At 56.6% G+C, this 57,095-nt stretch carries 51 protein-coding genes and 1 pseudogene (1 of these 52 only partly in view); 39 read left to right on the top strand and 13 right to left on the bottom strand.

Annotation, left to right across the window (positions count from 1 at the left end):
- On the top strand, positions 1–474 hold the 3' portion of the coding sequence (locus AC0IW7_RS13325; protein WP_471818698.1) for a helix-turn-helix domain-containing protein. Its footprint begins 426 nt before the window's first position; only the last 474 of its 900 coding nucleotides appear in the window; its start codon lies off the left edge, out of view; it ends in the stop codon at positions 472–474.
- A gap of 15 nt (positions 475–489) precedes the next feature.
- On the opposite strand, the gene AC0IW7_RS13320 is transcribed toward AC0IW7_RS13325, so the two are convergent.
- The 5 genes from AC0IW7_RS13320 to AC0IW7_RS13300 all read right to left on the bottom strand — a co-directional run bounded on the left by AC0IW7_RS13320 (position 490) and on the right by AC0IW7_RS13300 (position 5,430).
- Positions 490–1,047: a flavin reductase family protein gene (locus AC0IW7_RS13320; protein WP_471818586.1), complete on the bottom strand. Its 558-nt coding sequence runs from the start codon at positions 1,045–1,047 to the stop codon at positions 490–492.
- A gap of 76 nt (positions 1,048–1,123) precedes the next feature.
- Entirely contained in the window at positions 1,124–1,885 is a 762-nt protein-coding gene (locus AC0IW7_RS13315) for an SDR family NAD(P)-dependent oxidoreductase (RefSeq protein WP_471818584.1), read from the bottom strand.
- Positions 1,886–2,001: 116 nt separating this feature from the next.
- Positions 2,002–2,430 (bottom strand): nuclear transport factor 2 family protein, encoded by a 429-nt coding sequence (locus AC0IW7_RS13310; protein WP_471818582.1) that lies wholly within the window; start codon positions 2,428–2,430, stop codon positions 2,002–2,004.
- A gap of 122 nt (positions 2,431–2,552) precedes the next feature.
- Positions 2,553–3,458, bottom strand: a complete 906-nt coding sequence (locus tag AC0IW7_RS13305; RefSeq protein WP_471818580.1) for a LysR family transcriptional regulator — start codon at positions 3,456–3,458, stop codon at positions 2,553–2,555.
- 88 nt (positions 3,459–3,546) lie between these two features.
- A complete protein-coding gene (locus AC0IW7_RS13300; RefSeq protein WP_471818578.1) occupies positions 3,547–5,430 on the bottom strand; it encodes a pyruvate kinase in 1,884 nt (627 codons plus the stop codon).
- A gap of 182 nt (positions 5,431–5,612) precedes the next feature.
- Here AC0IW7_RS13300 and AC0IW7_RS13295 point away from each other — a divergent pair, with 182 nt between their 5' ends.
- Positions 5,613–6,032: an arsenate reductase ArsC gene (locus AC0IW7_RS13295; protein WP_471818576.1), complete on the top strand. Its 420-nt coding sequence runs from the start codon at positions 5,613–5,615 to the stop codon at positions 6,030–6,032.
- Positions 6,033–6,077: 45 nt separating this feature from the next.
- Positions 6,078–6,842: a CHAD domain-containing protein gene (locus AC0IW7_RS13290; protein ID WP_471818574.1), complete on the top strand. Its 765-nt coding sequence runs from the start codon at positions 6,078–6,080 to the stop codon at positions 6,840–6,842.
- A gap of 525 nt (positions 6,843–7,367) precedes the next feature.
- On the opposite strand, the gene AC0IW7_RS13285 is transcribed toward AC0IW7_RS13290, so the two are convergent.
- Positions 7,368–7,841: a MarR family winged helix-turn-helix transcriptional regulator gene (locus AC0IW7_RS13285; RefSeq protein ID WP_471818572.1), complete on the bottom strand. Its 474-nt coding sequence runs from the start codon at positions 7,839–7,841 to the stop codon at positions 7,368–7,370.
- A gap of 284 nt (positions 7,842–8,125) precedes the next feature.
- Between AC0IW7_RS13285 and AC0IW7_RS13280 the strand changes: the two genes are divergently transcribed.
- From AC0IW7_RS13280 to fdhA, 3 genes are all read left to right on the top strand, one after another.
- Positions 8,126–9,079: a PDR/VanB family oxidoreductase gene (locus AC0IW7_RS13280; protein ID WP_471818570.1), complete on the top strand. Its 954-nt coding sequence runs from the start codon at positions 8,126–8,128 to the stop codon at positions 9,077–9,079.
- Positions 9,080–9,127: 48 nt separating this feature from the next.
- The gene (locus AC0IW7_RS13275; RefSeq protein WP_471818568.1) at positions 9,128–10,207 is read left to right on the top strand and encodes a Rieske 2Fe-2S domain-containing protein; all 1,080 of its coding nucleotides are present in this window, start codon (positions 9,128–9,130) and stop codon (positions 10,205–10,207) included.
- An 81-nt stretch (positions 10,208–10,288) separates the two neighbouring features.
- On the top strand, positions 10,289–11,488 hold the full coding sequence (gene fdhA / locus AC0IW7_RS13270; protein WP_122496217.1) for a formaldehyde dehydrogenase, glutathione-independent: 1,200 nt from the start codon (positions 10,289–10,291) through the stop codon (positions 11,486–11,488).
- A 241-nt stretch (positions 11,489–11,729) separates the two neighbouring features.
- Here the strand turns inward: fdhA and AC0IW7_RS13265 are convergent, their stop codons facing one another.
- Complete coding sequence (locus tag AC0IW7_RS13265; RefSeq protein ID WP_471818566.1) at positions 11,730–12,632, bottom strand: LysR family transcriptional regulator; 903 nt, start codon at positions 12,630–12,632, stop codon at positions 11,730–11,732.
- A 165-nt stretch (positions 12,633–12,797) separates the two neighbouring features.
- Here AC0IW7_RS13265 and AC0IW7_RS13260 point away from each other — a divergent pair, with 165 nt between their 5' ends.
- The 13 genes and pseudogenes from AC0IW7_RS13260 to AC0IW7_RS13200 all read left to right on the top strand — a co-directional run bounded on the left by AC0IW7_RS13260 (position 12,798) and on the right by AC0IW7_RS13200 (position 27,708).
- Positions 12,798–13,856, top strand: coding sequence for a fumarylacetoacetate hydrolase family protein (locus AC0IW7_RS13260; RefSeq protein ID WP_471818564.1), 1,059 nt, complete (start codon positions 12,798–12,800; stop codon positions 13,854–13,856).
- Complete coding sequence (locus AC0IW7_RS13255) at positions 13,853–14,851, top strand: VOC family protein (protein WP_122496211.1); 999 nt, start codon at positions 13,853–13,855, stop codon at positions 14,849–14,851. Before AC0IW7_RS13260 ends, AC0IW7_RS13255 begins: the two co-directional genes overlap by 4 nt.
- Positions 14,852–14,944: 93 nt before the next feature.
- Positions 14,945–15,961: a fumarylacetoacetate hydrolase family protein gene (locus AC0IW7_RS13250; RefSeq protein ID WP_471818562.1), complete on the top strand. Its 1,017-nt coding sequence runs from the start codon at positions 14,945–14,947 to the stop codon at positions 15,959–15,961.
- A 29-nt stretch (positions 15,962–15,990) separates the two neighbouring features.
- Positions 15,991–16,968 (top strand): C-terminal binding protein, encoded by a 978-nt coding sequence (locus AC0IW7_RS13245; protein WP_471818560.1) that lies wholly within the window; start codon positions 15,991–15,993, stop codon positions 16,966–16,968.
- Between the two features lie 30 nt (positions 16,969–16,998).
- Positions 16,999–18,294 (top strand): phosphopyruvate hydratase, encoded by a 1,296-nt coding sequence (gene eno, locus AC0IW7_RS13240; RefSeq protein ID WP_471818558.1) that lies wholly within the window; start codon positions 16,999–17,001, stop codon positions 18,292–18,294.
- A gap of 13 nt (positions 18,295–18,307) precedes the next feature.
- A complete protein-coding gene (locus tag AC0IW7_RS13235) occupies positions 18,308–19,321 on the top strand; it encodes a phosphotransferase family protein (RefSeq protein ID WP_471818556.1) in 1,014 nt (337 codons plus the stop codon).
- Positions 19,322–19,350: 29 nt separating this feature from the next.
- On the top strand, positions 19,351–20,484 hold the full coding sequence (locus AC0IW7_RS13230) for an FAD-dependent oxidoreductase (RefSeq protein WP_471818555.1): 1,134 nt from the start codon (positions 19,351–19,353) through the stop codon (positions 20,482–20,484).
- A gap of 159 nt (positions 20,485–20,643) precedes the next feature.
- Positions 20,644–21,063, top strand: coding sequence for a YybH family protein (locus AC0IW7_RS13225; protein WP_471818553.1), 420 nt, complete (start codon positions 20,644–20,646; stop codon positions 21,061–21,063).
- Positions 21,064–21,109: 46 nt separating this feature from the next.
- A complete protein-coding gene (gene ppc, locus AC0IW7_RS13220; RefSeq protein WP_471818696.1) occupies positions 21,110–23,758 on the top strand; it encodes a phosphoenolpyruvate carboxylase in 2,649 nt (882 codons plus the stop codon).
- A gap of 104 nt (positions 23,759–23,862) precedes the next feature.
- Positions 23,863–24,990 (top strand): annotated as a pseudogene (locus AC0IW7_RS13215) (HAMP domain-containing protein); the annotation flags it as partial.
- Positions 24,985–25,848 carry a methyl-accepting chemotaxis protein gene (locus AC0IW7_RS13210; RefSeq protein ID WP_471818695.1) on the top strand — a complete coding sequence of 288 codons (864 nt, stop codon included), beginning with the start codon at positions 24,985–24,987 and terminating at the stop codon, positions 25,846–25,848. The pseudogene AC0IW7_RS13215 and the gene AC0IW7_RS13210, both read left to right, overlap by 6 nt.
- Positions 25,849–26,015: 167 nt before the next feature.
- The gene (locus AC0IW7_RS13205) at positions 26,016–27,215 is read left to right on the top strand and encodes an MFS transporter (RefSeq protein WP_471818551.1); all 1,200 of its coding nucleotides are present in this window, start codon (positions 26,016–26,018) and stop codon (positions 27,213–27,215) included.
- A gap of 100 nt (positions 27,216–27,315) precedes the next feature.
- Entirely contained in the window at positions 27,316–27,708 is a 393-nt protein-coding gene (locus AC0IW7_RS13200; protein WP_471818549.1) for a hypothetical protein, read from the top strand.
- 95 nt (positions 27,709–27,803) lie between these two features.
- Here the strand turns inward: AC0IW7_RS13200 and AC0IW7_RS13195 are convergent, their stop codons facing one another.
- The gene (locus tag AC0IW7_RS13195; protein WP_471818547.1) at positions 27,804–28,559 is read right to left on the bottom strand and encodes a hypothetical protein; all 756 of its coding nucleotides are present in this window, start codon (positions 28,557–28,559) and stop codon (positions 27,804–27,806) included.
- Between the two features lie 118 nt (positions 28,560–28,677).
- On the opposite strand from AC0IW7_RS13195, the gene AC0IW7_RS13190 reads away from it, so the two are divergent.
- Positions 28,678–29,064: a hypothetical protein gene (locus tag AC0IW7_RS13190; protein WP_471818545.1), complete on the top strand. Its 387-nt coding sequence runs from the start codon at positions 28,678–28,680 to the stop codon at positions 29,062–29,064.
- A gap of 125 nt (positions 29,065–29,189) precedes the next feature.
- Here AC0IW7_RS13190 and AC0IW7_RS13185 read toward each other — a convergent pair whose 3' ends face one another.
- Positions 29,190–30,356: an MFS transporter gene (locus AC0IW7_RS13185; protein ID WP_471818543.1), complete on the bottom strand. Its 1,167-nt coding sequence runs from the start codon at positions 30,354–30,356 to the stop codon at positions 29,190–29,192.
- 94 nt (positions 30,357–30,450) lie between these two features.
- On the opposite strand from AC0IW7_RS13185, the gene AC0IW7_RS13180 reads away from it, so the two are divergent.
- The 14 genes from AC0IW7_RS13180 to AC0IW7_RS13115 all read left to right on the top strand — a co-directional run bounded on the left by AC0IW7_RS13180 (position 30,451) and on the right by AC0IW7_RS13115 (position 46,237).
- Positions 30,451–31,344 (top strand): LysR family transcriptional regulator, encoded by an 894-nt coding sequence (locus tag AC0IW7_RS13180; RefSeq protein ID WP_471818542.1) that lies wholly within the window; start codon positions 30,451–30,453, stop codon positions 31,342–31,344.
- Positions 31,345–31,767: 423 nt separating this feature from the next.
- On the top strand, positions 31,768–32,049 hold the full coding sequence (locus AC0IW7_RS13175; protein ID WP_471818540.1) for a hypothetical protein: 282 nt from the start codon (positions 31,768–31,770) through the stop codon (positions 32,047–32,049).
- A gap of 143 nt (positions 32,050–32,192) precedes the next feature.
- The gene (locus AC0IW7_RS13170; RefSeq protein ID WP_471818539.1) at positions 32,193–33,869 is read left to right on the top strand and encodes a DUF1302 domain-containing protein; all 1,677 of its coding nucleotides are present in this window, start codon (positions 32,193–32,195) and stop codon (positions 33,867–33,869) included.
- 12 nt (positions 33,870–33,881) lie between these two features.
- The gene (locus AC0IW7_RS13165) at positions 33,882–35,270 is read left to right on the top strand and encodes a DUF1329 domain-containing protein (RefSeq protein WP_471818537.1); all 1,389 of its coding nucleotides are present in this window, start codon (positions 33,882–33,884) and stop codon (positions 35,268–35,270) included.
- Between the two features lie 123 nt (positions 35,271–35,393).
- On the top strand, positions 35,394–36,485 hold the full coding sequence (locus AC0IW7_RS13160) for a WD40/YVTN/BNR-like repeat-containing protein (protein WP_471818535.1): 1,092 nt from the start codon (positions 35,394–35,396) through the stop codon (positions 36,483–36,485).
- 106 nt (positions 36,486–36,591) lie between these two features.
- A complete protein-coding gene (locus tag AC0IW7_RS13155; RefSeq protein ID WP_471818693.1) occupies positions 36,592–38,988 on the top strand; it encodes an efflux RND transporter permease subunit in 2,397 nt (798 codons plus the stop codon).
- 31 nt (positions 38,989–39,019) lie between these two features.
- A complete protein-coding gene (locus AC0IW7_RS13150; protein WP_471818534.1) occupies positions 39,020–39,169 on the top strand; it encodes a hypothetical protein in 150 nt (49 codons plus the stop codon).
- A 94-nt stretch (positions 39,170–39,263) separates the two neighbouring features.
- The gene (locus AC0IW7_RS13145; RefSeq protein ID WP_471818532.1) at positions 39,264–39,854 is read left to right on the top strand and encodes a malonic semialdehyde reductase; all 591 of its coding nucleotides are present in this window, start codon (positions 39,264–39,266) and stop codon (positions 39,852–39,854) included.
- A gap of 103 nt (positions 39,855–39,957) precedes the next feature.
- Positions 39,958–40,941 carry a fumarylacetoacetate hydrolase family protein gene (locus tag AC0IW7_RS13140; RefSeq protein ID WP_471818530.1) on the top strand — a complete coding sequence of 328 codons (984 nt, stop codon included), beginning with the start codon at positions 39,958–39,960 and terminating at the stop codon, positions 40,939–40,941.
- 11 nt (positions 40,942–40,952) lie between these two features.
- Positions 40,953–41,963: an NAD-dependent epimerase/dehydratase family protein gene (locus AC0IW7_RS13135; RefSeq protein WP_471818528.1), complete on the top strand. Its 1,011-nt coding sequence runs from the start codon at positions 40,953–40,955 to the stop codon at positions 41,961–41,963.
- Positions 41,950–42,735, top strand: coding sequence for a cyclase family protein (locus tag AC0IW7_RS13130; protein WP_471818526.1), 786 nt, complete (start codon positions 41,950–41,952; stop codon positions 42,733–42,735). Before AC0IW7_RS13135 ends, AC0IW7_RS13130 begins: the two co-directional genes overlap by 14 nt.
- Positions 42,736–42,898: 163 nt before the next feature.
- On the top strand, positions 42,899–43,633 hold the full coding sequence (locus AC0IW7_RS13125) for a glutathione S-transferase family protein (protein ID WP_471818524.1): 735 nt from the start codon (positions 42,899–42,901) through the stop codon (positions 43,631–43,633).
- Positions 43,634–43,676: 43 nt separating this feature from the next.
- On the top strand, positions 43,677–45,320 hold the full coding sequence (locus AC0IW7_RS13120; protein WP_471818691.1) for an arylsulfatase: 1,644 nt from the start codon (positions 43,677–43,679) through the stop codon (positions 45,318–45,320).
- Positions 45,321–45,445: 125 nt separating this feature from the next.
- Positions 45,446–46,237 carry a cache domain-containing protein gene (locus tag AC0IW7_RS13115; RefSeq protein ID WP_471818523.1) on the top strand — a complete coding sequence of 264 codons (792 nt, stop codon included), beginning with the start codon at positions 45,446–45,448 and terminating at the stop codon, positions 46,235–46,237.
- A gap of 936 nt (positions 46,238–47,173) precedes the next feature.
- Here the strand turns inward: AC0IW7_RS13115 and AC0IW7_RS13110 are convergent.
- Complete coding sequence (locus tag AC0IW7_RS13110) at positions 47,174–47,845, bottom strand: TetR/AcrR family transcriptional regulator (RefSeq protein ID WP_471818521.1); 672 nt, start codon at positions 47,843–47,845, stop codon at positions 47,174–47,176.
- A gap of 128 nt (positions 47,846–47,973) precedes the next feature.
- On the opposite strand from AC0IW7_RS13110, the gene AC0IW7_RS13105 reads away from it, so the two are divergent.
- On the top strand, positions 47,974–48,762 hold the full coding sequence (locus AC0IW7_RS13105; protein WP_471818519.1) for an SDR family NAD(P)-dependent oxidoreductase: 789 nt from the start codon (positions 47,974–47,976) through the stop codon (positions 48,760–48,762).
- 340 nt (positions 48,763–49,102) lie between these two features.
- On the opposite strand, the gene AC0IW7_RS13100 is transcribed toward AC0IW7_RS13105, so the two are convergent.
- Positions 49,103–49,612 (bottom strand): winged helix-turn-helix transcriptional regulator, encoded by a 510-nt coding sequence (locus AC0IW7_RS13100; RefSeq protein ID WP_471818517.1) that lies wholly within the window; start codon positions 49,610–49,612, stop codon positions 49,103–49,105.
- A 134-nt stretch (positions 49,613–49,746) separates the two neighbouring features.
- Here AC0IW7_RS13100 and AC0IW7_RS13095 point away from each other — a divergent pair, with 134 nt between their 5' ends.
- Both AC0IW7_RS13095 and AC0IW7_RS13090 read left to right on the top strand, forming a co-directional pair.
- Entirely contained in the window at positions 49,747–50,043 is a 297-nt protein-coding gene (locus AC0IW7_RS13095; protein ID WP_471818515.1) for a hypothetical protein, read from the top strand.
- Positions 50,036–51,370, top strand: coding sequence for a DUF1329 domain-containing protein (locus tag AC0IW7_RS13090; RefSeq protein ID WP_471818513.1), 1,335 nt, complete (start codon positions 50,036–50,038; stop codon positions 51,368–51,370). The genes AC0IW7_RS13095 and AC0IW7_RS13090 overlap by 8 nt, the downstream gene beginning before the upstream one ends.
- A gap of 364 nt (positions 51,371–51,734) precedes the next feature.
- On the opposite strand, the gene AC0IW7_RS13085 is transcribed toward AC0IW7_RS13090, so the two are convergent.
- Positions 51,735–52,664, bottom strand: coding sequence for an AraC family transcriptional regulator (locus AC0IW7_RS13085; RefSeq protein ID WP_471818512.1), 930 nt, complete (start codon positions 52,662–52,664; stop codon positions 51,735–51,737).
- 328 nt (positions 52,665–52,992) lie between these two features.
- Between AC0IW7_RS13085 and AC0IW7_RS13080 the strand changes: the two genes are divergently transcribed.
- Together AC0IW7_RS13080 and AC0IW7_RS13075 are read left to right on the top strand one after the other, a co-directional pair.
- The gene (locus tag AC0IW7_RS13080) at positions 52,993–54,018 is read left to right on the top strand and encodes an alpha/beta hydrolase (RefSeq protein ID WP_471818510.1); all 1,026 of its coding nucleotides are present in this window, start codon (positions 52,993–52,995) and stop codon (positions 54,016–54,018) included.
- A gap of 143 nt (positions 54,019–54,161) precedes the next feature.
- A complete protein-coding gene (locus AC0IW7_RS13075) occupies positions 54,162–54,710 on the top strand; it encodes a YbhB/YbcL family Raf kinase inhibitor-like protein (protein WP_471818508.1) in 549 nt (182 codons plus the stop codon).
- A gap of 48 nt (positions 54,711–54,758) precedes the next feature.
- Here the strand turns inward: AC0IW7_RS13075 and gspD are convergent, their stop codons facing one another.
- Complete coding sequence (gspD, locus tag AC0IW7_RS13070; protein WP_471818506.1) at positions 54,759–57,017, bottom strand: type II secretion system secretin GspD; 2,259 nt, start codon at positions 57,015–57,017, stop codon at positions 54,759–54,761.
- Positions 57,018–57,095: the final 78 nt, after the last annotated feature.

The raw sequence follows: 57,095 nt of genomic DNA, 5'->3' as shown, positions 1-57,095 counted from the left end.
CCTGTACTGTCGATGCTGCTGGAGCAGTTCCGCGCTGAAGTGACCGGGCACCATACGGGCAGCGCACTTTTCCTGCAAGGACTGGCGCAGTGCCTGGCCGTGCACCTGGCTCGCGACTACAGGGACGATTCGGCCGACGACATTGCCCACCGCAATGCCTTGCCGGCGTACAAGCTGCGGCGGGTTTTGACGGACATGGAAAGCAATCTGCGCAAGGATTTCAGTCTTGGCACCCTGGCCGAGGCCGCTGGCATGAGTGAGTTCCACTTCAGCCGGCTATTCAAAAAAGCCACCGGGCATTCGCCGTCGCAGTTTTTTATTCGCCTGAGAATGGCCCGTGCCCGGCAGCTTCTTTTAGAAACCGATCGCAGCATCATCGATATTGGCCTGGACGTGGGTTACAGCAGCCCAAGCCATTTTTCCCAGGTGTTCAAACGGGAAGTGGGGGTTACGCCGAGCCACTATCGCAAGTGAGCCCAGGCGTGGAGATCACAGGTTCTGCGGCCGAAATTGCCCGTGGAAATCCAGGGTTTCGCCGGCGACCATAAACCGTCCCCGGCCGCGGTAGTGCAGGGTTCGCGGGTTTTCCACCGACTTTGCGACGTGGGCTTTCACCACTTCCCAGATGAACAGGCCGTACTCGCCGATCAGCTTCGCGTCGAACAACTGGCACTCGAAATTGGCGTAGCACTCTTTAATCAGCGGCGCCTTGACTCGAGCGGCGGGCGCTGGGGTAAGGGCGAACTCGGCGAACTTGTCGATGGCGGCGCCGCTGCTGTTGCCGACCGCAACCACCTGGTCGGCCAACTCAACGGTCGGCACATTGATCACGCACTGCTGGCTGTTGCGGATCAGGTCAAAGCTGTGATTTCCGCTCCAGATGTAGCAGCCGATCAGGGCAGGGGAGAACTGCATCATCGTGTGCCAGCCCATAGTCATGATGTTGGTTTCATCTTTCCAGGCCGAAGTCACTAGAACGATGGGGCCGGTCTCCAGGTGCTGGCGTACATCGATCAATGGAAAGTCGGATTTTCGAAGTACGGTCATGGCGCCTCCGTGAATCGGTAAAGGATAAAAAAAGCGCGGTGTCAGCAACGCTGCACCGCGCCGATGGCATGGGGCATCAGCCCACCGGAATGCTCATGCCGCCGTCGGCCATGACCACCGAGCCGACGATAAAGCTGGCGCGCTCGGAGGCGAGGAACGAGACAATTTCGGCAATTTCTTCCGGCGCCGCTGCACGGCCGATGGGTGCGGATTTGCCGTGTTCCTCAAGGAAGCCGCGTCCGTCGTCCATAAAGTGGTTCAACAGGTTGGTCACCACATCGCCCACCCCAATGGCGTTTACCCGAATGCCATGTTCAATGGCTTCCAACGCCTGAGTGCGTGTCAGCTGGGCGAGGGCGCCTTTGGAGGCGGTGTATGCGGCGATGCCCGGGAATGCGAAATACGAGGCGTAGGAGGCAATATTGACGATGGCGCCCGACTTGTTTTTCATCATTTCCTTCATCGCTTCGCGCGAGTGCAGGAACGCGCCGGTGACGTTGGTTTCCATCTGCCAGGTCCAGTCTTCGCGGGTCATTTCCACCATGGGTTTGTAGAGAATCCGGCCTGCGTTGTTGACCAGCACATCGAGCTTGCCGAACTTCTCAACCGCCAGGGCCACGGCCTTTTCAGCGGAGCCATCCACGGTGATGTCGGCAACGAATGGCACGATGCCGTCGCGCTCCAGTGCGTTTACCGACGGGTCGATGTCTTCGGCAATCACCTTGGCGCCGCGAGAATGGAGCAGCTCGGTAATGGCTTTACCAATGCCGCTGGCGGCACCGGTGACCAGAATTACTTTGTCTGCCACTTCGTTGGGGATTGGATTGAAAGTCGTCATGTCAGGTCTCCAAGTAGTCATTTGAATGTCGCTTTCGACGGTTCAAATTTCTCGCTTTCGGACCTGCTTCGCTTTGGCGGGCTTGCTCAGGCTGTCGGGGTTTTGCTTCTTTGTGCTCAGGCGGAAGGGGCGGCCATGACCACGGGCGCGTCGAAGGCATAGGCCGCTTTCACCGGGTCGAAATACTCGCGAATGTGGGTGAGTTTGCCGTCGCGAACGCTCACGAATAGTACGTACTCCTGCGAGTAGGTTTTGCCCGTTTGCTTGGCGATGCCTTCAGCGTTTACCTGGGCAGACGCGGTGTGTGTATCCGTGGACGTTTGAATGCGCAGGTCGAAAAACCTGAAGGACTCGACGGCGCCGACAAACCAGCCTACGTGGTTCAACACCTGTTCCTTGCCCACCAGTTTGCTGGGGTGGCCCAGGCTTGGCGCGAACGGCAATTCCCAGACGATGTTGTCGGCTACCAGGCTTTTCCATTGCTCCGGATCGTCTACAAACGTCTCGAAGTGGCGTTTCAACACATCGGCTGCGCTAGCACTCATCAGATTTTCTCCAGGCCCGTTCGAGGGCGGAATGGCTTATCGGAGCGCAAAATCTAGCATCGGCTATTCGTCGAAAATACCCAGATAATTTCGAGCTGACTGTTCGATTAAATACGCAAGCTTCAATCCTGCGCCGCCTGTTGCCCGAAGCGCTCAATCAGCCAGCGCCCGGCCGGGCCGGGTGGCGAGTCGGTGCGGTAGATCGCATCGAAGGTATAGATCCCGCTTTTGCCATCCGGTAGATCGAGCCGCACCAGACGACCCGAGTCCAGGTCGGCTTGAATCATGGGAACCGGCATATTTCCCCAGCCGATGCCTTCTTTGAGCAGCATGTGCTTGGCGCCCAGATCGGCCAGGCGCCAGGTGCGGGTGCTAAGCACGGCAAAGTCTTTGTCGCCGGTCAGCGTGGAGCGGTCGGACAACACCAATTGCACAAGCTCGCGGGCGGCGCCGGGCTGTTTGGAGGAGGGCGCCGCCAATGGATGGCTGGGCGCGGCCACGGGTATGAGCTGCACGCTGCCCACGGCGATACGTTCAATGCCATCAAGGCCGATATCCAGCGGGCCACTGACGCCAACGCCAGCTTTGCGGTTTAGCACCAACTGGGTGACGGCGCCGAGGGCTTCCATGTGCAGATGCAAGGTGACAGTGGGGAACACTTCCCGAAAGGTTTTCAGCGCATCGACCACACGTTCGGCCGGCAGCATGACATCCAGCGCCAAATGCACTTCGGCTTCCAGGCCGTGCAGCAAGCCAGAGACTTTCGCGCGCAGCCCGTTTACGCCGTTGGTGATGGTTCGCGCTTCTGCCAGCACGGTTCTGCCGGCGTCGGTGAGCTGGGGTTTGCGCGTGGTTTTACGGTCGAATAGCGAGACGCCGAGCTGCATTTCCAGATTGGAAATCGTGTAGCTCACCACCGAGGTGGCGCGGTGAAGTTTGCGCGCCGCGCCCGCGAAACTGCCCACTTCGACAACCGTTAAAAACACCTTGAGCTGGTCCAGCGTGGGAGTTTCGGGATCCGAAGCCATTTCTACTATCTCGAACGTTCAGGGAAGAATTATCCTAGTTTCGCAGATAGCGAGATGCTAAGTCGCGTGCTTCGAGACCGGCGCTTCGTCAGCCGTGCAGCATTGCCACGTTTAGTTTTCTGAGCAGGTCGCGCTTCTTGTCCCGGTGATTTTGCATGCGCTGCAACAGGTCGTCGAGCGTGGCAATGGCCTTGAGAATGTACGGGCCTTTGTTCAGCATCACGCATTCGGCCCGCACGCCCATGGCGGCGTCGGTAATTTCCGCGCGGGTAGGGGCGCCGGTTTTGGCCAGACTCTCAAGCACCTGCGTCGCCCAGATCACCGGAACATGGGCGGCTTCGCACAGGCACAGCATTTCTTCCTGCAACTCGGCCGAGCGCTCGAAACCGGTTTCCACCGCAAGGTCACCGCGCGCAATCATCACGCCCAACCGAGGGCAGCGCATGCCGGCGAGCAGCAGTTCCGGAAGCTGCTCGAAGCCACGGCGGGTTTCGATTTTCAGCACCACGCCAAGATCGGGCGCGTTCAGGCGTTCAATGTGCTCAAGCAAGGCATGCACATCGGCTACTTGGTTGACGAATGACAGCTGCACAATGTCGGCGTGTTTGCAGGCGAACGCCAAGGCGTCGAGATCGTCGTCCGAGAGTGCACCCAGCTTCAGATCGGTGTCCGGCAGGTTGATGCCTTTGTCGGCTTTTAACTTGGCGCCGTCGGGCGCGTGGTGAATGTGAATTTCCAGTTCACCGTCACGCCGGGAAGTGATTACGCCGCCGATTTTGCCGTCGTCGAACCATATCGGGTCGCCCGGCATGGCCGCTTCCAGTACCGCCGCCGAGGTGCAACTGATGCGCGCGGGCGCAAGCGGTTTGCCCTCTGCATCGAACTGTGCGGCGACGCCTTCGCCTTCAAGGCCCAACAGCAATACGTCGCCTTCATTGACCGTGATGGTTTGAGCACATGGGGGAACCGCCTGCACCTTGGCGCAGGCTTTTCGCCCGGCCGGTTCGTTCAGCGTGAACAGGGTGCCAGGCACGAAATAAGCGGTTTTCTCCAATTGCGCCGTCGCCGTGTAGCCGGCTTCTTCCACAGCACTGATAACAAGCGCGCGTTTGGCATCGCGGGCGTCGCGAAAGGCCAGGCGGTCGCCCACCTTCAGCTGGCGCAGCCATGGCTCGGGCAACAGCACACTGTTGTCAACCAAACGGGCAGGGTCGCCGGTCAAGAACACCTCGGCGGGTACCTGAACCCGGCCAAACGAGTCACGCAGCGGTTTCACTTTCAACACCGCCGGCCCCAGCGCCACGGGCCCGGTGCGCAGTTTCGGGCCCGCCAGGTCCATGGCCACCTGACAGGGCTTGCCGAGCTTTTTGCTGGCTTTGCGCAGGTGTTTGATCATTTTCAGCCACGCCGGCGCATCGTCATGGGCGCAGTTGATGCGCTGACAGTTCATGCCTGCGGCCAGCAGGCTTTCGACCAGCTCATAATCGTCAGCGGCTTCGCTGGGCATGGTCACCATAATGCGCACCGACCTGGCCTGCGGCGCCTCACCAAACAGCGCGGCGCCATGATCCAGCAATGGGTTGGTTTGCAAGGAATTGGCCAGCGGCGACGCTGCACTGGGCGCGCTCGGTTCCTGGCTGGCACCGAGAGTTTTCAGCACGTCGATCACACGCTCAACCGAACCCAATGCATCGGCTTCGCAGCGCCCCAGCGACGACAGACCGAGGGCGGATAGTTGCTTTTGCAGCTGGCGGATGTCTTGGCGTCTTAGCGCCAGGTAGTGAAGAAGATTGATGGCGCCAGGCAGGTAATCAGGATGAATCGCAGCGAGGTCAACGCGGCTATTGATCGCCTCGCGCATGTCGTCGCGCAGCACCGACAACGCACCGAGCACCTCGGCTAAAGAAACGTCAGCGTTCTCGACATAACCATCAGACGGCAAGGGCGAGGGCAGGGGTTCGTTGCGGCTCATCGGGCATCACCATGGTCAGCACGGGTAGGCGTTCACGCTAGAAGCCACACATGACAGTTTTTCTACCTGGTGCGGCTGCTCGTCCGCTTTATCGCGCCAAGCGACGTATGACCGTAAGCACAAGTGTCATACGCAAGCCTTAGGCTCAAGCCTGCCCGCGACTTTCGCCACTGGAGAGACCCATGAGCCGGAAACTACGAGTTCTGTTCGTTTGCATCGCCAACGACGCCCGTTCGCCGATGGCCGAAGCGCTGTTACGCCATCTTGAGCACGACCATTTTGAAGCCCACAGCGCCGGCATCGAGCCAACCGAAATCGACCCACGCGCACTGGAAACCCTGGAACACGCCGGCATTTCAACTGAACGTCTGCGCAGCAAAGCGTTGGAAGAATTTCAGGATCATGAGTTCGATTACTTGATCGATCTTTGCGACAAATCGTCCAACGAAGAACAGGTACTGCCGCGTTCGGCGCAGGTGCTTGTATGGAACTTCGTAGACCCAACGACCAGCGATCAGCACGACCCGTTTCGCCATACCTTTCAGGAACTGAGCGACCGGGTGCGGATGTTTACGTTGGTTAAAAACCGTGAGTTCGAGTAGCAACGCAATAGTGCAGGTTGCTTCGTTGGCTTTAGGGGGAAGTGCATGTCGTTGGTGAACAACATCGTGGCCCATGTTCTGCAATTGGAAGTGGCACTTTTTAATGCAGTCGCACGCTTGGAAAGCAGCACCGACAGCGAAGCGCTGCACGACATTCGAACTTCAGTGCGGCGCTTGCGCAGCGTATTGCGCCCACTGCGCGGAAGCCGAGGCGTTGAGGCATTGGAAGATGCAGCGAAACGCGTGGGCGCATTGACCACACCGATCCGAGACCTTGAAGTGCTGGCCGGTGAGTTGCGCGAACGAGGGTTTGAGGCGCAGGCGCAGGTTCGTGAGCAGCGCCTGGCCGAGCATTACCGCCAGGTGGTGCGCAGCAGCGAGTTGCGTGATCTGTTCGTCGGTCTGGATCTATGGCCACACGCCATACGCGCCGCCGAGCGCGCCGGGGAGCTGGAAAATTGGCCGGCGCAATTACAAAAGCGCCTGCACAAACAACAGGTCAAATTGCTGAAAGCCCTGAGCAACAGTGGCGACGATCCGCATCGCCTGCGTTTGTTGATTAAACGCAACCGTTATGCCGCCGAGGCGTATCCGAAACAAAGTCCACTGTCGGCCGAGTCACGCCAACTGCTCAAAGCTACACAGAGCGGTTTGGGCGCCTGGCACGATCGACATCAGTGGAGCCTAAAAGCCGAGCAGGAATCGGATCTGTTGCGCTTGGAAGACGCATGGCGGCGCGAAGGTGCCGCCATGCTCAAAACCACAGGAGACAAACTGCGTAACTTGCAGGCCAGTCTGAAAAAGGATTGACTGCGAAGACAGCGCGTTCGGAGCGCTGTGCGAGGCTACAAACCGCCGCCTCAGTCGCCTCCACCGCCGAGAATGCCGCCTGTTGTGCGTAAAAAATAGCCAGAAGCCCGGACCAGTGCCGGGCTTCTATTGCGCCCTGGTGACGGATGAGATGTCGTCTTCGAGCTAGAAGCCGAGCCTTCACTTCACAAAAAGCCAGCTTAGGAAATCAGCCCTGTGTCAGGTTTGTGAAGAAGACTCGCCGGCGTTGATCGGTGCCGTTGGGCTAGCTCACTAAGCTCAGCAAGCGGAGGCACTGGCCTCGACATGAAGGTCATCAATGTGTGTCGCAGTCCCTGGGCACAAGGTCAATGTAACTAGCAACTACTAACTAGTGCCAATTTCGGCGCGCTAGCACATCTCTCACGCCCGCGTACGGCCAAGTGTGAGCAAATTAGCCCTCCCCGTAAGGGAAGTGGTCGCAGATTGCAGCGATCCAACTTGGCCAGACTTCCGGTTATGACTCATTAGCCAGCCGAACTTCCATCAAGTGGATACAGGCGGATCGTACTCATTGACGTACCCGACTTTTCCCTGCATCCGACTAAGCAGGTTCACCAACGTATCAACTTCTTCAGGCGAGAAATCGCTCAACAATCGCCGCTCTCTTTCCAGAGCAACCTTAAGCACTCGGTCATGCAACGCCTTGCCTTCAGGCGTAAGGCTGACGGCGTAGCGGCGGCCATCTTTGCTGTCTACCTGACCTGAAATTTTCCCTGATGCTTCCAGTGCCTGGAGTGATCGGCTGACCGCGCTTTTATCCAGGCCGATGACTTGGCAGATTCGATTTGCGGTGATGTTGTCTTCCACTGCGAGCAGGGCAATCACCCGCCACTCCACGACACCAACGCCGAAATGCTTTCGGTAGGTGCTCGATGCGCCGGTGGCCAATTTGTTGGCGAGGAACGTCAGCAAGGCTGGTACGTAGCGGTTGAGGTCCAGCTTTTCGATATCCGACATGAAGACGTGCCTTGAAAAGTGAGATAAACGGTATTGCCAAACTGGTTGACACCGCAACTAAATGGTTGGATTCTACTCCCAGCCACGCAGTGCGTGGGTTGCTCGCATCATAGGCGAGTAGCCGCCCCTACAAAAATAAGTAACAGGTAGCCCAATGAACCGTATCGCCTTCAGCTGTCGTTCGCGACGCATTTCAGCCGTAACCAGCCCCCCATAAAGCGAGCTCGCTAGCTCACCCATTTCTATTCGCTTTTTGCAGCCACTTCAGTGTGGAGGGTCGTTTCATGCTCCAAGTTTTAGTTAATCGCAAGGCTATCGTTGCCGACGGCATATGCAGTTTTGAACTCCGTGCCTCCGACGGTGAGCTGTTGCCGTCCTTTACGGCGGGCGCCCACGTCGATGTGCATCTGCCATCGGGCATGGTCCGGCAGTATTCGTTGTGCAACTCGCCTGAAGAGCGTCATCGCTATCTGATCGGCGTACTGAAGGACCCGCTCTCCCGTGGTGGTTCCCAGGCCATGCATGAGTTGGTGGAGCAGGGCCAGACCCTCCAGATCAGTGAACCGCGCAATCTGTTCCCCCTCGCTGATCAAGGTGAAAGCCACCTGCTTATTGCGGGTGGCATTGGCATCACTCCAATGATGGCAATGGCCTTTGAGCTCGAGCGGCAGGGTGCAGACTTCGAGCTGCATTACTGCTTTCGCTCCCGCGATCGCGCGGCGTTTCTCGAATTACTGGAAAACGCGACGTTTGCCCGCCGGGTAACGTTGCACGATGACAGCAGTGCAGTGCCGTCGAACCTCGATGCCAGCGCCTTGCTGCAACGCCCTGAAGCCGGTCGCCATATCTATGTGTGTGGGCCTGGCGGGTTTATGGACTACATCCTCACCACTGCCGCAGCGGCTGGTTGGCCAGAAGAGCAAGTACACAGAGAGTTCTTCGCGGCCGCCCCTATCGATCACGACGGAGACCAGGCTTTCGAAGTGGAGCTCGTCCGCTCAGGCAAGGTCTTCCAAATTCCTGCGGACCGCTCTGTGTTCGAGGTACTGGATGACGCCGGTATCGAGATAGAAACCTCCTGCGAACAAGGCATCTGTGGCTCATGCATTACGCGCGTGCTGAGCGGCACGCCGGATCACCGTGACCAGTTCATGACCGACGCCGAGCATGCCCGCAACGATCAATTCACGCCGTGTTGCTCACGCGCCAAGACCCCGCGTCTGGTGCTGGACCTCTGAGCGCCTCTGAATCAGCCCCTGACCCCAACCCAATATCGGGAGAACACTATGAATGTCTCAGGCAGCGAATCCCTTGCTTACGACGTAGGCACACCGGCTCCTTTACCTACCTTTCCGCTGGATCAATGGTACGTCGCAGCCCTTGGCTGGCAACTGACCGACAAGCCCGTCGGGCGTACCTTGCTGAACAAGCCGGTGGTGTTGTTCCGCACCCCGGATGGTCAGGTCGCCGCCCTGGAAGACCGCTGCTGTCACCGTGCGCTGCCACTTTCCAACGGCACGTTGGATGAGCGTGGCCTTCGTTGCGGCTACCACGGGCTGCTGTTCAATGGTGAGGGCAAGTGCATTGAAATTCCGGGGCAGGACAAGATCCCCAGCAAGGCCAAGGTGCCCGCCTATCACGTAAAAGAGCGTGATCAGATCGTATGGATCTGGTTCGGCAGCAGCGAGCACCCTGAGCCGAACTGCGAGCCGCCGGCGTACGACGTGCACAGCAGCGGCAAGTACATCTTCGATGGCGATGTGTACCACTACGATGCGCCGTACCAGCTTATCCACGACAACCTGATGGACTTGAGCCACCTGGGCTACGTGCATCTGCGCACCATCGGCGGCAACGCCAGCATCCATATGAATGCGCAGATGAAGGTCGAGAGTGATGACCGTACCGTGACAGTTACTCGCTACATGCCGAGCTCTGTTCCGCCTCCCACCTACACAGCCGCTTACCCGTTCAAAGACCTGGTGGACCGCTGGCAGGAAATCGAGTTTCACGTCAGCCATCTACGTATCTGGACCGGCGCGGTGGACGCCAACACCGATGCCCTGAGCGACCCTGAGCGAGGTGGCTTCCACATGCGTGGTTTCCATGGCGTGACGCCGGAGACAGAGACCACCTGTCATTACTTCTGGACCATGGCCACCAACCCGCAAACCGACCACGAAGCCGTCAAAGCCAAGGTGATCGAGCAAACCGCGTTGACGTTCGATGAAGACAAAGTGGTCATCGAGGCTCAGTACCAAAACATGTGCCGCTTCGGCACGCCTCCGATGATCGATATCCATGTGGATGTGGGCGCTAACCGTGCTCGCAAGATCATTGAGCAGCTTCGCCACTCCGCTCGTTGAGTGCACAGCGGCCTGGGCCGGGCTGGCCTCAGGCCGCTGTCTTTTATCCCGCAACAGTCGTTACCCATAAGGAGATTGTGTATGTCTGATAATCGAGGCGTGGTTTATCTCGGCGCCGGTAAAGTCGAAGTGCAGAAAATCGACTACCCGAAAATGCAGGACCCGCGCGGTAAGAAAATCGAGCATGGCGTCATTCTCAAGGTTGTTTCCACCAACATCTGTGGTTCTGACCAGCACATGGTCCGTGGCCGTACCACCGCCCAGGTTGGCCTGGTGCTCGGGCACGAGATCACCGGCGAAGTGATCGAAAAGGGCAGCGACGTCGAGCATCTGAAGATCGGCGATTTGGTCTCGGTGCCGTTCAACGTGGCGTGTGGTCGTTGCCGCTCGTGCAAAGAACAACACACCGGGGTATGCCTGACCGTTAACCCGGCCCGTCCCGGCGGTGCATACGGTTATGTAGACATGGGTGACTGGGTCGGCGGCCAGGCCGAGTACGTGCTAGTGCCGTACGCCGACTTCAACCTGTTGAAGCTGCCGGACCGCGATAAGGCCATGGAGAAAATCCGCGACCTGACTTGTCTGTCCGACATCCTGCCGACGGGCTATCACGGCGCGGTGACTGCTGGGGTAGGGCCGGGTAGTTCAGTGTATATCGCCGGGGCTGGCCCGGTTGGTTTGGCCGCTGCGGCTTCTGCGCGTTTGTTGGGTGCTGCGGTGGTGATCGTGGGCGACGTCAATCCGATCCGTCTGGCTCACGCCAAAGCCCAGGGTTTTGAAATTGCCGACCTGTCCACCGACACACCTCTTCACGAGCAAATCGCCGCGTTACTGGGCGAGCCTGAAGTGGATTGCGCCGTCGATGCCGTCGGTTTCGAGGCTCGTGGCCATGGACATTCAGGCGCGCAACATGAGGCGCCTGCCACGGTTCTGAACTCGCTGATGGGCGTAGTGCGGGTCGCTGGGAAAATCGGTATTCCCGGCCTCTACGTGACGGAAGATCCGGGTGCCGTGGATGCCGCTGCCAAGCTCGGCAGCCTGAGCATTCGTTTCGGCCTGGGCTGGGCTAAATCCCACAGTTTCCACACCGGACAGACTCCCACCATGAAATACAACCGCCAGTTGATGCAGGCCATCATGTGGGACCGCATCAATATTGCCGAGGTGGTTGGCGTGCAGGTCATCAGCCTGGACGACGCGCCCCGTGGCTATGGCGAGTTCGATGCAGGCGTGCCGAAGAAGTTTGTGATCGACCCGCACAAGATGTTTAGCGCCGCTTGATTGAAACAGGGTTGTGAGGTCGTGCACTGGCCTCACATTTCTTCCTTGGTCGGTTTTGTGGCTATCACGCTTTTTGTGCCGTCTTGCCTCGAAGGCACATTTTCCCAGACGTCGCTCAGGTCTTTGCCAGGCATTCAAGCAGCGACTCAATCTCTCATCGAGAGACTACAGAGGGAATCTAAAGTGGCTGCGGTATGACCAAACGCCACGAGCTATGACGTTTGATTTGCGTCATCCCCTGTCAGACGTTCTGCGCTTCCTGCGCGAGAATCTCACACATCCACATCAAACCAGGGTCGCTTGAGCGATTCTTGTGCCATTGCAGCATCTGGTTGAGTGGTGGGATATCGATAGGCGGACGAATGATTTTAATCGGCAAGTAATCCGCTGCTTTCTTGGCAAGTCGTCGATGAACCGTGGCTATTCGGTCTGTGCCAACGATCAGAAGGGGCGGGAACGTCAGGTTGGAGGTAATGACTTCGGTCTTACGCAAAACGCCGTACTGATTCAGGAACCACCCATCGAACGCGGGTGTGTGGCTGGAGCCGTGCTGAACGGTTACGTGACCAGCATCGATGTATTGTTCGAAGGTAATCGAGTCCCCGAATTTTTCGCTCTCCAGCCACACCACGCACTCGTAGCTTTCTTCATAAAGCTTGCGGCTCGGGTGCTCGGGCGAGAGAAATTGTTCTGGAATCAGCATTAAATCGGCGTCGCCTCGCTCGAGCATTTCTTGCGGAGCGTATTGAGCGATCAGCTCGATTTTGATGTTGGGTGCCTCGTGCGCAAGGCGGCGGACCACGGCTGGAATCAGCAACAGCATGGTCAGCTCGGACACCAGGATCCGGTAGGTCCGCTCATCCGTTTTGGGGTCGAAGTTAGGGCGAGTGACGATGGTGGCGTCGATCGACATCAACACTTCGCGCACTGGAATGATCAACGACTCAGCCAGCGGCGTGAGCACCAGGTTGCGGCCCACCAACACCAGCAAGTCATCCTCGAAATACTCCCTCAGCCTGCCCAGGGCACCACTCATTCCCGACTGACTCAGGTTCACGCTTTCCGCTGCCTGGCTGATGTTTTTCTGTGCCAGCAAAACATCCAAAGCCACCAGCAGATTCAGGTCCAGCCCTTTAAAGCGCATCGTCCCTCCAGGTATCCATGGTAGCGATAGCAAGTAACCGAATTAACAGTTTTACAGACTGGTCGCGCAAAAAATAGTCTTGCCGGCAACGGAGACCCGAGCCAGAAGCTGAAGCACCGAGCTACTGGGGCGTTCTCTAACAATAACAAGATGAGGATATGGCAGATGAGCCATCTGACTGCGTCTGCGCCTTTCGCGCTAGGGACCTTTTCAATTGCTGGCGGTCCTGCATTTCCCGGCGTCGTGATCAACGATCAGGTCATTGCCGTCGAGGCATTGCGAACGCTTTGCCTTAATCTGGGGTGTGGCCTGCCAAATAGCTCCGGAGTTTTCGAGCTGCTGCAGGACTGGGATACAACGCTGCGAGCGTTGACCGTCGCCGCAGAGCAATTGGCGCTTTTGCAGCCCGACACCGCTGACATTCGAGCGAAGTTCGTGCCGGTGGCGAGCTTGCGTGTTCATGCGCCTCTTGACAGGCCACGCCAGGTGATTTGCTCCGGCGCCAACTACTTCAAGCACGTCGTCGATCTGATTGTGGCGGCCGGTCCGGATGATAGCCCCGACACCAAAGGCTTCTCCCCAGAGCAGATGCGCACGTATGCCGAGAACATCATGCAGGAGCGTTCGCGTACCGGCGATCCCTACATGTTCAGCAAGCCCGCAGCCTGCATCAGTGGTCCCTACGACCCTATCGTTATTTCGCCTCATACCAAGAAAGCCGATTGGGAGCTCGAACTGGTAGTGGTCATTGGCAAAGCTGGCCGCCATATCCGTCGTGAAGACGCACTCAGTTATGTCGCGGGTTACACCATCGCCAACGACCTCACCAACCGCGACCAAATCTGGCGTCGTGACGACATGAAGGCCATGGGCACTGACTGGATCGCCGGGAAAAGCAGCCCGACCTATCTGCCGCTCGGTCCTTACTTGGTTCCTGCCGCATTTGTGGGTAATCCACAAGACCTGCGCCTGACGCTGAAGCTCAACGGCGAGGTGAAACAGGACGAAAGCACCTCCGACATGATTTTCGATGTCGCGCGGCAAATTGAATACCTGTCCGGCCTGGTGCAGCTGCATCCCGGCGACATCCTCTGCACCGGCTCGCCAGCGGGTAACGGTGCCCACTTCAACCGCTTCCTTCAGCACGGCGACGTTGTCGAGTCGACGATCACCGGCCTTGGGATGCAACGAAATCAATGTGTAGCGCAAGGAACAATTAAATGATTAACGGTATTGAGACAGTCCTGTATGGCGTTGATGACGTCGAGCTTTGCACTCGGTACTTCGTCGATTTCGGCCTGCCGCTGGTGGAAAGTTCGAGCGAGCACGCTCACTTCCGTCTGGATGAAGGTTCGAGCGTAATCATCCGCTCCATCAACGATCCCCTGATTCCGAAAAGCAGCGTCGTGGGCACCGGTGTGCAGGAAGTAATCTGGGGCGTTGATACCCCGCAGAACTTCGACAAGCTGGTCAAGGACCTTGGGCGGGACCGTGAAATCCGCTTCGATGATGACGGTACCGCGCACTTCGTTGCCGATGACGGATTAGCACTTGGCCTCAAGGTATTCACCAAGATTCCGGTGGTGTCGGCACCCAGCCCCACGAACTCGCCGGGCAATGTCAATCGCATCAACCAGCACCGTAAATGGATCGCCAGGGCTCGCCCGAAAACCCTTCAGCACGTGGTTTTTCAGGTACCTGATGTGGAGAAAAGCTGGGAGTTTTTCCGCGACCGTATGAACTTCCGTTTGTCCGATGTGCAAAAAGGCTTCGGCATTTTCGGTCGCGCATCCGGTGCGCATGATCACCACAACATCTACTTCCTGAACGCCAACTTGCCATTCAAAGGCCCGGATGTCTGGGGCCTGGACGGGCAGTACCGTTTCGACCACGTCAACTTCGGCGTCGACGATGTTGATGAGGTGATGGTGGGTGCCAACCACATGCAACGCCAAGGCTGGCCGAAGTCTGCCTGGGGCCTGGGTCGTCACCGTATCGCTTCTTCGCTGTTCTTCTATCTGCCGTGCCCAACGGGCGGGCAGGCGGAATATGGCGCGGACTCTGATCATGTCGATGACAGCTGGGTGCCGCGGGTGTGGAACCCCATGTTCGGGTTCTTCAGTTTCATCTCCAACATGGCGCCTTTCATGCTGGATGCCGCGCCCTGGGAGTACGAGTACGCGCCGGGTTACACACCCGTGTCAAAGCCGCACCCGTAAGCACGCCTACCTTGCATGACGGCGCTCGCTATCAGTTAGCTGATGTGTGCGTCCGTCATGGGGCTTCAAATGCGCAATGAAGGAGAGAGGTTCGTGCTCAGTTCCACTGCACGCTCATGCCGAATTGGCAACGTATCCATCGCAGGTTGCCCACCTTTCCCGGCATTGATGGTGGGCGATGGTGCAATCGCCTTGAACGCACTCAAGCCGTTCGCCCGGCAGTTAGGTCTTGTTCTGGTCTCGACTGATTCCATAGCTCAATTGCTTGAGCATTGGGACGTCAACCAACCAACGTTGTTGGAGCTTGCTTCGCGTTTTGATCAATCAGATCTGGCGAATCAGCTAATCCCGCAAAGTGCCTTGAAGTTGCACGCGCCGGTTCTGCCTGGGCAAGTGTTCTGCACCATCGGTAACTACCGTTCTCAGGTCACACAGGCGATCGTCGACAGCGGTCGTGCTCAAAGGGCGCATCCCGGTGACGAGCCTTCGGACGCAGCGCTGCTCGATAAGGCGATGACGTTTATCTCGCAGCGTGAGCAGGGGCTGCCGTACGTGTGTAGCAAGTCGCCCACTGCGGTTATGGGGCCTCACGACACGCTGCATTTGCCATCAACCTCTGACCAAGTTGATTGGGAAGTAGAGCTTGCCGTCGTGATCGGTAAGCCCGCGAAGGACGTTCCCGTTGAACGTGCGCTTGAGCATGTGGCGGCCTTTACCATCGCCAACGACATCACCCTCCGTGACCGTGTGTTTCGTGCTGATCCCGCTGGTTTTGGCACCGACTGGCTGCAGTCAAAAAATGCTCCTGGGTTTCTTCCTCTGGGTCCGTATCTGGTCCCCGCACGTTCGGTTATTAACCCGAAAAGCTTACGTCTTAGCTTGTCGCTAAATGGCCAGGCCATGCAGGAAGAGGCGGTGGAAGACATGATCTTCGATATTGCCCAGCAGCTTTCTTACATCTCGCAGCATGTCCAGTTGCTAACCGGCGACGTGATATGCACGGGGTCTCCCGCAGGTTTCGGCAGCCATTACCAACGCTACCTCCGAACGGGTGATCACCTTCACGCGAACATCGAAGGCTTTGGTAGCCAGCACACCTTGGTGCGCTAAGCCCAGCATCAAAAATAGGGAAAAGTGAAATGACCTTGACTGCCGATATACCTACCGTCCTGCTCACAGACTACGCCTGGTCAGACGACAGCGTCGAACGCCAGATTATTGAATCTGCGGGATTCAAGCTGGTCAGCGGACCGGCAAAGCCGTCCTCGGCCGAACACGTTGAGGCATTGGTTAAAAAGCACCAGCCGTCAGCAATTCTTACCTGTTGGGCACCGGTTTCCGCTCATGCAATTGCAGCTTCTGATGCACTTAAAATTGTGGCTCGACTCGGTGTTGGTCTCGACAACATCGCTGTAGACGCAGCTACGCGGCGTGGCCTTTGGGTAACCAACGTGCCTGACTATTGCGTTGAGGAAGTGTCCGATCACGCCGTTGGCTTCGCTATCGCGTGGACCCGCGGTCTGGTGCATTTTGACCGCGAGGTAAAGGCCGGCTCCTGGAATCCTGCGGGCGCCAAGCTTCGCCGCCTGCGCAATCTGACCTGCGGCATTGTCGGCTACGGTCGGATTGGTCGGCGCACGGCGCAAAAACTGTCTGCCTTCAACACCCGAGTATTGGCTTACGACCCTTATCCGTCGAAGGACGAGAGTCTGGTGGAGTTTATGGACCTCGACGCGCTGCTGAGCCAGTCGGACATCGTCATCGTCCATGCCCCGCTGGTTGAGGGCACCCACCATCTAATCAACCGGGCCCGCCTGGCGACGCTTAGACAGGGCGCCTTGCTTATCAACGTAAGCCGGGGCGGCGTGGTGGATACCGATGCTGTGCTGGAAGCGTTGGAAAGCGGGCATCTGGACGCCGTCGGCTTTGACGTGCTCGAAAGCGAACCCCAAGTGCCCGCCGCCCTATTAGCGCATCCCGGCGTAATGCTGACACCACACGTGGCTTTTTCTTCCGACGCGTCGCTTCTGGAGCTGCGCCGTCGCGCGAGCGAAGAAGTGGTTCGTGTCCTGAAAGGTGAAGCCCCAGAGCAGGCCCGAAACAAGCCTCACGCCTGACCGCCCCCATTTTTAAAGAGTTCAAACATCATGACTACTCGTGCCGTTAAATCGCTCCATGCTCGCCAAATTCTGGACTCCCGCGGTCGCCCAACTGTCGAGGTCGATGTTCTACTTGCCGACGGTAGTTTCGGCCGTGCGGCGGTTCCATCCGGGGCCTCTACAGGTGCTGCCGAAGCACATGAATTGCGGGACGACGATGCCGCTCTGTACGAAGGCCGTGGCGTTCTTCAGGCGGTCCACAACGTCAATACCGAAATCAACAACGCCCTGAAAGGGGCAGACGCCCTGAACCAAGAAGGTATTGATGGCGCGTTGCTTGAACTGGATGGGACCGCCCAACTCAAGCGTCTTGGCGCCAACGCTATCCTTGGTTGCTCGTTGGCCATTTGCCGAGCCACGGCCCAAAGCACTGGGCAGGAGCTCTACCAGCGCATCGCCGAGCTTGCCGGCTGCACCGAACTGACGATGCCTATGCCGATGGTGAACATCCTCAGCGGTGGCTTGCATGCCGGGCGTGGGATGGATGTACAAGACTTCCTCGCAATCCCGGCCAGTGCCCGATCTTCCGAAGAAGCGATCCACCTGGTATCGCGGATCCGCAGCGCGGCAACCCGGGTCATGGCCAAGCGTGGCCTGACAACCCTGTTGGCCGACGAGGGCGGCTTGTCGCCGGGTTTTGCCACAGGCCGTGAAGCCCTGGAGCTGATGATCGACGCGACTCTGGAGGCGGGGCTTGAGCCAGGTAAGGACATGCTCATCGCCATCGACGTCGCCGCCAGCTCGCTGAAGGGCCCCAATGGCACCTACCGTTTTTCCCGTGAGGGACGCGATTACCACACTGACGAAGTCATTGATCTGCTGGACGGTTGGGTACGTGACTTCCCAATCGCCTCGATCGAAGACGGTCTTGATGAGGAAGACTGGGCAGGATGGGCCAAGTTGACCGCTCGCCTGGGTGGCAAAATTCGCTTGATCGGTGATGACCTGTTCACCACCAACTTGTCGCGCGTGCAACATGGCGTCTCCAACGAAGTGGCCAACGGTGTGCTGGTGAAGGTCAACCAGAACGGTACGTTGACCGGCACGCTCAATGTGATCGCCGAGTCCCGCCGCAACGGTTACTCGCCTGTAGTGTCTGCTCGCTCGGGTGAGACCGAAGATGCCTTTATCGCTGACCTCGCAGTAGGCACAGCTGCCGGACAAATCAAAATTGGTTCGGTCCGCTGCTCCGATCGTCTGTCCAAGTACAACCAGTTGCTTCGTATCGAGGAACAGAGCGGTGCTCGGTTTGCCGGTCTCTCTGCTATCACGTTGAAACGCTGAGAGGGCTGGTGCAATGGCCGAAGTCAATATGGAAGTAGCGCCCGAGTTGCAGCACTTTTTGGTCAGCTCGGGGCTATCCAGCCCTGAAGACACAACCCGTTGGATTCCTCTAACGGGCGGCGTGTCCTCTGATATCTGGAAGGTTGAGTTGCCCGACCGCACCTTGTGCGTCAAACGTGCGTTGCCAAAGCTGAAAGTGGCAGCTGACTGGGAAGCACCAGTATCCAGGAATGCGTTTGAGTGGGAGTGGTTGAAGTTCGCCGCTGCGCAAGTACCTGCGGCCGTTCCCGTGCCGATCGCACATGACTCCGAAGCCGGGTTGTTTGCGATGGAGTTCTTGCCCATTGCGAATCACCCTTTGTGGAAACAGCAACTGCTCGATGGGAACGTGGATCCTTCGGTTGCACGGGCTTTGGGTGTGGTGCTTGGCACGTTGCACGCGGCGAGTGCGAACTCCGACGTTCTGGCTAAGGCATTCGCGACGGATGAGAGCTTTTTTGCGCTACGACTGGAGCCTTACTTGTTGGCGACAGCGCGGCGTCATCCCAACCTCGCGGCCCGTCTTGAAGAATTGGTCGCCATCACGGCTTCTCATCATGAGGCGCTCGTGCATGGTGATATTAGCCCGAAGAACATTCTGGTTGGGCCGAATGGCCCAGTGATTCTCGACGCTGAATGCGCTTGGTATGGCGACCCGGCGTTCGACATCGCATTTCTCCTTAACCACATGCTGCTCAAGTGCCTGGTTAACCCGCTTCTTAAGGATCAGTACCTGGCCTGTTTCAACAGCTTTCTTGAAGGCTACTTCAGCAAGGGAAGGGTGGAAGAGGTCGAGCAGAGAGCTGCTGCGCTTCTGCCGGCGTTGCTGCTTGCGCGGGTGGATGGCAAGTCTCCGGTTGAGTACTTGGTTACAGAGTCCCCTAAACAGCTGATTCGCGATTTCGCCCCAGCACTGATTACCACGCCCGAGACCCAGCTTTCACAAATTGCCGCGCTCTGGAATACAGCGCTCGACTCACTTGTATGACCGAATAATCTGACTGAGGCAGTCTTAATATGGATAACAAAAAAGCTAAAAACATCCTGATCGTCGGTGGCGGTATCGGTGGGCTATCCACCGCGATTGCGCTGCTTCAGCAAGGTTTTGACGTCGAGCTGATCGAGTTGAATGCCGAGTGGACCGTCTATGGTGTGGGCATCATTCAGCAAGGCAACGTGGTTCGTGAAATGGCCAGACTGGGCGTTGCCGACGAGTGCCTGAAACATGGTTTCTCGTTCGACAACGTGCGCTTGTGCGACGGTGCCGGCACCCAGCTTGCGGTCATTCCGGGCGCACGCGTCGCAGGTCCTGAATACCCGGTGAACATGGCCTTGCCACGTATCAACCTGCACACCATTTTGCTCAACAAGGCAATTGAGTTGGGCGCGCGAATCACCCTTGGAATGACCATCGAAACCCTCGAAAACAGTGCCGACAAAGCGCTCGTGAAGTTCAGCGATGGCCGCGATGGCGCTTACGACCTGGTCATCGGTGCTGACGGTATTTTCTCCAAAGTGCGCGGCCTGCTGTTGGGCACCCACCTCAAGCCCACCTTCACTGGCCAAGGCGGCTGGCGTTGCAACATGCCACGCATGGAGGAAATCGATTGCCTCACCATGTACCGGGGGCGCAATGGCGGACAAGCAGGTTTCTGCCCGCTGAAAGACGACCTGATGTACTTGCTGCAAACCACTGCCGAGCCGGGTAATCCTTGGTTTGATAAAGACAAACTGGACGTTCTATTCAAAGAGCGTCTGGCTGAGTTCGAAGGTCCCGTCGCCCGCGCGCGCGATGAGTTCATCACCAGCCCCGAGCAGGTCGTATACAAGCCTTTTGAAACCATCTTCGTTGAGCAGCCCTGGTATCAGGGGCGCGTCGTGCTGATTGGCGATGCTGTACATGCCACTACGCCGCACCTAGGGCAGGGCGCGGGCATGGCGATCGAAGACGGTATCGTGCTCGCGCAAGAGCTTAAGAATAAGCCGGTGGACCGAGCGTTAGAGGATTTCATGACCCGACGCTTTGAACGCTGCAAGTTTATTGTCAGTGCCTCAATGCAGATCGGCGCCTGGGAGATGGAACGCAACCACACCGCCGACTTCAACGGGCTAGTGCGCAAGATGATCGAGGTTACCGCTCAGCCTATTTAAGGCGATTCGAGCAGACAGATTTCACCCACGTTTCGCGGCCGCATTGATGCGGCCGTGGATTCGTGCGGCCTGAATTTTGTCGAGCTCGCCGTAGAGAAACCCTCATTCGACATTTTTCACCACCGCAATTCGCGGTCGATCACTTTGGGAACGGCATCCATGACCACTTCAGATCAGCATCCAGATATCCAGGCTTTGCTCAAGCGCGAGGAGCAACGCTGTCAGGCGCTTGCCTCGGGTGATTTTGAGCTACTGGGCGATGTGCTGTCTCGCGACCTGTTGCATACCCATACCCGTGGGAACAGTGACGGCTATGACAGCTACCTGGTGTACATGCAGTCCACCCTTGAGCTTCTAAACGTTGAGCGCGGGGAGCTGCGTGTTCGTCAGTACGGCGATGCGGCGGTGATGACCGGTGTGCAGGTGAATACTGCACGTCTTCGTGAGGGGGACGGGACCGTCATGCGCATTGAGTCGAAAGCCATTCAGGTCTGGGCAAAAGAAGCTGACGGCCAGTGGCGCCAGACCGTTTTTCAAGCCACTTCATTGGGGCCTCCTACCCCTGTGACCGCTAACTGAGTAGGAGGCGGCACCGGTGAATAGTCGCGCTAAAACCCAGGCCGATTTGCCGCAGCGGCTGATCGACCCTCGTCTGCGGCGAAACGTGAACGAGCTAGGTACCTTGTTGGGCAATACCATTCAGGACGAGCTCGGCACGGGGCTTTTGCGGAAAATTGAAGAGATCCGCCACGGCGCCAAGCGCGCCCGCTCCGGGAGCGTGCATGCGCAGAAGGACCTGCTGAAGCTTTTACATAGCCTCGAAGATGAAGAGCTGCTTCCCGTTGCCCGGTCGTTCAACCAGTTTCTGAATCTGGCCAACATCGCCGAGCAACATCACCAAATCCGCAAACGCAAAGCAGATGAACCCGCTCGTTTTGCCGATGGTTGCCTCTCCGAGTTGATCGGGCGATTACAAAGCCGAGGGTGCTCAAACGAGCGCATTCATCAGCAGATTACGGAGCTTGAGATTGATCTGGTGTTAACGGCACATCCTACCGAGGTCACGCGTAGAACCCTGATCCAGAAGTACGATGCCATCGCCCATCTTCTCGAGCTGTCCGACCGTGATCTCAGTAGCGCTGAGCGAGCGACGCTTGAGGTGGATCTCGCCCGGTTGGTCGACGAAATCTGGCATACAAGCGAGATCAGAAGCACGCCGCCGACGCCGATCGATGAGGCGAAATGGGGCTATGCGCTGATCGAAAATACCCTGTGGGACGCACTTCCGAGCTTTCTACGTTCACTCGATAGCGAACTGCTTAGCGCTACGGGTAAGAAATTGCCGCCAGGTGCAGCACCTGTGCGGTTCTCGTCCTGGATGGGCGGCGATCGCGACGGCAATCCAAACGTGACAGCAGCTGTATCTCGCGAGGTCTTGCTGTTGGGTCGCTGGATGGCAGCGGATCTCTACTTGAAAGATATCGACGCGCTATCGGCACAACTTTCCATGTCGCGTGCCAGCGAGGAGCTGACGGGCGTGGTAGGGGAGGCGCCTGAGCCGTACCGCGCTGCACTCAGAGGCATTCGGCAACGTCTGCATCTCACTCGGGACTGGGCGCAATCCTCAATCAGAGGGGGCGAAAAGGATTCAGCACAGGTGATTCAGAGTTCGGATGAACTATTGGCACCTTTAGAGTTGTGCTACCGATCCCTTCACTCGCAAGGTCTGTCCAGAATTGCAGACGGCCTGTTGCTTGACAGTATTCGTCGTGTTCGCGCCTTTGGCCTTGGGCTCGCACGCTTGGATATTCGCCAAGACAGTGGCCTGCATACGCGTGCGCTCACCGAGCTGACTGAGTTTCTAGCGCTGGGTCGCTATGAAGATTGGGATGAACCGCAGCGCCAGTCGTTTCTGTTGGGTGAGTTGGCTAATCACCGCCCACTGATTCCCGAGAATTGGACGCCGTCAGAGGAGACAGCTGAACTACTCGCGTGCTGCCGGACAATTGCGTCGCAGCCGGATGAATTGATTGGTTCGTACGTTATTTCCATGGCCAAGCGCGTCTCCGACGTGCTGGGTGTGCAACTGCTACTGAAGGCGACAGGGATGCGCCGATCCATTCCAGTGGTGCCACTCTTTGAGACGCTGGATGACCTGGAAAACGCCTCCACCTGCATAGACCAGCTGTTGGCGCTCGATTGGTACCGAGCCCAGTTAGTTGGCTCTCAAGAGGTGATGATCGGCTACTCTGACTCGGCCAAGGATGCCGGTACGCTGGCGGCGGCCTGGGCTCAGTACCAAGCCCAGGAACGGCTGGTCGAGGTCTGCCAAAGGCATGGTGTTGGCTTGCGCCTGTTTCATGGTCGCGGCGGAACTATCGGCCGTGGCGGCGCCCCTGCTCATCAAGCCATCTTGTCTCAGCCCCCAGGTTCAGTCACTGGCGAGCTGAGAGTCACCGAACAAGGGGAGATGATCCGCTTCAAATTCGGCATGCCCGAAGTCGCCATCCAGAGCCTGCGCCTGTATATGAGCGCGGTATTGGAGGCTCAGCTAATTCCACCACCGGCGCCGCGTGATGACTGGCGGCAGATGATGGATCGGCTGGCGGGCGACTCACTGCGAAGCTACCGCAGCGTGGTCCGAGACAACCCCGATTTCATTGCCTACTTCCGCCAAGCGACGCCCGAGTTAGAGCTGGCAAAACTCCCTCTGGGAAGCAGGCCTGCCCGACGCCGCTCAGGCGGAGGAGTGGAGGGGTTGCGGGCAATTCCATGGATTTTTGCTTGGACTCAGAACCGCCTGCTTTTGCCCGCATGGCTGGGTGCCGCGTCGGCACTTGCCAGTGCAGTTGAGGACGACAAAGCGCCGCTCTTAAAAGAGATGATGGCCGGCTGGCCATTTTTTCGCACCAGAATCGACATGCTGGAGATGGTGCTGAGCAAAGCCGATATCGACATTTCCCACTTCTACGAGCAGTGCCTTGTGGAACCTGAGCTTCGGCCACTGGGGGAGGAGTTGCGGGCGATGCTGGTATCTGCCACGGAGGTGGTCCTTGGGCTCAAAGGTATTACGCGTCTGCTTGAGGAGAATCCCGAGCTCAGCGAGTCAATGAGCATCCGCAATCCCTACACCGATCCACTGCACCTGCTGCAGGCGGAGTTGTTGAGCCGTTCCCGGGCCGAGCAGGGAGCGAGCCATTCTTCGTCCCATGTTGAACAAGCGTTGCTAGTAACTTTTGCGGGTGTAGCGGCAGGAATGCGCAACACCGGCTGAGGCCTTACAACAATAAAAATTGCGGAGTGGACATGTACTCATCGGCAGGTGAGTACAGCTACCGGCGTATCCACGTCAGGTGCGGCTGATGCAGGCCAAGACTGATGAGTACGTCGTGTAGGTCACGCTCCCTCAAGGCGAGCTGTTTACCTATGTCTGCACTCATTCGGTTGCTCGGAAATCTATCGGTCGGAACAAAGCTTTCTTTCGGTTTCGGATTAGTCTTGCTGTTCACGATAGGGGTGGCGGCGACTGCATTTCACTCACTTCAAATGCTGCAGTCTCGTAGTGAAGCACTGCGGGATGAGTCCTCCATTCAGGCGCTCATTCTCCAGGCACGAATCGATGAAAAAGAATTCGCTTTGAGTCTGGACGCTGAGGTCGCAGCACAGGTACCTAAGGCGCTGAATGAGTTGGCTGGATTGGTCGAAGGCGGTCGAGCAGATGATGACTCCGGCGTAGTAATCAAAAACGCGTCCAATGCCTACCTAGCGCAGTTCGTCAACTACGCCGACTCCCTACGCATGGCTCGTAAGGCCCGCCTGTTGATGCAGGAGCGTGCCCAGTCTGCTGGGGAGAGTTTTACAGGTGTGTTTCTGGATCAGTTCGATGCCATCAATGATGAGGTAGAACAGACGCAAACTCCGACATCTGAAAGCATGTCTGGACTCGAACAGTCGGCAGCCCTGCGTGACAAGCTGACGAAGCTGCGTGACAGCGAGCTCTATTACTCGCTCGATGGCGACGACCGCTATCGCCAGGACTGGGAGCTCAGCATGAGCGACCTAATTTCCGCGATGCAGGCGCAAAGCTCTAGCGTCGGCACCCAGGATCTCGAATCACTCAAGGCGGCAGGCGCAGCGCTGGCCGACTACCGCAAAGCCTTTGAGCAGTTTGTGGAGAGCCGCCAGCAGACTGCCCGTGCCAAAACGTCCATGAACACCGAGACGCAGCGAGTGGCAGAGCTACTCGCCCAGGCAAATGCACATCAAAGTCTGGCGATCAGCAGCGACAGCCAAAGCGCAAACAGACAGCTGGCGCTTATCACACTGTTGGCGCTGGGTGTCGGCGTCGGCGCTGGTCTGTTGATTCGCCATCTGGTGCTTCAACCGCTAACGCTGGCTGTTGAGCTTGCCCGAAGGGTTGCAAATGGGGACCTGGGGCAGCCCCGCGACGCGGTGAAGCGTGACGATGAACTGGGCCAATTGCTCGGTGCTGTTGGAGACATGCTCGGCAGCCTTCGCGGCCTGGTCGGAAGGATAGGGCAGGGCGTAGGTCTACTTAATGTCATGGCTTCCGGGCTTGCCGACGTGATTCAGAGGAACAGCCAGGGCGTAGAACTGCAACGGAAGGAAACCGAGCTGGCGGCTACTGCCATGCAGCAAATGACCGCGACAGCCGTAATGGTGGCCAGTAAAGCAAGCGAGGCCCGGATTGCCATGGAACATGCTGACCGGCAGGCCCGTGACGGTGATGAGCTGGTCAAGCAAGCAGGCAGCAAAATTGACCGGCTGGCCATCGAGATGGTCGGTTGTTCTGAATCGATGCAATCGCTCCTCAACGAGAGCGCCTCTATTGGTGGCGTGCTCGATGTCATCAAATCTGTCGCCGAACAAACCAACCTACTGGCACTCAATGCTGCCATCGAAGCCGCGCGCGCTGGTGAGCATGGTCGAGGCTTTGCCGTTGTCGCCGACGAAGTCCGCGGGTTAGCTAAGCGCACCCAGAAGTCGACGCTGGAAATCGAAGCGCTGATCTCACGATTACGCCTTGTTGCGCAACAGGCTGCGGACCGCATGCAAGGTAGTCATGCATTAACCGAAGAGACCGTAGCTCTGGCCAACAAAGCCTCACAGTCCCTCGCGCGCATTACCACGGCCGTTTCAAGTGTGGAGCAAATGAACCAGCAGATTGCTGAGGCTTCAGAGCAGCAAAGCCTGGTCGCTGAGCAAATCAGCGTGAGCATGCAACGTGTCCGCGACGTGGCCGAGGACAATGCCCGGGAAAGCGTTGAGTTACAGCGATCAACCATTGAATTGCAGCGTGTAGGCGGAGAGCTCAGCGACGCTGTCGGACATTTTCAAACGTGAGCGCCCGGCCATAACCACCCCAAATCCTGATCAGCGGGTCCCGCGATTTTAAAAACAATAAGAGTCAGCTGCCATGCGTTGTTCGAAACTGTTTCTCTACCACTTGTACAAGGTCGTTGTGGCGTTTGGCGCAGCGTTTAGTGTGCTGCTGGGACAGGAGGTGCGTCATGAGTGTTGAGCGTTCCGCTGGACTGCCGCAATCCTTGCTTCTACTGCTCGGTAGTTGCCTGCCGGTTCTGGGCGCAGTGCTACTGGCGCCGGTGCTGCCCCGCATGCAGGAACACTTTGCCGAAACGCCCGGGGCCACGGTAATGGTGCCCATCGCGTTGACACTACCAGCGCTGGTCATTGCCGTTACGGCCCCGTTCGCCGGAGTGATTGCTGACCGGCTTGGGCGCAAACCCATGCTGCTGTGGGCCATGTTGCTTTACAGTCTGTGTGGCCTGTTGCCGCTTTGGCTCGACTCTCTGCCGGCGATTGTTCTTAGTCGCGCGGGTATTGGCCTGGCTGAAGCCGCGATCATGACCGGCTGTACAACGCTGATGGGCGATTACTACAGCGGCGCCAAACGTGAACGACTGTTCGCCATGCAGATGGTGGCAACGTCGCTATCGGCCGCCGTATTTATCGCGGCGGGTGGCCTGCTGGGTGAAAACAGCTGGCGTACACCGTTTGCTCTTTATGCCGTGGGACTGCTGTTTCTGCCCTTGATGGCCAAGCTGCTTTGGGAGCCTTCTGAAGAGGGTGCGAAGCGTGCTGCAGAAGCCGCGGCTACTGCATTCCCATGGAAGCGATTGGCACCGCTTTACCTGTTGAGCGTGTTGGCTGGCGTCAGCCTTTTCATCGTCCCCGTTCAGGCAGGCTTTTTGCTCAATCTGTTGCATGTGGATGCCCCGCAACAGATCGGCATGACCATGGGCGCCAATCAGCTGGGTGTGCTCGCCGGTGCGCTCGGGTTCCGGCTGCTTGGACAGCTTTCGGCCTCGAAGCAGTTGCTCCTTGCGTTTGTTCTAGCCGGGGCTGGCGGCTTGATGATGGCGGTCGCCGGCAGTCATGCATTGGTGGTCGTCGCGGTGCTGATCAATGGCCTGGGGGTTGGGCTGATGTTGCCAGTCTTGATCACCAGGATCATGTCCTACGTCGACTTCGAGCATCGCGGTCGTGCTGCTGGGGGATTCACCGCCGCGCTGTTTGCAGGTGAGTTCATTAGTCCGCTGGTGGTGCTTGCAGTGACTGGCGGTGTGGTTGCGGAGTTGCCGTCTGCGCTTGTGGCAGTTGCGGTGGTGCAGGTGATAGTGGGGCTGCTTTGTATTGGGCGAGTTCGCCCGATGGGCGTGGATAATAAGGGGTTCAAGAACCTTCATTGAGGACTTTTTTGATGCCTACAAACCTCCGTTTTCGGCCAGAAGCAGACGTATGGAGTAATCTATTCGTCCCTCTTGCCTATCCAGTTTCGCGTCGAACTCTATGAAGATAATTCAAGAACACTTCGATCAGCTTCATTTCACGAATGCCTGCTTTGGTAAACCTGTAGTGAATGGCAGAGCGGTACGAATTCCCGTGGCTGGATTGTTTCCGATGGTCGGGCACCCACTAATGGCTGACGGTGCGCGAGCGATATCAGGAGTGCTTGTGTTCCATGGCGTTGCAAGTTCGACAAGGAGGCTGACCGAATACATTGGCGATCCCAAAAATCCTGACGGTTTCAAGGATGAATATTCAGTTGAAGACCTTGAGCCTGTTGCTGAGAAGGTTGGTGCTTTACGCGCCTATTTGTTTGAGGGCGTATTTAAGGAACCCACCGCATGGGTTGACTGGAATGTATGGGCTGAAAAGTTTGAGCTGGGAGCTGATGGTTGAATACAAGATCCGCGAGCCGTCTCCGCTGCTGTGAATGCATTTGAGAGCCTGTTTTTGGCCGATTGCTGCATTTCACCAACGGCCAGCGACGGACGCTAGCGTTTGAAAAAACTGGCGCAGAACGCAGCGAGGCTCCCCCAAAAACGCTGCTTTTCCGGGGTTAGTTCGATTGAGCGCTTAGGCTGCCAATCGCTCGTGCCAAAGGCTGCTTCTTTGACGTGTTTCGACCAAACATCGACCCCTAACTCCGCAGCTAAGCGCTCTATGATCACCTGAGCACGAGTTTCTACAAGCTTTGCAGATTCAGCGACCTCGCTAAGGGGTACCTTCACGTTGTCATAGTTTTCATCGCTGTCTGGATCGAATTCGCGGATGTGGAGAAAGCCCGAAGCCTGGGCTGCCTCCAGTTGCCACCCCTGGTCGATGTCAAAGAGGTCTTGCTCTTGCGCACTAGATAGCCAGCTTGTAACGCTCTGAATTTCAGTAAGGGAGTCGTACCAAGGAAAGGAAAAGCTGATGCCATCAGTTTCATTTCCAAGGTAAAGCCTAAGCCAAAAATAATGTCTTAACTCGTTGAAGCTCCTTCCAACAGACTCCCCTCGCTCAACTATCTGTCTGTAGTACGAGATCAATTGCTCTTCATTGCCAACGGCTTCAGCAGTAGTGGCAAAATTTTCTGATGCACGCGCAAAATCAGGAAGCGACAATGGCTCTAGGTACTTAGGATCGTTGATCTGCTCGTAGCTATTGGGATCGCCACCATAGAAATCACTCTGCAGCAAAAAATAGATTTCGATGTTTAGCGCGTCTATTTGCTTCGAGCTCTCTTTCCAGCTCTGATCACTGCTCATGCCTGCAACCTAGTTATGATCTTGATGATACGAGTAGCGTAAAGCTTTTAGCCGGTTGTGTCTGATGAAGGTCCTTGCCCGCATATAGCGCCAAGTTTGACTTAAGGACGTGCCCTCTTTGGGCGACGGCTGCCTGTTCTTAGCGGCGGGAAGCTACGGCAACATGAATCTATGGCACACCCAGCTCACAACCTTTTGGACACGAGCGATGAACTCTACGCAAACTCTAGAAGCTGAGTACCCCGGCGATTTAGCTTGGCAGCAGTTCGTGTGCGAATACCGGTCTGCGTGGTTGCAGTTGATAGACAAATCCATCTTGCTGGACGCAGTGCAGGATGAAGATATCGCCATAGTGCTTGCCGGGTATATGGAAGAGAACGCCGTCAGTTGGTATGGCTCGCCCTGCTCGGCACTAGATGACAGAACACCGGACGAGGTGAGAGAAAACGAACGCGGCGGATTACAGATTATCCGCTCAGTGCTAATGCGGATGCCGTCGGGCTAGTCAAAAACTCATTGTTCTCAGCGTCCGCTCCTGGCCGATTGCAGCCGGTCACGACAGGGCACAATCGGCCAGAAGCCGCCACTTATCAGTAGCGACCATTGACACCTATCAAACCCAAGCGGCCCTCACACCACGGCAGCGGTTACCGTTTTAGAGCGCCAGGCAAACCCCAACACCATCATCAGCCCCAGCGCCGCCATCACCGCACCAGCCAGCGAAATCGCCGGATAACCCAATCCCGCGTTGATCACCGCGCCGCCCAACGCAGCACCAATTGCATTGCCGAAGTTGAAGGCGCCGATATTTACCGCCGAGGCCAGATTGGGTGCGCCTTTGGCGGCCTCCATCACGCGCATCTGCAGCGGCGGCACGATGGCGAAGCTGGCAATACCCCATATCAGGATGGCTACGGCCGCCGGCAGCGGCCAGCGCATAAGCACTGTGAACGCCAGCAGCACAACAATCAGCACGCCCAGCGATACGATCAGGGTGCGGTCTATCGAGCGGTCGGCGGCCTTGCCGCCCCACACGTTGCCCAACGTGAGCCCCACGCCGTACAGCACCAGCATGGCCGTGATAAAGGCGGTGGACGCGTGGGTTTCGCTGCTGAGGATCGGCGCGATATAGGTGAATACGGTGAACATCGCACTTGAGCCAACCACGGTCAGGGCCAACGCCCCCAGCACCGGGCCACGGCCCAGCGCCTGAATTTCGGCCATTACTCCGACGCTTTTTGGCGCCGGCACGTTGGGCAAGGCGAACCACAATGCGGCCATGGCCAGCACGCCAAGGCCTGTAATTCCCCAAAATGCCGTGCGCCAGCCGAGCAATTCACCAAACCAGGCAGCCAGCGGCACACCGCCGATGGTGGCGAGCGTCAGGCCCATGAACATCGCCGCAACCGCCCCGGCGCGTTTCTCCGGAGCGACCACGCTGGCGGCGACGACGGAACCAACGCCAAAGAACGCGCCGTGGTTCAGCGAAGTGACCACCCTGGCGACCATCAGGCTGTAGTAATCGGTCGCCAGGGCGGACATCAGGTTGCCCAGAGTGAAAATCGCCATCAGCCCGATCAGTAAATAGCGCCGTGGAATTCGGCCGGTGGTCAGCGTCATCAGCGGCGCGCCGAGCAATACGCCGAGCGCGTAGGCGCTAACCAGCAGGCCAGCGGCAGGAATGGAAACGCCGAGATCGCTCGCGATGCCCGGCAACATGCCCATGGGGGCGAACTCAGTAACGCCGATGCCGAACGCACCAATGGCAAGTGCTACAAGCGGTGGATTGATACGCATGAGAGGCTCCTTATCTATGCCGCGAATGCTACGATCAAGCCTTTTCAGGCGGTAGATCGCTTTTCCGGCAAGCACCTTTGCGTGCGGAGCACAAATGGACGACAACGGCAGGTCGGGTGAAATGAGCGTGTTCGCCACGGTTGCGCAGGAAGGCAGCCTATCGGCGGCCGCGCGCGCGCTGGGGATGACGCCCTCGGCGGTCAGCCGGATCATCGCGCGCACCGAACAGCGGCTTGGCACCCGCTTACTGTTGCGCACCACCCGCGCCATTACCTTTACCGCCGAGGGCGAGGCTTACCTGCGCGGGGCGCGGCGCATCCTGGCGGACATGGCCGAGGTTGAAGAAGCCATCGCCGACCAGAGCGTTCCCAGAGGCCGCTTGCGGGTCAGCGCCGCCCTCGGTCACGGGCGGATGGCCATCGTTCCTCTGGTGGCGGCATTCAGCGCGCGCTACCCGAACATCGTCGTCGACCTCACCCTGGGCGATGAAGTGGTCGACATCCTTGGCGGCCAGGCCGACGTGGCGGTGCGTTTTGGTTATCTGCCGGACAGCCCCCTCACCGCGCGCAAAATTGGCGACACCGGCCAAGTGGTCGTGGCCTCGCCCGATTATTTAGAGCGCTATGGCATTCCTCAGGAACCGGAAGATTTGCTGCGGCACAACTGCCTGCGCTTCAACTTCCGCCGTGCCGAACCCAACTGGCCGTTCGTGCGCGACGAAAAAGAATTTTCCCTAAAGGTCAGCGGCAATATCGAATGCAGCAGTGGCGAGGCGCTGGCACAACTCGCTCGACTAGGGGCCGGCGTTGCGCGTATCGGAGAATTCAGCGTGAGCGAAGATCTAAAGCGCGGCGCACTGATACCGCTGCTGCAAACCTGGAATCCCGGCGACCGCGAGCCGATTCATGCGGTATTTGTAGGCGGCCCGGCAATGCCGATAAGGGTGCGTGTGTTCGTGGACTTTCTCATTGAACATCACCGGTTGTAGCGTTGGACAAAAGGGGAAGGGGGGAAGCATTTATTCTCGGGATATAAAGCTCCGCTTCTGACCGGCAAAAGCTGTAGCTACAGATGAATCCTGAGGTCTCTGCGCTAGTTGGTCTTCGGCTGGCACGAACCGATAGAAAGTATTGGTAACCGAAATCCCGTTGAGAGCACCCCTTCGGAGCTAGCGGATTTCCGTTGTTTTTTTCGCCGCCTGCCGCCTCAGATCGCTCGGATGCAGAGCTTAATCAGCTCTGCATAAGTGCCCAATCTATAGTCCACCAGCTACCGCTTTCAGCGATACATCACATCCCTACAAGCGATTTCCCAACCTCATCCAATTCCTACAAGCTCCCTCCCAACACGACATCGGCGCTTCTGATTTTGATCCGGAACGCCAACTGATCGTAGGAACGTGGAGCTAATAATGAACAAAGAATCCATGCAGCCGTCCTCTCGTTTGGACGCTATTTTTTCCGTGAAAACTTCCTGTGTGCTCGCCCCGGTTGCGCGGTTTTTCTATGCCGAAAACCCTCGCCGCGGCGCCGAAGCAAGCCCGTTTCCCGAGCCCTCCAGTATTTGCAAAGTGGAGCGTGTTCGAGGCGCAACGTTGGCTGCCATTTCCTCATGCAAGCGAACAACTTTTTTGGGGCTCTCCGATAAAGCCTTCCCCGGCTCTCGTTCGGCTGCAGCCCCTTTTTTCTCCTAGCAGATCTATCTGAGCACATCGGGCGGGCACGCGTGCAGCAACAACGCGCGCTCGGTGTGCAGGGAAAGCCGCGTCGAGCTTTGGGCTAGGCGGTTGATTAAAAAGTGCTGACACGAACAAAAATAATAAAGAGGGTTACATAGATGGCTACTCGCAAAACTGCGGCCTTGCGGTGCGCACCTTTCACTCTGACGATGGCTGCCAGCTTAGTGCTGGGGTTGCCCGTCGCGCAGGCGTTTCAAGTCGATACCGGTAATCCCGACTTCAATTTGCGTTGGGATAACACTGCCAAATACAGCGCCGCTTGGCGCACAAAAGATCAAAGCAGCCGACTCAGCGAAAGTGCTGTGGCTCGCAACCAGGACGACGGCGATCGCAGCTTCGATAAGGGGCTGATCTCCAATCGCTTGGATATCCTCTCCGAGCTCGATTTGTCGTTCAAAAATATGGGTGCCCGTGTCAGCGGTGCCGGCTGGTATGACACGGTCTATCAGGACGACAACGATAACAACGCAGCCCGCGCCAACCAGCGTTCGGTGGCCTACGACGAGTTCACTGATGACACTCGCCACCTGCATGGCGGTGACGGCGAACTGTTGGATGCATTTGTATATTGGAACGGCGATATCGCTGATCACGCGACCTCCGTGCGTGTCGGTCGCCATGGTTTGATCTGGGGCGAAAGCCTGTTCTTCGGCGCTAACGGTATTGCCGGTGGCATGGCCCCGGTGGATGTGGTGAAAGCACAGTCCGTACCCAACACTCAGTTCAAAGAAATCACGCGCCCTGTCGAGCAGCTTTCCACCACGTTCCAGCTTACGGATGCGATCTCCCTGGGCGCGTTCTACCAGCTTAAGTGGGAAGAAACGCGTCTGGCCGGTGCCGGTAGTTACTTCTCCACGAGTGACACCCTGGGTGAGGGCAACGAGCGTCTGATCGTCGGCGCTCCGTTCCCGGCTTTTCTGGGCGGCAACCCGGACAGTCCGGCTGCGTTCTACCACGGCAAAGACAAGGATGCGAAAGACTCGGGGCAGGGCGGCCTGCAACTGAAGTACGCCGGTGAAAACGTTGACTACGGTCTGTACGCCATCCAGTACCACGACAAAACGCCGAAGTTGTACCTGAAGCCTGGTACCGGTGCGCCGGACTTCAGCAGCGGCAAGATCGGTGATTACTACTGGGTTTATCCGGAAGACATCCGGGCACTCGGCGCAAGTTTCTCCACCACGATGGATGAGTACAGCTTCGCGGGTGAAGCATCGATGCGCTGGAACATGCCGCTGATCTCGGGATCGGGCACCGTGTTGCCGGGCATTGATGCCGACAACGACGACGACCCGTTGTATGCGGTTGGCCGTACGGCTCACGTCAACCTCAACGTGCTCGCTTCCTTCGGCCCTAACTTCCTTGCAAAAGAGTCCGGCCTGGTCGCTGAGATCGCGTGGAATCGCCTGCTGAGCGTGACTAAAAACCGCGACCGGCTCGACCCCAATGCCACCGATGACGCGGTCGGTTTAAAGATGGTTTACACCCCTACCTACCGCCAGTTGTTCTCCGGCGTGGATATCAGCATCCCGGTTGGCTTGAGCTACTTCCCGATGGGTAAATCCGCAATGGTCAGCTCGTTTGGCCCGAACAAGGGTGGCGATATGAACATCGGCATCACTGCGACCTATCTGGACCGTGTAACAGCCGGTCTGACCTACACGCACTTCTATGGCCCTGAAGACACCACTCTCAATTCGGCCAACCAATTCAATTACAAACAATCGTTGAAGGACCGTGATTACGTGGCCTTCTCCGTCAAGACCACGTTTTAAGAGGACTTGCGCATGACAACTCAAATAAAAAATAGAGCGTTCACGCTCAAAGCCTTGTGCTTCGCCGTGCTCAGTACCCTGGCTATTTCCAGCCAAGCCGTTGTCGCTGCCACTGCCGAAGAGGCTGCCAAGCTTGGTACCAGCCTTACTCCATTGGGCGCAGAGCGCGCCGGCAATGCCGATGGCAGCATTCCTGCTTGGGACGGCGGTTACACCAAAGTTGACCCGGCCTATAAACCGGGTGGTAAACGACTGGATCCGTTCGCTGCTGATAAACCGTTGCTTAGCATTACCTCGAAGAACCTCGCGCAGTATGCAGACAAGCTCACCGACGGAACCAAGGAGATGTTCAAGCGCTACCCAGACACGTATCGCGTCGATGTATATCCGACGCGCCGCAGTGCTGCCGCCCCGCAATGGGTATATGACAACACCCTGAAAAACGCGACCCGCGGCAAGCTGGTCGACAGCAACGCTGGCCCAGTCCCTCAAGGGGCCTACGGTGGTATCCCTTTCCCGATTCCACAGAACGGCGCTGAGGCGATGTGGAACCACCTGCTGAGTTGGCGCGGTGTTTCGGTTTCCATGCACATCCGCCATTACCTGATGACCGCCGATGGCAACCAGGTTCTGACCACTGAAGGTCAGGCCATCCAGGAAATGCCGTGGTACTACCAGGACGGCACGCCAGAAACCTTTACCGGTGATTACTGGCTGTTCCGTTTGCTGAACGTGGGGCCACCTATTCGCGCCGGTGAGCAGATCATGGGCCGTACCAACGTCAATGGCGAACTATCGCAAGCGCACGTTTACCTGAGTGGCCAGCGCCGCGTTCGCAAACTGCCGAACGCATGCTGCGATACGCCTACACCGGCAACCGCAGGCGTGATGTCGTTTGACGAATTGAACGTGTTCCAGGGGCGCATGGATCGCTTCAACTGGAAGCTGGTGGGTAAGAAAGAGATGTACATCCCTTACAACACCAACAAAGCGCTGACAGCGAGCAAACCAGAAGACCTGTTTTCCCCGCACCACATGAACCCCGACCAGATGCGCTGGGAGCTTCACCGCGTGTGGGTGGTGGAGGCGGAGCTGGCACCGGGCAAACGTCACCAGCTGCCGAAGGGTCGTTACTACCTCGATGAGGACACTTGGCAAGCCGTGCTGGGCGACCGCTGGGACGCTAACGGCCAACTGGCTAAAACGCTCTGGTCGCTGCCCTACGTCATGCCAGATGTACCCGCCGTTGCCCAAGCCACTGCCGGCTTCTATGACCTGAATTCTGGCGCCTGGTTTATTCAGAGCGTGTATGCCGGTATGGCAGATCAATACCGCATCGTAGATCGATACAAAACAGCAGAGTTTTCACCCGCGGCCATGGCCGGTGCTGGTGTTCGTTAATACCGGCACCTGGTCTGGCGTAGCCCAACGCATTTGCAGCAGAACGCTGCGCGTTGGGCTACGAGAGTTGAGCTTTAACGGGCTGCTTCGCCAGCCCCTTTAAATGTTTTCTCGAGGTTGGGAATGAACAGAATTTGTTTGGCAGGACGGCTGTTGTGGCTGATGGCTTTGCTGCCGTTGAGCTTTGCTGATGCTGCCGTTGTGGCTGATGTGTTGAACACGCCAGCTATACAAGTACCCCAAGCTCAGCGCTCGGTAATTTTGGATCTAGCTCGTGCCGACAGTCGCCTGGTGGCTGTTGGAGAGCGCGGTATCGTTCTGCTTTCCGATGATAACGGCACTACTTGGCGTCAAGCCGAGGTGCCCGTCTCTGTCAGCCTTACTGCGGTGCAGTTTGTCGATGCCAAGCGGGGCTGGGCGGTTGGGCACGCCGGTGTTGTATTGGCGAGCCAGGATGGCGGTGAGCATTGGGCTCTACAGTTAGAGGGCAACAAGGCCGCGCAGCTGGAACTGGATGCAGCCAGGCAGCAAATGGACGCTGCTACCGACAAAGATCTGGCTGAAGTAAGGATTCAGGCGGCAGAGCGCTTCGTCCAAGACGGTGCGGATAAGCCATTCCTTGCTTTGCAGTTCACCGACGCGCAACACGGTTTGATTGTTGGAGCCTATGGCTTGGCGTTCGGTACCGATGATGGCGGTGTTACTTGGCATTCGGTCGTAGGGCAGGTTGAAAACCCCACTGGCCTGCATCTTTACGCTATTGCGCGACAAGGCGAGCACTGGGTTTTGGCGGGCGAACAAGGCTACTTGGCTCGCTCGGATGACGCAGGCAAAACCTTCAAACAACTCGCCAGCCCCTATGAAGGCAGTTTCTTCACTCTACAAATCGGTGATGACGGCACATTGCTGGCCGCCGGTTTGAAGGGCAACGCCTTTGTCTCCTCCGATCAGGGCGAAAGCTTCAGTGCGGCACCTGTCCCCATGCCGGTTTCCTTTAGCGATGCCGTACGTACCGCGGATGGCCAGCTGTTGCTGGTAAACCAGGGTGGGGCGATGTTCCGCACCGGCGCAAAAGCGGCCGCTTTGACCCTATACGGCAAGCCATTGGGCATGCCCGTCGCCAGTGTTGTTGAAGCTGCTGACGGCAGCTTGGTGCTGGCTGGTTTCACCGGCGTGCTGCGTGTAACACCGTCTGCCGCTATTGCTTCGGAGTGAGTTTATGAAGTCTTTGGAAAATTCTCTTTCCAACCAATCCGAGGCGAGCCAAGCGTCGGCGAGCCTGGCTAATTTCGACCCACGTTCTGGGTCGGTGGTAGAACGCATGCTGTTCAATCACCGGTTCTGGGTGTTGTTAATTTGCGTGCTGACCACATTGGTTCTTGGCTACCAGGCCACTCGCGTGGAGTTGAACGCCAGCTTCGAGAAGATGATCCCCACGCATCATCCCTACATCGCCAACTACCTGGAAAACGAAAAGCAGCTGACCGGTTTGGGCAACGCACTGCGCATCGTAGTGGCCAACAAGCAAGGCGACATCTACGACGCGCAGTACCTGAAAACACTGCAAGCGTTGAGCGACAAACTCTACCTGTTGCCAGGTGTTGACCGCGCCTTTATGAAATCCCTGTGGACGCCAGCAACGCGCTGGGTGGCCGTGACCGAAGAGGGACTGGACGGTGGCCCCGTCATTCCTGATGACTACAGTGGCAATCCAAGCAGCCTGGACGAACTGCGTCGAAACGTGCAGCGCTCCAATGAGCTGGGGCAGTTGGTCGCGTTCGACCAAACCTCGAGCATCATTTATGTGCCGTTGCTGGCCACAACACCAGACGGCAAGCCGTTGAATTACTCGGCACTGTCTGACCAACTGGAGGCCCTGCGCAGCGCCTATCAGAGCGACAAGGTGGAAATTCATATCACCGGTTTCGCCAAGAAAGTCGGTGACCTGATTGCGGGCCTCAAACAGATTCTGATGTTTTTCGCCGCAGCGATTCTGATCACGACTGCCGTGTTGTATTGGTACACCCGTTGCCTGCGCAGCACCGTTTTGGTGGTGTTCTGTTCGCTGGTGGCGGTGGTCTGGCAGTTGGGATTACTACCGCTGTTGAACTACCAGTTGGATCCCTATTCCGTATTGGTGCCGTTCCTCGTATTCGCCATTGGCATGAGCCACGGCGCGCAGAAAATGAACGGCATCATGCAAGACATTGGCCGCGGTATGCACCGTGTGGTCGCGGCTCGCTTCACCTTCCGCCGTTTGTTTCTAGCGGGCCTGACAGCACTCCTATGTGACGCCGTAGGGTTTGCTGTGCTGATGATCATCAAGATCCAGGTGATTCAGGACCTCGCCGTTATTGCCAGCATCGGCGTCGCCGTGCTGATTTTCACCAACCTGATTCTTCTGCCCGTTCTGCTTTCCTATGTCGGGGTAACGCCACGTGCCGCACAACTGAGCCTAAAGAGCGAACAAGCGGAAAACACGGGACAGCGTCGTCATGGGTTCTGGCGCTTCCTGGATCTTTTTACCCGCCGTCGCTGGGCCAGTCTGTGCATTGCAATCAGCCTTGCCCTGGCGGCACTGGGTTTTATTGTCAGCCTGCAGCTGAAAATTGGCGATCTGGATGCCGGCGCTCCCGAACTACGCGCCGACTCGGTGTACAACCAGGACGATGCGTTTCTCACTCGCCATTACGGTGCGAGCAGTGACTTGTTTGCGGTGATGGTGAAAACCCCAGCAGGTAGTTGTACGCGCTACGACATCCTGGCCAAAGTCGACAAACTCGATTGGCAGCTGCGCTCGCTTCCTGGGGTGGATTCGACCAACTCGTTGGCGCTGCTGAACCGCCGCATGTTGGTGGGGCTGAGTGAAGGAAGCGCCAAATGGTACGACCTGCAGAACAACCAAGCGACGCTCAACATGATCACCGCCAGTGCGCCGCGCGGGTTGTACAACGAAGATTGCAGCCTGCTGACGCTCTACGCCTACCTCACCGACCATAAGGCCGAGACCCTTACTCGCTTGGTCGAGCAAGTGGAAACCTTCGCGGCGACCAACAACACCGATGAGGTGCAATTTCTCCTTGCCGCCGGTAATGCCGGCATCGAAGCGGCGACCAATATTGTGGTCAAGCAAGCCAACCGCGAGATGCTGTTTTGGGTCTACGGTGCGGTAATCCTGCTCTGCCTGATTACCTTCCGCTCCTGGCGCGCCACGCTCTGTGCGGTGATTCCGCTGATGCTGACCTCCATTCTCTGCGAAGCCCTGATGGTCTGGCTGAACATCGGTGTGAAGGTTGCCACGCTCCCGGTAATCGCCCTCGGCGTCGGCATTGGCGTGGATTACGCGCTCTACGTTATGAGCATCCTGCTTGGCCATCTGCGCCAAGGAGCGAGTCTGTCCGAGGCCTATTACCGGGCACTCGTGTCCACGGGCAAGGTGGTGATGCTCACGGGCATTACCTTGGCCATTGGCGTGGCAACCTGGATTCTCTCGCCGATTAAGTTCCAAGCCGATATGGGCGTGCTGTTGGCCTTTATGTTCGTGTGGAACATGGTTGGCGCCTTGGTTCTTCTGCCTGCGTTGGCGTACTTCTTGTTGCCGGCAAGCCGGACTGAGGTCAGTGCGCAAGACAGAACCACGCCAGAAGCCGCTGCTGTCACCCAACCAAAACCCCAACGCGAGCCTGTGCAGCCAACCATGAGCCGGTCTGTCAGCTAAGGCGTTCGTGCGCCCGACGAGAGGAGCGCCTATGTCCATCATCCGCCGTCTTACCGATTTTTGGTTCGAGGGAATGTGTCGCTACGGCGCTGCGATCTGTGCCGCGGAGATTCATCAGATTGAGGTGATGGAGAACAGTAAGGCGGGGCAGGGGGCTGCCTCTTGGGGAATACAGGATTAACGAATGGCCATTGTTCACACAGTGGCCTCTGGAAAATGACGACCTGGACGGCAGAGAGATAGCTGTTCTGCATGAGGTCAGAGGGATTTCGCACATGTCTTCTGCTTTGGATTCGACCGCACTTGACCAGCTTTTCTTCAAAGCCAGGTCGCATAACGGCTGGCTCGACACGCCGGTCCACGATGAGTTGTTGCACCAGCTGTACGACACGCTGAAACAGGGGCCGACGAGCAACAACTGCTGTCCCGCGCGCTTTGTATTTGTGCGCAGCGCGGCGGCCAAACAACAGTTGCTCCCCGCGTTGAAGGGGCATAACGGCGAGAAGATGCTGGAGGCGTCAGTCACTGTGATCGTCGCTTACGACTCGCAGTTTTATGAGCATCTGCCTGAGCTTTTTCCCGCTTACGACGCGGCAGCTCCTTATCGAGCAAACGCTCAGCTAGCGGCCGTCGCAGCGCTGCGTAACGGCAGTTTGCAAGGCGCCTACCTGATGCTCGCGGCGCGCGCACTTGGCCTTGATTGCGGGCCGATGTCGGGCTTCGACAATTCGATGGTAGACGAGACGTTCTTTGCGGACGGTCGCTGGAAAAGCAATTTCCTATGCAGCCTTGGCTACGGAGATGCCCAGCGCCTGCGTCCTGCCGGTCCACGCCTGACCTTTGAACAGGCCTGCACGTTGGCCTGATGCTGGGTTTGTACTGCTGATAAGTGAGCGGCAGGTGCCCCGCAAAACGGTTGGTTCTAAAAGAGAGGCCCGGCCTCGACATAAAAAGCTTAGGAGCTGCGAAATGAAACTAGCAACGCTAAAGGACGGGAGCCGGGATGGCCGCTTGGTGGTGGTTTCTCGTGATTTAACCCGAGCAGTTTCAGCGGCGCATATCGCCTCCACTTTGCAGATCGCGATTGAAAACTGGTGGGGCATTGAGCCGGAGCTACGGGGGCTTTATCAGGAGCTCAACGATGGCACTGCCGAAGAAAGCTTCGAATTTGACCCGTCAGCCGCCATGGCGCCGCTGCCGCGAGCTTATCAGTGGTGTGACGGTTCGGCCTTTTTGAGTCACGGCAATTTGATGGAAAAAGCTTTCAACATCGAGCCTATTGAAGGCGCCGACGTGACACCGCTGATGTACCAGGGCGCTGGCGATGATTTCATTGGCGGGCGCGACGATATCGCCCTACCCAGCGAAGCTCAGGGCATCGACTTCGAAGGTGAGTTCGTGGTGTTGGTCGACGATGTTCCGCTGGGCTGCTCGGCAGATCGAGCCGCCGAGCACATCAAGTTGGTGTTGCAGATCAACGACGTCAGCCTTCGTGCGTTGGCGCCTCGCGAAATGAAAACGGGCTTTGGTTTTTTACAGGCCAAGCCCTCATCGAGCTTCGCCCCGGTTGCGGTCACGCCCGACGAACTGGGCGATGCCTGGGCAAACGGGCGAGTGAACCTGCCGCTTCAGGTGGAATGGAATGGTGAATGGTTTGGCAATCCGCACGGGCAGGCCATGCACTTCAGCTTTCCTCAGCTTATCGCTCATGCAGCGTTAACCCGCCGCCTTGGCGCCGGGACGCTTATCGGCTCCGGGACCGTGTCGAACGATGATCGCAGTGTCGGTTCAGCCTGTATTTCCGAGCGCCGAGCCATCGAGATGATCGAGCATGGCGCGCCCAAAACCGGCTTTATGCGTTTTGGCGACCGTATCCGCATGGATGTTGTAGGCAGCGACGGCCTCTCGGTGTTCGGCGCCATCGATCAACGCATCGTCTCGGCATCTGTGTAAGGGAGCGCGACATGCGGGTATTGGTCACAGGCGCAAACGGCTTTATCGGTCGCTTACTGGTTACGCATTTGCTGCGTGACGGCGTGGTAGGCGGCCAACCGATTAGCGCTCTGCTGTTGCTCGACAAGGAGCTGTCCGGATTTCCCGAAGACCAACGCCTTCGTCTCCATCGCGGCGACATCGGTGAGCTCCCGGTTATTCGGCGACTGTTGGCTGATGGCATAAATGTGGTTTTCCACCTGGCCAGCATTCCCGGCGGCCTGGCCGAGGAAAACTACCCCGTGGGCTATCAGGGCAACCTGCTGGGAAGCCTGGAGCTGCTCAACCAGCTGCGCTGCATGCGCGTTGCTCCGGTGTTCGTTTACGCCAGCAGTGTGGCGGTGTACGGCGGCCCATTTCCGGCGCGGATGGACGAAGCCACAGAACCTAATCCGCTGATGAGCTTTGGTGCTCACAAGCAGATGATCGAGATAGCCATCAATGACCTCGCCCGTCGTGGCGAGGTTGATGGGCGAGTGGTTCGCCTGCCCGCGATTGTGGCCAGACCGTCCGGGCCCAGCGGCTTTCGCTCGGCATTTATGAGTGATTTGTTGCGCGCGTTTGCCAACGGGGAGCGCTATCAATGTCCGGTTTCCCCTCAGGCAGGCGCCTGGTGGATGTCGGGGATTTGCTGCGTGGAGAACCTGCTCATAGCCGCCGAATTGGAAACGTCGGCCTTGGGTAAACAGCGTGTCTGGCAGTTGCCCGTACTGCGCCTATCCATCGCACAGATCATGGATGCCCTGGCGGCCGCTTTCGGTGAGGACAGACGCGCCCTGATCGACTTTGCACCAGACGCCGAGCTCGAGCGGCTTTTTGCATCTTTCCCCGCTATGAAAACCCCGGTCGCCAAGTCCCTTGGCTTTCGCCATGACGGCACTGCCGCAGCCCTGATTCGTAACGCCCTCAATCCATCGCCTTGCGCACGTCGTACTCGTGCGTCGAAGGCAGAATCGCGAGTGACTACCGATGAAATCAACTAAACGCCGCCTGGTGGACCTCTCCGTTACACTGGACAACAACCCTTACACCGACCCGCCACCTCTGCTGCCGAAAATCGACTACATCGACCATCAGCAAGGCTGGCCAGAAATGGCTGCGATGTTTCCCGGTCTCTCGATAGACCAAATGCCCGGCAACGAGTCCTGGGCGGCTGAGCGTCTACAAATCACTACCCACAGCGGCACCCATATGGATGCCCCTTGGCATTACGCGTCCACCACGGACGGCGGGAAGCCCGCATTTGGCATTGATGAGTTGCCGCTGGAGTGGTGTCTGCAGCCTGGCGTGAAATTGGATTTCCGCCACCTGCCCGATGGCCATGTGGTGACTGCAGCTGAGATCGAAGCCGAACTGGCCCGTATCGGTCATGCACTTCAGCCGCTGGACATCGTCCTGGTGAACACCCGCGCCGGCGCGTTGTTCGGCCAGCCAGGTTACCTGGATGCAGGAGTGGGTATTGGTCGTGAGGCAACGCTGTATTTGCTCGAGCGAGGCGTGCGCGTAGTCGGTACCGACGCCTGGAGCTGGGACGCGCCTTTCAAGTTCACCCGTGAACGTTTTGCCGCCGACGGTGACGCCTCGATTATCTGGGAAGGCCATAAGGCTGGGCGTGACATCGGATACGGCCAGATGGAGAAGCTTTCGAACCTGGAGACGCTACCGGCCAGTGGATTCGAGGTGTCTTGCTTCCCTTACAAGATCAAGCACGCCTCAGCCGGTTTTGTTCGCGCCGTCGCAATTTTCGAGGAGTGACGCTCCGGCGTTGACCTTGGGGCCTGAGGGCAGGGCGGCACTATTCGTTTTTGCCCGCGTGTTTCCAACGTTGTTGGTCTCGAAAGGCACGTGGGCTTTTTATTTTTCACGCCACGCATAGTGCCTGAAGGCAGGTGGCAGTTAGCCGATTTGGAGATGGTTTATGAGTGGTCTCGAACTTTACAACGCAGGCATTTCAACCTGCAGCCAGCGCGTCCGTTTTGTTTTGGCCCATAAAGGGCTGGCGTACTCCGATGTGCGCATTCGTTTGGAACGTGGTGAGCATCTGACCCCGGAATATTTGGCAATCAACCCCAATGGTCTGGTGCCTTCTCTGGTACATGACGGCCGCCCCATTGTCGATTCCACGGTGATTAACGAGTACCTGGAAGAGCTGTTTCCGGAAGTTGCCCTGATTCCGAAAGATGCTTATGAACGTGCGCAGATGCGCGCTTGGGTGCAATACCTGGATGAAGTCATGACTCCAGCTATTCGCTATCCATCCTTCCAGAAATTCTTCGGGGGAGGGTTGCGCGCCATGGAGCCGGAGCAACGCCAAGCGTTCGCGAGTCGCCTGCCATTGCGTAAGCACTTCGCATTGGAAGTGGGCCCAGAAGGGTTTGCGCAAAACAAACTGGACGACGCAATGGAGCGGATCGAACAGTCGCTGGAGCGTATGGAGGCGGCGCTTGGCAAGACGCAATGGATCGCCCATGACGACCTGACTCTGGCAGACATCGCCATGATGCCCAGCATTGTTCGCCTCGAAGACTTGGGGCTTGCCTCGCTGTGGGCCGACCGCCCTAACGTCACCGCGTGGTACGCGCGACTGCAAGCCCTCCCGGCGTTTGCAGCGGCTTATTCGCCCGGTTCTCGACTGGGCGCCGGTGCCAACTAAGGTCTTTCTGCCCATGAGCTCGACGAAACGAAAAGGTGTGGGAATGCGCTATAGCCGGTTGATGTGCAGCGTTTTGTTTGGGGCATTTGTGCACGGGTCAGCGAGTGCTGCGCCGACGGATCGGCCCAATATTTTATTGATACTGGCGGACGATCTCGGCTACTCCGATCTGGGAAGTTTTGGTGGAGAGATCAAAACACCGACCCTGGACCAACTGGCCGCTGATGGCTTGAAAATGACCGGCATGTACGCGTCCCCCACCTGCTCGCCGTCGCGCTCGATGATGATGTCGGGTACGGACCACCATCTAGCTGGATTGGGGACCATGGCGGAGGCGCTGCAGCCTTTTCAAACGGGCAAACCTGGTTATGAGGGTTACCTGAATCGCAACAGCTACTCGATCGCCGAGTTACTTAAGGCCGGTGGTTACCACACCGCGATGGTAGGCAAATGGCACCTGGGCTTGGAACCGGAGCAAGGGCCGGCGGCACGGGGTTTCGAGAAGTCCTTCGCGCTATTGGAAGGAGGGGCTTCGCACTTCAAACCCGCCAGCGAAGATCCCACCAGAATTGAGCAGGTGAACTTTCGCGAAAACGGCCAGCCGGCCGTGCTACCGGATGATTTTTACTCGACTGATTTCTATACCGACAAGCTCATCAGCTACCTGAAAAATAACCGAAAAGACGGCAAGCCCTTTTTTGCCTACGCGGCCTACACGGCCCCGCACTGGCCACTTCAAGCGCCCGACGCCTATCTGGACAAGTACCGCGGGCAATACGACAAAGGCTACGACAGCATTCGTATGGCCCGTATCGAGCGGATGAAAAAGCTCGGCCTGTTGCCGGCGGACTTCAGCCCCGCCCAGCCACTGCCTGGCACGCCACAGCTGCCAAACTGGGCCCAATTGAGTCCTGAGCAGAAGCAGCTTGAAAGTCGGAAGATGGAGATTTACGCCGCCATGGTCGACAACCTCGACCACAACATCGGGCGATTGGTTGAGTACCTGCGCGAGAGCGGCCAGTACGACAACACGCTTATTGTGTTCATGTCCGACAATGGAGCCGCTGGCGAGAATCACACGTTGTTCTATCCCGCAGGCCCACGTACCGACAATAGCTACGCCAACTTGGGGCGACGGGGCTCCCAGATCGACTACGGTCCGCGTTGGGCCGAGGTGAGCGCCGCCCCATTCCATCTGTTCAAAGGCACTACGGCAGAGGGCGGTATCAGCGTGCCTGCCATTGTGCACCTGCCTACATCGCAGGCTCGCCGGGGCGTAGAGAACGGAATTGCCCGAATTGATGATTTGGCTCCGACCTTCCTCGAGCTGGCAGGGCTACCTATGCCAAATGAGCCTGGCATGAACCCGATTACAGGCAAGTCGATCCTTTCCATGCTGACAGGGAATGCAGGGCCGCACAGCAACGGGCCGTTGGCAGGCGAGCTGTTTGGCAACACCTATTACCGCGACGGAAGTTTCAAGTTGTTGGGCATGCGCCCGCAGGTCGGTATGGGCGCACCGCCACAGCCGCTGCAATGGCAGCTGTTCGATATCGCCAAGGACCGTGGGGAAACCCGCGATCTCTCCGCCCTGCAGCCTGAAACCGTACAGCGCATGAAAGACGCGTGGCAGGCCTACGCCAAGCAGGTGGGTGTGGCGTTTCCCCCTGTCTCCGGCACGAAGTGAGTGGTAGGAGGAGGGCGGCTCGACGTCGTGTTTACCAAGCAGTTTTTAAATCTGGAGTTAGAGACATGCAAATCGCTAGGTTTGTAGGGCTGGTAATGGCGTGTTGGCTGCTCGCAGGCCAACCCATGACCGCTTCCGCTGCCGACAGCCCTGAAGGGGAACGCGCACAAAAGCTACTGAGCAGTGCCGTGGAGTATTACCGCGTTCAAGGTGATGCCGCGTTAGCTGCATTTAGCCGACAGGGGGAGTTCGTTGATGGCGAACACTATGTGTTTGTGGTGGATACCCACGGAACGATGCTGGCCAGCGGAGGCACGTCTGCCGTGCTGATTGGACGTGATGTGTCCAAAACCCTGGAGCCGGAGTTGCGTAAGGCGTTTGCAGACGCGTTGGCCTCGCCGGAAGGAAAGGTAGGCACAGCGGAGTACCGCTGGATGAATGCGCGCGACGGACGCATTGAGCGCAAGCACGTGTACTACCAACGCGTCGGCGATCGTGTTTTCGCTGTCGGCCAGTACATTCCTCGCGCCTCACCCAAACAGGCAGAGGAACTGTTGGATAAGGCCGCTGCGGCACTTGCCAAAGATCCCCAGAGCGCAATCCGTTCAATCAACGATTTGTCGACGAGCTTTCGGGAGGACGACTTGTACGTGTTCGTGATTGACCTCAACACCCGTCGTTACGTAGCGCATGGCTACAACCTGCGTCTGGTGGGCGTCGACTTCGCCACCATCAAAGACCCAGAGGGAAAACCCGTTGGCGCTCCAATTATTGCCTTGGCCAAGCAGAGCCAAAGCGGCGGATATGACTATCGCTGGAGAAATCCTGTGACCGGGAAGGTGGAGGATAAACATGCCCTGTTTCAAAGGGCAGGTAAGTACCTGGTCGCCGTTGGCTATTACCTGAAACCGCGCTGAGAACAGGCTGCCGCCCTGCGAAACCTACGCAATTGACACCACTGACTGACCGAGTGTTGCGCTCGGGCAGATCAGCGATTGTTTTTGGAAAACTATGTATGACTCCTGATGGAACTAGGGAGGGTACTTTTTCCAACTCCTGACGCAGCCCTGCCACGGGAGTTTTTTACAGCAGGTGGTGTGACGCGTTCCACGGCGTTAGTTGCACTGCCTAAACGAGGGCTGCGTCTGTAGCCCTCTGCTGTCGGTGAGCACTTCACAAGAGTGCCGCCGTTTTTAACCTTCGCGCCTGCCTGATGGTTGTTGCTACCCGTGACGATCCAGATGGCCCCGGACTCGCGCTTGCGTGTCCGGTACGGCGCCATCGCATGGACTAAAACAAACAAGTGATTGCGTAAATGTACATCCGCTTACTGCTTACCCTGCTAACAGTGCTGCTTACTGGTTCTTTCGGGAGCACTTTACCGAAAGACATTCAGGCTATGCGTATCGAGCCGTTTAGAATGTGCAACAACCTATGGGTTTACTGCAAACCTAAGAGTTGCGGAGGAGAACATTTTGACCGTTACCATAAAGCCTCCCAGCAACTACGGACTTGGTGGGCCGAGCGCAAGATATCTTGGAGAGAGCGGGTAATACTTGCTCGACAAGGCCAAAGAGTTAAAAAGCCGACCCTCCAGCAACGCCGTGTACTATCTAGGCAGGATCGCAAAGGACTTGAATAACATCGCCACTAAGAATGGCTCGAGTTAGGGCAGGAATCAGAATTGAGGTCTTGTTACCGCAACAGCGGTCTCTGTTTTTCCCCGGTGTTATCTATGCGGCAGAGCCACGGCCGCACTTGGGAAATCGGGACCATTTCCTGATTTCCTTCTCGCAATTGTAACATCCCAACACTTTTATCTGGCCGAAGGGAAAGTGAGCAATCCGGTAGCTTTATTCTCGAGCGCCAGCCGAAATCATACCGTTCATTATCGTAATTAAAGAACCGCACAAATCCTGCTCAAAGCTGTATTTCAGACTTTTGAGTTCAGGAAGCTCGACCGCGCGTGCTGCATCGGCTACAGGATTGCTCAAGGGCCAAAGGCCTATCATAAGGGGTAGGGCATGGCGTAAGAGCTGTTCGTACTGCGCTTCGGAAAGCGTGGGTGCATATGTGTGAAACGCTCTCGCCGTATCTATTCTGGCAATCAACAACTGGCGTTTGAACTCCACAATTCGTTCCATCGAAACGTTTCGCTCGAGAATGGCCGGCATTATGCTCGTGAGCCGGCAAAGCAACCGTCTAGCCGATACGGTTGAAGAAAAGCATAGAGCTATTTGGGCAGGCGTGCGCTCAGCATCTCGGTTTTCCGATAACTTTTCCAAGAGGTCTGTATACCAACCCATGCATTCCTGTACTAGCAAGTCCATCAACACCGCCTCACTGCTTTCGTAATAGCGATAGACGTTTGATTTTGTCATCTGGGCCTGACGTGCCAACTCGTTGATCCCCAGATCTATGGCGGAGGGGTCTTTGCATAACATTTCTTTCGCCGTAGTCAGCAAAAGGGTACGTTTTTCCTGCTTTTGTTCAGGGGAGCGCGCTCGGGAGGTGGCAGGTGTCATGAGGTTTACATTTCCGCTTGATTGGAGACCATTGGTCTGCTAGCTTGGAGACCAATGGTCTTTTAATGCAGTAAGCGTTAGATGTTACCCCGTCGATGCACCTTGATTCCATCTCAAAGGACACTCTTATGACAAACGCGAACGATCAAAGCTGGGTTCTTATTACAGGAGCTTCCAGCGGATTTGGAGAGGAGTTCGCACGGCAATACGCAGCCCGAGGATATGGCCTAGTGCTCGTCGCGCGTCGAATCGATCGGTTGGAAGCGCTCTCTTCGACACTGAAAAGCGAATTCGGTGTGGAGGTAATGGTAGAACAAGTTGACCTTTCGAATTTAGAAGCCGTATGCCAACTTCATGCGCAACTCTGCGACAAAGGAATTATAATAGATACCCTCATAAACAATGCCGGCAGTGGATTGCAAGGCATCTTTCTTGATACGCCCGTGAGCAGCGTGTGGGAAATGTTGCAATTGGACATAGTAAGCCTGACCACTTTGACTCTCTTATTCGGAGGAGACATGCGCAAGCGAGGGAGGGGCAAAATATTGCTTGTTGCGAGTCTTTTATCTCACTTCGGCGTTGAGAATATGGCTGCATACGGAGCAGCCAAAGCGTATGTGCTTCGCCTAGGGGAAGCGCTGCATCGGGAGTTTAATAAGGACGGTATAACGGTGACTTCACTCTGCCCCGGCATTTCCGACACAGGCTTTGCGCAAGCTGCAGGCATGAAAGTTACATTAGGGCTCAGGCTCTTAATGATGAGGCCTGCTCCGGTGGTCAAAGCTGGCATTCGCGCATTGCAAAAAGGGCGTATCAGCGTTGTTCCGGGTATTAGTAATAAACTAGCGGTGGCGTTCATCTGGGCAACCCCAAGATGGTTGCATCAGACCATGTTCTCGCGCGTAATGAACAGTTGATAGCTTTAAATTTTTTTACAAGTAAAACTCAAATTAGAGGTTTGGTCTTTCAGAACGGTGTTTCATTTCACTCAGGACGGTCGCCTACCGAGGCGTATCCGGTTAAAAAACTCACATTCGTCTTTGCATGCAAAGTCTAATAATCTGGCAATACAGGTTTGCTTCAGCGGCTGAAGTGGATTACGGCCTCCAACCACAACGTGGCTACGGGAACATCATCGACAAACCGTCGGCCACGCTTGGTTATCGCAACCTTTTATTTAGCAGAAAATTACCCTTAGTAAAGAATTCCTCTTCCATAATTCCGCCCAAACATCGGCCTGGGTCGGCGTACTAGGAGCTATTCGCGTGATGCGAGCTTCTGCTGAAATGCCTTCCGGGCTAGATCTAGTCGCTCAAGGGTTGCCTCGTCAGCGCCAGGTCCCGGCTGGAGACCTAAGTTTCTGAGCTCGACATGCTCGCCGTTGATATCTGTCAACTGAAGGGGAGCAATCGCTGCGCCGGTTTTCCTGTTAGTGGGAATGAGCGGAGGCCCTTCTGGAATCGGGTTCCATCTATCTCCCCATTGAAGCATGCCGATGATGATCACGTGTAGCGCCCGACCTTTGGAGGTCAGGGCATATTCGGTGCCGGTGCCCAAAGGTGTTTTGAGAATTATTTCATGCTCTTGGAGGAGCTTCAGGCGCTTGGACAGGATGCCCTTGGAGATCTCCAGATTGCGCTGAAAGTCATCGAATTTCGTAGTTCCCCACATAAGCTCGCGAATAATCAGCAGGTTCCACCAGTCGCCTAGTACGTCTGTGGACCGGGCGATTGAACAATTGCGGTTTTCGAAGGTAACTCTTTCCATGGGTGAAGTCTCCGGACGGGGCGGCGCACTACCGCCGTCGTAAGAAAGATTTGACAGGTTCCATGATAGCACCTAAGTTGGCCGCGCAGAGGTTCTGTTATAGAACCTCAAGGCGATCACTTTGAGGTCTATCTATGATCAAGCATCTTCTGGCCGCGTCGGCCGTTTCCCTTGCCGCAGCCGCACATGCAGCACCGCATGAGCGCTGCGTTACTAATGAGCTGGACAACAGCCTGATAACTGCAGATTTGGCTCTCGCAGTGGGCAATTGTCATTTAGAGCGATCTGATCAAAAAGTCGAAGGTATTTCGGCACTTGAATATGCGCACAGTTGGTACAGCGAGGCGGTGAGGCTGGGCTCCAGCGAAGCGCGAAAACGCCTGGATCTGGTTGAGAATAAGCTGGCGCAAGAAGGTCAATCTCATGACTAAGCCAATCGCCCTTTCACAATTGATAGCTGTCTTGACCGTCTCATTCACGCTCACCGCGCAAGCGGACAAGTACACGCCGCTAGGTGCCGAAGCTTCAGCTAATGCAGATGGTTCTATTCCCGAATGGACCGGTGGTTTCAATCGCGGCATAAGCTGGAACGACATTCCTAAACAATTTGTGGATCCCTTTGCCAACGATCGGGTTAAGTTTTCCATCGACGCAAAAAACTACAGAACGTATAGCGATAACCTAACGCCAGGGCAGATCGAGCAATTGCGCCGAAATCCGGACGGCTATCGCCTTAACATTTATGAAACCAGACGCACTGCCAGGTATCCCGAACACGTTTACGCGTCAGCGCTCAAAAATGCGAAGACCGCAAAATTAGCATCAGGTGGCAACGGGGTTGACGACTATGAGGGTTACGTTCCCTTTAGCCATCCCCAAAGCGGGGTGGAGGTTCTCTGGAACCACTTCATGCGATACCGAGGCGGTAGCCTGTTGCGTAAGCATACACAGGTGATTACACAGCCGAACGGCTCGTTCAGTGAGGTGCAGTTGGAGGACCGAGCCGCCTGGCCAGAGAAGCTAGCCGGGTTCGACCCGGTGCGCGATGCCAACATCATGATTTTCTCAACCCAGGCTGTGACAGCGCCTGCCCGACTAGCGGGCAACATCCTGTTGGTGCAGGAAACCTTGGACCAAGTTAAACAACCACGCTTGGCTTGGCTGTATAACGCCGGGCAGCGGCGAGTACGACGCGCTCCGCAGGTCGCCTATGACGGTCCCGGCACCGCAGCGGATGGATTGCGAACCTCGGACAACTACGACATGTACACCGGTTCGCCTGATCGCTACGACTGGAAGCTAGAGGGTAAACAGGAAATTTATATTCCGTATAATAACTATCGCCTGACTAATCGTGAGCTTACCTCAGACAAGCTTATAAAGAAGGGCCACCTTGAGCCAGAATACCTCCGCTACGAAAAGCACCGTGTCTGGAAAGTGGTCGGTACGTTGAAGCCTGGTATGCGCCATATCTACGCCAAACGAGTGTTCTACGTCGACGAAGACACTTGGCAAATCGCCCTAGCCGAGCATTACGACAGCCGTGGGGAGCTGTGGCGCTTTTCAGAAGGGTTCCACGTTCAGTACGATTATGCCGACACGCCGTGGTATGCCGGTGAAGCCATTTATGACTTTACCAACGGACGCTACCTCGTGTTCGGGTTGATCTACAGCAGCTCTGAGCCCATCTCATTCGGCTTCGAGGCCAGTAGATCGGAGTTCACACCAGCTGCACTCAGAACACAGGGAATTCGTTGATCGTTCGCTTTTAAAAACTCCACTATTTGAGTTAGGCGGGCGGAGGCGGTCCTGCGTAACATTATGGAGTTGGTTTTCGAGGTCCATTCTACGCAGAGGTTGGCGCAAAATTTAGAGTCGTGGCGCATCTGGATAACGGTGCGCGCCATCTCGCCGGGTTAACCACGAGCTAAGGGGCCATACCTGGCGTCGAAGAAAACCTCCGAGGCGCCAACAGGTGGGCCTCTTACTTAAACCTAGTTTCCTTAAAGTGAAGTCCGGTACAGACTTAGCCAAGACGGATATAAACTGAAATGAGATTGTGGACACATATATTCGAAATCGGCCAAGGGCTACGAATGATGAGGAACCGACCTGGCAACGCCTAATTTTTAGATGTTTTATCTTTCTTCGGTACTGTCGTACGCAGCGTCGAGATGTCGCGCTTCGGCGATACTCCAAACAAACGGCTGTATTCTCGACTGAATTGTGACGGACTTTCATATCCAACTTTGAAGGCTGCAGTAGCACCATCTATATGTTCATTTAGCATCAACCGCTTCGCTTCATTCAAACGCAACCACTTTTGATATTGTAAAGGGCTCATCGCAGTCAGTCGGCGAAAGTGATGATGAAACGTAGGGGGACTCATCTGCACACGTTCAGCAAGCTTTTCGACACTGAACGGCTCGACATAATGCAGCTTCAGCCAATCGATTGCTTTTGCTATTCGGTATCCTTGCCCATCGATGGATACGACCTGGCGTAGTAAAGTCGCTTGATCACTTATCAGCAAGCGATAATGAATTTCGCGTTTTATCAAAGGCGCCAGGAAGGGAATCGCGTCAGGTTCTTCCATCAAATCGAGAAGTCGAACAAATCCTGCCAGCAAGTTTGGCGTGACGCCCCCAATACCAACCCCCGTTCCATTGAGTCGATCCCGTCTAGGCGGCAAGCTCCCCTGGGCGATTAGTTCGGAGACTATTTGGAGGTCAATCTTGAAGGTTAAACCTAAGCATGGGTTTTCCGTGCTAGCTTCCAATATTTCCGAATAAGCTGGCACATCGAGAGATGTGAGTAAGAAGCGAGACGGGTTGTAAGAGTAGTCTTCGCCCCCAACCCACATCCTCTTTTCCCCGCGCGCCACCAATACGACGCTGGGCTCGATCATACACATCGCAGGCGAAGACGCAGCTTCACGACGAAAAAAAGTCAACCCATCAATGGAGGTTGATACGTCTCCGAAAGCGACCTTAGCGTGAGCGCCAATAATTTCCGCCAATTTCTCAGCAAGTTTCTCATTTTCGGAGAGCATTTGGTGTCGGTACCTTGGTCTTGAGTAGCAAGCCTTAGTGTAACGGGATGTTCATTCCAGGCCAGGCGAAATTTCGCTGCTCATAGCAATAGGCAAGAAAACCAGCGAATTGCGTTAACGCCCATCGTTATGGCGCTGTGATGATGACATTCGTCGAATGAGGCGATTGCGCGTGCTGGTGGCTGGCCGGTAGCGGACGCCTCCTTCTAGCTGCTGCAAAGAGCTTCCATCCTCGACAGCGATTTTGGATAGCTGGTAAGAGACGGAACCGGAAGGCGCAGCGTAACGACACATGCGTACATTTCATTGGAAAATATAGGTGATAACTATGAGAAAGATTGCCCTAGCGCTGGCGTTGGCCGCCAGTTCATTTGCTGCCATGGGACAAGACATGTCTAACGGCGCGGACAACTTCTATAAAAGCGAGGAGGTGTCAGTTACAAAGGTAAGATTCAAGAATCAATACCAGATGGAAATTGTCGCTAATCTTTTTTTCCCGAAAAACATGGATAAAACAAAGAAGTATCCAGCGATTGTTGTGGGCCATCCCAACGGAGCTGTTAAAGAGCAAAGCGCAAATCTTTATGCCCAGAAATTAGCCGAGCAAGGCTTCGTTACTTTGGCGCCAGACCTATCTTTCTGGGGCGAAAGCGAAGGAGCCCGCAATGCGGTTTCTTCCGATATATATACAGAGGTATTCATGGCCTCTGTCGATTATCTAGGGACTCGTGACTATGTCAATAACTCTAGGATCGGCGCCTTGGGAATCTGTGGCAGCGGTGGCTATGTTATCAACGCCGCGAAGATCGATCCGCGTATGCGCGCTATTGCTACAGTAAGTATGTACGACATGGGCAGCGTAACTCGCAACGGCCTGAAACATTCTCAAACTGTGGAGCAGCGCAAGCAGTTCATCGCGGAGACTGCGAAACAGAGGTATGTCGAATTCCTGGGTGGCAAGAAAAAATATTCAGACGGCATGCTTGAGACATTGAGGCCCGACGCTAGCGCAATCGAGAAAGAGTTTTTCGATTTCTACCGTACGCCGCGCGGTCAGTATATCCCGAAAGGCTCCTCACTGTATGAAACCACCAATCGTCCAATTACGGCCGAAGTGAAACAAATGAATTTTTATCCGTTCAACGACATCGAGACAATTTCGCCTCGCCCAATGTTGTTCATTACCGGCTCAGAAGCACACTCTCGCGAGTTTAGCGAGGATGCGTTCAAGCTCGCTAGCCAGCCGAAAGAATTGGTGGTGATCCCTAACGCAGGGCACGTTGATCTGTACGATCGCACCGATTTAATTCCTTTTGAAAAACTGACTAACTTTTTTCAAAAGAACCTGAACTAATGTGAACGCGAACGGTTAATAGCCGTTCGCCTTATCACATATGTTGCCGCCAGTTGTGATTAATGGTTCAAGCACCCGTATTCTACCGGGCGCCGAGTGGCTCGCTTAGGCGTGCTCTTTACTTTATAAGCAGGTATTCCACCATGAATCGGGCAGTCGTTTTTGCAGCGTTGTCAGTCCTCTCCTTAACGTCATTTGCGCAAGATTTCAAACTCAAGAGCGAGGAAGTAGAAACTGGAGAACAGATAAGTGATGTTTATATGCAGAATGGTTCAGGTTGTTCCGGCAAGGACATTTCGCCAGGTCTTTCGTGGGCTGGCGCACCTGCTGAGACAAAAAGCTTCGCGATTACCATGTTTGATCCAGATGCGCCCACTGGAAGCGGATGGTGGCATTGGACCGTTGTTAATATTCCTAAAGACGTAAACGTGTTGCACGCAGACGCAGGTAACCGATCGGGTTTAAATTTGCCTCTCGGAGCCGTTCAAGGCAGGACTGATTTTGGCAGCCCTGGATATGGAGGCCCGTGTCCACCTGCTGGTGATAAGCCACACCGTTACCAATTTAAGATCTGGGCTCTGAAAGTGGATCACTTGCCAATCGACAAAGAATCAAGCGGTGCGTTGGTAGGCTACATGGTCCAACACAACAGCATTGCGAGCGCTGAACTAGTGCCAATTTCAGTACGATAAATAGGCTCTCTCGCACGCTTAAAGGCTCGGCGCTTGCGAGCCTAACAGCTATTCCTGACGGAGCGCCGAGACAGGTGTCTCGCCAGTCAGCAAACGCATTTGCTCTCGATAATCATCGGTAACTTGCCGGGCTTGATTCGTGTTGGTCACGACGCGAGGTGTGATCAACACGATCAGCTCTGTGCGGTCGCGCCCTTTTGAATTCGTTCCGAATAGCCATCCGAGACCGGGGATGTTTGCCAGCCCAGGCACCGAGCTTGAAGACTCGTTATTGTCTTGCTTGATCAACCCTCCAAGAAGAATGGTTTGCCCGCTTTGTACCGCAATTTGCGTGGATACCGCCCGAGTCGAGATCCGTGGGTTAGGCTGTGCAGCTGTGATGGCGCTGACATCGGCATCGCTAACCTGCTGTTGTATATCCATGTACACCAAGCCGCCCGGATTGATGCGCGGAAGAACGTCCAGAATGACCCCGGTTTGGACGTACTCAACACTGCTTAGTGTCGTATCCGAATTTGTGGTGTTAACAGTGGTTTGGCTGATCGGGATGTTATCGCCAACCTGAATTTGTGCTTGCTGGTTGTTAAGCACGACGAGTGAGGGGGAGGAAAGCACCTGGGTTAAGCCTCTAGTTTCTAGGGCCCGCAACGCCACTTGAAGATTGTCGCTGACGAAGGAGTAAAACAGCGAGCTATTGCCCAAGGCGACACCGCCGGCGCCCAGTGCGCCCTGACTGCCGGACGCATTTGCTACCGTCGTGCTCGCCGAATTCCCTGCCAAGCGCCCCAAGTACCACTGCACGCCCAGGTCTAACTCCCCGGTCAGTCTCACTTCGAGAATTCGTGTTTCTATCTGTACTTGAAGGGGCGGGTTGTCCAACCGCCTGATTGCCGTTTCTATTTCTTTCCATTGTGCAGGCCGAGTGCGAACCAGCAGTTGGTTGCTGCTTTTCTGCGCAGTGATTCGAACGGTTTGATCCAGACTCTTCACCGAGTTACCGGAAATCGCCTGCGTGTCGGAAGCTTCTTCCCCAACATCATCAGCCTGCTCAGCCTCGTCGCTCTCAAACCCGGGCGCATTAGTGCTGGCCAAGCCCAACCCTTCCTGAACACCATTTGCGCCGGCGGTGCCACCTGGGGACGACAGGGTGGCTGTGCGTAGGCCGGGTGCAACTTTCGCAGGTGCGTCTTCGGTTATCTGCCCGGTTCCATAAACCTGCCGCAGGTACTTGGCGAGCTCAGCAGCTTTAAGGTTTTTAACGTCGTAGACATACATCTGCGGCTCGTTGCCACCGCCCTCGTCAATGGTGCGGATCCACTCGCCGACCTCACGTAAATAGCCGGGCTGGGACGAAATGGCGACCACAGAATTGGTGCGCTCGTTGGGCATGAACTTGACCATGCTCCCCAGTGGCGAACCACTGTCTGGGCCGAAGATCTTTTGCAGCTGTGGCATCAGCTCCGCCACCGACGCGCGTTGCAGGCCATAAACGCTGATCGACATGCCTTTAAGCCAGTCCACGTCAAAGGTGTCGATGGTTTCCTGATAGTTTGCCAACTCGTCTGGCGTACCGGCGAGACTCAGCACGTTGCGCGCGGGGTCTACGAGAAGAAAGGCGCTCTCCCGTACAAACGGTTTGAGCAGCTTCTGCATCTCAGCAGCGCCGATGTAGCGCAGCGGATATAGGCGCGCCGAAAGCCCGCCTGGCGGCTGCGCGAGGCCCATCTCTGGCACAAGCTTGCCTGCCACCGCCTGGCTCGCAGGAAGCACGACGTAGCGATCCCCTTGCCGGATCATCGCGTTTTCGGTCCAGGACAAGAGGGTCTCCAGGATCGAAAGCGCCTGTTGTTTGTTAACGGGTTTAGACGTTGAAAAACTGACCGAGCCTTTGACGTCCTTGGAGATTGTGTAGTTTTCGTGGAGCAAGTCACCGAGCACGCTGTTGACCACGGCTTCGATGGGCTGATCGGTGAAGTTGAAAACAATATCTGCTTGCTCGGTCACCGCCGGCTGAGCCATGCGAGCAGGCTCGCGAATGAACTGCTGATTCCCCGTAATGATGTGTTTCTGGGGCGGCGATTGCGACGTTGTCTGGGGCGCGGCAGGCTCGCTTTGCGGCTCCCGATCCTCTACGAGTTTGGGTCTTTGATCGCCCGTTCCCGACAGCGCTTCGCTCATTAGAGAAGGATCGCCGACAAGCTTTTGCGCGGGAATGGAACAACCCTGCAGGCTGATCGCTACAGCCAGCCCGCACAGCGGGACTCGCAGCGAAGCGGCCGTAAATAAGGCATGTAATGGTTTTTTCATGGAAGACGCGCATCTGTATGAGGAGTGGCTGGAGCAGGGGGCGCTAACGGAAGGCGTGCTGCCGGAATCTGCACTATT

Source organism: Pseudomonas sp. AC229, from assembly GCF_979254655.1.
The sequence above is the reverse complement of the archived record's forward strand: the minus strand, read 5'-3'. Positions and strand labels throughout refer to the sequence as shown.

Bases quoted from the DNA above. Each gene is read 5' to 3' on its own strand.
- AC0IW7_RS13075 (WP_471818508.1), top strand. From the start codon at position 54,162: ATGAATCGGGCAGTCGTTTTTGCAGCGTTGTCAGTCCTCTCCTTAACG.
- AC0IW7_RS13140 (WP_471818530.1), top strand. From the start codon at position 39,958: ATGAAACTAGCAACGCTAAAGGACGGGAGCCGGGATGGCCGCTTGGTG.
- AC0IW7_RS13295 (WP_471818576.1), top strand. From the start codon at position 5,613: ATGAGCCGGAAACTACGAGTTCTGTTCGTTTGCATCGCCAACGACGCC.
- AC0IW7_RS13130 (WP_471818526.1), top strand. From the start codon at position 41,950: ATGAAATCAACTAAACGCCGCCTGGTGGACCTCTCCGTTACACTGGAC.
- AC0IW7_RS13290 (WP_471818574.1), top strand. From the start codon at position 6,078: ATGTCGTTGGTGAACAACATCGTGGCCCATGTTCTGCAATTGGAAGTG.
- AC0IW7_RS13170 (WP_471818539.1), top strand. From the start codon at position 32,193: ATGGCTACTCGCAAAACTGCGGCCTTGCGGTGCGCACCTTTCACTCTG.
- AC0IW7_RS13100 (WP_471818517.1), bottom strand. From the start codon at position 49,612: ATGGAAAGAGTTACCTTCGAAAACCGCAATTGTTCAATCGCCCGGTCC.
- AC0IW7_RS13155 (WP_471818693.1), top strand. From the start codon at position 36,592: ATGCTGTTCAATCACCGGTTCTGGGTGTTGTTAATTTGCGTGCTGACC.
- AC0IW7_RS13115 (WP_471818523.1), top strand. From the start codon at position 45,446: ATGACCGCTTCCGCTGCCGACAGCCCTGAAGGGGAACGCGCACAAAAG.
- AC0IW7_RS13195 (WP_471818547.1), bottom strand. From the start codon at position 28,559: ATGAGCAGTGATCAGAGCTGGAAAGAGAGCTCGAAGCAAATAGACGCG.
- AC0IW7_RS13310 (WP_471818582.1), bottom strand. From the start codon at position 2,430: ATGAGTGCTAGCGCAGCCGATGTGTTGAAACGCCACTTCGAGACGTTT.
- AC0IW7_RS13200 (WP_471818549.1), top strand. From the start codon at position 27,316: ATGAAGATAATTCAAGAACACTTCGATCAGCTTCATTTCACGAATGCC.
- AC0IW7_RS13300 (WP_471818578.1), bottom strand. From the start codon at position 5,430: ATGAGCCGCAACGAACCCCTGCCCTCGCCCTTGCCGTCTGATGGTTAT.
- AC0IW7_RS13180 (WP_471818542.1), top strand. From the start codon at position 30,451: ATGGACGACAACGGCAGGTCGGGTGAAATGAGCGTGTTCGCCACGGTT.
- AC0IW7_RS13135 (WP_471818528.1), top strand. From the start codon at position 40,953: ATGCGGGTATTGGTCACAGGCGCAAACGGCTTTATCGGTCGCTTACTG.
- AC0IW7_RS13150 (WP_471818534.1), top strand. From the start codon at position 39,020: ATGTCCATCATCCGCCGTCTTACCGATTTTTGGTTCGAGGGAATGTGT.
- AC0IW7_RS13235 (WP_471818556.1), top strand. From the start codon at position 18,308: ATGGCCGAAGTCAATATGGAAGTAGCGCCCGAGTTGCAGCACTTTTTG.
- AC0IW7_RS13110 (WP_471818521.1), bottom strand. From the start codon at position 47,845: ATGACACCTGCCACCTCCCGAGCGCGCTCCCCTGAACAAAAGCAGGAA.
- AC0IW7_RS13145 (WP_471818532.1), top strand. From the start codon at position 39,264: ATGTCTTCTGCTTTGGATTCGACCGCACTTGACCAGCTTTTCTTCAAA.
- AC0IW7_RS13085 (WP_471818512.1), bottom strand. From the start codon at position 52,664: ATGCTCTCCGAAAATGAGAAACTTGCTGAGAAATTGGCGGAAATTATT.
- AC0IW7_RS13280 (WP_471818570.1), top strand. From the start codon at position 8,126: ATGCTCCAAGTTTTAGTTAATCGCAAGGCTATCGTTGCCGACGGCATA.
- AC0IW7_RS13285 (WP_471818572.1), bottom strand. From the start codon at position 7,841: ATGTCGGATATCGAAAAGCTGGACCTCAACCGCTACGTACCAGCCTTG.
- AC0IW7_RS13205 (WP_471818551.1), top strand. From the start codon at position 26,016: ATGAGTGTTGAGCGTTCCGCTGGACTGCCGCAATCCTTGCTTCTACTG.
- AC0IW7_RS13275 (WP_471818568.1), top strand. From the start codon at position 9,128: ATGAATGTCTCAGGCAGCGAATCCCTTGCTTACGACGTAGGCACACCG.
- AC0IW7_RS13245 (WP_471818560.1), top strand. From the start codon at position 15,991: ATGACCTTGACTGCCGATATACCTACCGTCCTGCTCACAGACTACGCC.
- AC0IW7_RS13080 (WP_471818510.1), top strand. From the start codon at position 52,993: ATGAGAAAGATTGCCCTAGCGCTGGCGTTGGCCGCCAGTTCATTTGCT.
- AC0IW7_RS13160 (WP_471818535.1), top strand. From the start codon at position 35,394: ATGAACAGAATTTGTTTGGCAGGACGGCTGTTGTGGCTGATGGCTTTG.
- AC0IW7_RS13265 (WP_471818566.1), bottom strand. From the start codon at position 12,632: ATGCGCTTTAAAGGGCTGGACCTGAATCTGCTGGTGGCTTTGGATGTT.
- AC0IW7_RS13315 (WP_471818584.1), bottom strand. From the start codon at position 1,885: ATGACGACTTTCAATCCAATCCCCAACGAAGTGGCAGACAAAGTAATT.
- AC0IW7_RS13175 (WP_471818540.1), top strand. From the start codon at position 31,768: ATGAACAAAGAATCCATGCAGCCGTCCTCTCGTTTGGACGCTATTTTT.
- AC0IW7_RS13120 (WP_471818691.1), top strand. From the start codon at position 43,677: ATGCGCTATAGCCGGTTGATGTGCAGCGTTTTGTTTGGGGCATTTGTG.
- AC0IW7_RS13090 (WP_471818513.1), top strand. From the start codon at position 50,036: ATGACTAAGCCAATCGCCCTTTCACAATTGATAGCTGTCTTGACCGTC.
- AC0IW7_RS13210 (WP_471818695.1), top strand. From the start codon at position 24,985: ATGCTCGGCAGCCTTCGCGGCCTGGTCGGAAGGATAGGGCAGGGCGTA.
- AC0IW7_RS13165 (WP_471818537.1), top strand. From the start codon at position 33,882: ATGACAACTCAAATAAAAAATAGAGCGTTCACGCTCAAAGCCTTGTGC.
- AC0IW7_RS13255 (WP_122496211.1), top strand. From the start codon at position 13,853: ATGATTAACGGTATTGAGACAGTCCTGTATGGCGTTGATGACGTCGAG.
- AC0IW7_RS13125 (WP_471818524.1), top strand. From the start codon at position 42,899: ATGAGTGGTCTCGAACTTTACAACGCAGGCATTTCAACCTGCAGCCAG.
- AC0IW7_RS13185 (WP_471818543.1), bottom strand. From the start codon at position 30,356: ATGCGTATCAATCCACCGCTTGTAGCACTTGCCATTGGTGCGTTCGGC.
- gspD (WP_471818506.1), bottom strand. From the start codon at position 57,017: ATGAAAAAACCATTACATGCCTTATTTACGGCCGCTTCGCTGCGAGTC.
- AC0IW7_RS13105 (WP_471818519.1), top strand. From the start codon at position 47,974: ATGACAAACGCGAACGATCAAAGCTGGGTTCTTATTACAGGAGCTTCC.
- AC0IW7_RS13260 (WP_471818564.1), top strand. From the start codon at position 12,798: ATGAGCCATCTGACTGCGTCTGCGCCTTTCGCGCTAGGGACCTTTTCA.
- AC0IW7_RS13320 (WP_471818586.1), bottom strand. From the start codon at position 1,047: ATGACCGTACTTCGAAAATCCGACTTTCCATTGATCGATGTACGCCAG.
- eno (WP_471818558.1), top strand. From the start codon at position 16,999: ATGACTACTCGTGCCGTTAAATCGCTCCATGCTCGCCAAATTCTGGAC.
- AC0IW7_RS13225 (WP_471818553.1), top strand. From the start codon at position 20,644: ATGACCACTTCAGATCAGCATCCAGATATCCAGGCTTTGCTCAAGCGC.
- AC0IW7_RS13230 (WP_471818555.1), top strand. From the start codon at position 19,351: ATGGATAACAAAAAAGCTAAAAACATCCTGATCGTCGGTGGCGGTATC.
- fdhA (WP_122496217.1), top strand. From the start codon at position 10,289: ATGTCTGATAATCGAGGCGTGGTTTATCTCGGCGCCGGTAAAGTCGAA.
- AC0IW7_RS13305 (WP_471818580.1), bottom strand. From the start codon at position 3,458: ATGGCTTCGGATCCCGAAACTCCCACGCTGGACCAGCTCAAGGTGTTT.
- AC0IW7_RS13095 (WP_471818515.1), top strand. From the start codon at position 49,747: ATGATCAAGCATCTTCTGGCCGCGTCGGCCGTTTCCCTTGCCGCAGCC.